The 55,788-nt window shown below is 64.5% G+C and carries 51 protein-coding genes, 7 tRNA genes, 1 pseudogene and 1 riboswitch (2 of these 60 running past the window's edge); of the genes and pseudogenes, 19 read left to right on the top strand and 40 right to left on the bottom strand.

Annotated elements, in window-relative coordinates:
• The 4 genes in view from NFC73_RS11325 to NFC73_RS11310 are tightly spaced (at most 46 nt apart) and all read left to right on the top strand, a layout consistent with a single transcriptional unit that may run on beyond the window.
• Positions 1–152, top strand: the 3' end of a protein-coding gene (locus tag NFC73_RS11325) for a phytanoyl-CoA dioxygenase family protein (protein ID WP_254750211.1). Its footprint begins 676 nt before the window's first position; only the last 152 of its 828 coding nucleotides appear in the window; its start codon lies beyond the left edge, outside the window; it ends in the stop codon at positions 150–152.
• A gap of 46 nt (positions 153–198) precedes the next feature.
• Positions 199–1,647, top strand: a complete 1,449-nt coding sequence (locus NFC73_RS11320) for a sodium:solute symporter family protein (protein ID WP_254750209.1) — start codon at positions 199–201, stop codon at positions 1,645–1,647.
• A complete protein-coding gene (locus NFC73_RS20880) occupies positions 1,644–4,775 on the top strand; it encodes a non-ribosomal peptide synthetase (protein ID WP_254750207.1) in 3,132 nt (1,043 codons plus the stop codon). The genes NFC73_RS11320 and NFC73_RS20880 overlap by 4 nt, the downstream gene beginning before the upstream one ends.
• The gene (locus NFC73_RS11310) at positions 4,762–7,869 is read left to right on the top strand and encodes a condensation domain-containing protein (protein ID WP_254750205.1); all 3,108 of its coding nucleotides are present in this window, start codon (positions 4,762–4,764) and stop codon (positions 7,867–7,869) included. Before NFC73_RS20880 ends, NFC73_RS11310 begins: the two co-directional genes overlap by 14 nt.
• A gap of 8 nt (positions 7,870–7,877) precedes the next feature.
• On the opposite strand, the gene NFC73_RS11305 is transcribed toward NFC73_RS11310, so the two are convergent.
• The gene (locus NFC73_RS11305) at positions 7,878–8,114 is read right to left on the bottom strand and encodes a site-specific integrase (RefSeq protein WP_254750203.1); all 237 of its coding nucleotides are present in this window, start codon (positions 8,112–8,114) and stop codon (positions 7,878–7,880) included.
• A gap of 301 nt (positions 8,115–8,415) precedes the next feature.
• On the opposite strand from NFC73_RS11305, the gene NFC73_RS11300 reads away from it, so the two are divergent.
• Positions 8,416–9,141 (top strand): DUF3732 domain-containing protein, encoded by a 726-nt coding sequence (locus tag NFC73_RS11300; protein WP_254750201.1) that lies wholly within the window; start codon positions 8,416–8,418, stop codon positions 9,139–9,141.
• Positions 9,142–9,253: 112 nt separating this feature from the next.
• On the opposite strand, the gene NFC73_RS11295 is transcribed toward NFC73_RS11300, so the two are convergent.
• Both NFC73_RS11295 and NFC73_RS11290 read right to left on the bottom strand, forming a co-directional pair.
• Positions 9,254–9,874, bottom strand: a complete 621-nt coding sequence (locus tag NFC73_RS11295; protein WP_254750199.1) for a hypothetical protein — start codon at positions 9,872–9,874, stop codon at positions 9,254–9,256.
• A gap of 12 nt (positions 9,875–9,886) precedes the next feature.
• Positions 9,887–10,174, bottom strand: coding sequence for a hypothetical protein (locus tag NFC73_RS11290; RefSeq protein ID WP_157372120.1), 288 nt, complete (start codon positions 10,172–10,174; stop codon positions 9,887–9,889).
• A 794-nt stretch (positions 10,175–10,968) separates the two neighbouring features.
• Between NFC73_RS11290 and NFC73_RS11285 the strand changes: the two genes are divergently transcribed.
• Positions 10,969–11,196, top strand: coding sequence for a hypothetical protein (locus NFC73_RS11285; RefSeq protein ID WP_254750197.1), 228 nt, complete (start codon positions 10,969–10,971; stop codon positions 11,194–11,196).
• A 264-nt stretch (positions 11,197–11,460) separates the two neighbouring features.
• On the opposite strand, the gene NFC73_RS11280 is transcribed toward NFC73_RS11285, so the two are convergent.
• From NFC73_RS11280 to NFC73_RS11265, 4 genes are all read right to left on the bottom strand, one after another.
• Positions 11,461–14,721 (bottom strand): patatin-like phospholipase family protein, encoded by a 3,261-nt coding sequence (locus NFC73_RS11280; RefSeq protein ID WP_254750195.1) that lies wholly within the window; start codon positions 14,719–14,721, stop codon positions 11,461–11,463.
• Positions 14,722–15,135: 414 nt separating this feature from the next.
• Positions 15,136–16,251 (bottom strand): C40 family peptidase, encoded by a 1,116-nt coding sequence (locus tag NFC73_RS11275; RefSeq protein WP_254750193.1) that lies wholly within the window; start codon positions 16,249–16,251, stop codon positions 15,136–15,138.
• A complete protein-coding gene (locus NFC73_RS11270; RefSeq protein ID WP_254750191.1) occupies positions 16,251–16,979 on the bottom strand; it encodes a hypothetical protein in 729 nt (242 codons plus the stop codon). Before NFC73_RS11270 ends, NFC73_RS11275 begins: the two co-directional genes overlap by 1 nt.
• A 48-nt stretch (positions 16,980–17,027) precedes the next feature.
• Entirely contained in the window at positions 17,028–17,930 is a 903-nt protein-coding gene (locus NFC73_RS11265) for an RNA polymerase sigma factor (protein WP_254750189.1), read from the bottom strand.
• A gap of 191 nt (positions 17,931–18,121) precedes the next feature.
• Between NFC73_RS11265 and NFC73_RS11260 the strand changes: the two genes are divergently transcribed.
• On the top strand, positions 18,122–18,445 hold the full coding sequence (locus tag NFC73_RS11260) for an ArsR/SmtB family transcription factor (protein WP_254750187.1): 324 nt from the start codon (positions 18,122–18,124) through the stop codon (positions 18,443–18,445).
• Here NFC73_RS11260 and NFC73_RS11255 read toward each other — a convergent pair.
• Together NFC73_RS11255 and NFC73_RS11250 are read right to left on the bottom strand one after the other, a co-directional pair.
• Positions 18,399–18,932 carry a hypothetical protein gene (locus NFC73_RS11255; RefSeq protein WP_254750185.1) on the bottom strand — a complete coding sequence of 178 codons (534 nt, stop codon included), beginning with the start codon at positions 18,930–18,932 and terminating at the stop codon, positions 18,399–18,401. The genes NFC73_RS11260 and NFC73_RS11255 overlap by 47 nt on opposite strands.
• Positions 18,929–19,288 (bottom strand): hypothetical protein, encoded by a 360-nt coding sequence (locus NFC73_RS11250; RefSeq protein ID WP_254750183.1) that lies wholly within the window; start codon positions 19,286–19,288, stop codon positions 18,929–18,931. The genes NFC73_RS11255 and NFC73_RS11250 overlap by 4 nt, the downstream gene beginning before the upstream one ends.
• A 53-nt stretch (positions 19,289–19,341) precedes the next feature.
• Here NFC73_RS11250 and NFC73_RS21035 point away from each other — a divergent pair, with 53 nt between their 5' ends.
• Positions 19,342–19,698: a winged helix-turn-helix domain-containing protein gene (locus tag NFC73_RS21035; RefSeq protein WP_372494637.1), complete on the top strand. Its 357-nt coding sequence runs from the start codon at positions 19,342–19,344 to the stop codon at positions 19,696–19,698.
• Positions 19,699–19,755: 57 nt separating this feature from the next.
• Positions 19,756–20,001: a hypothetical protein gene (locus tag NFC73_RS11245; protein ID WP_254750181.1), complete on the top strand. Its 246-nt coding sequence runs from the start codon at positions 19,756–19,758 to the stop codon at positions 19,999–20,001.
• Between the two features lie 18 nt (positions 20,002–20,019).
• Here the strand turns inward: NFC73_RS11245 and NFC73_RS11240 are convergent, their stop codons facing one another.
• The 4 genes and pseudogenes from NFC73_RS11240 to NFC73_RS21030 form a co-directional block, all read right to left on the bottom strand.
• Positions 20,020–21,150 carry a tyrosine-type recombinase/integrase gene (locus NFC73_RS11240; protein ID WP_254750179.1) on the bottom strand — a complete coding sequence of 377 codons (1,131 nt, stop codon included), beginning with the start codon at positions 21,148–21,150 and terminating at the stop codon, positions 20,020–20,022.
• A 250-nt stretch (positions 21,151–21,400) separates the two neighbouring features.
• Positions 21,401–21,700, bottom strand: coding sequence for a hypothetical protein (locus tag NFC73_RS11235; protein WP_254750177.1), 300 nt, complete (start codon positions 21,698–21,700; stop codon positions 21,401–21,403).
• Positions 21,697–22,854, bottom strand: a complete 1,158-nt coding sequence (locus tag NFC73_RS20875) for an HIRAN domain-containing protein (RefSeq protein WP_254750175.1) — start codon at positions 22,852–22,854, stop codon at positions 21,697–21,699. Before NFC73_RS20875 ends, NFC73_RS11235 begins: the two co-directional genes overlap by 4 nt.
• 15 nt (positions 22,855–22,869) lie before the next feature.
• Positions 22,870–23,043, bottom strand: a pseudogene (locus tag NFC73_RS21030) (DUF4236 domain-containing protein); the annotation flags it as partial.
• 287 nt (positions 23,044–23,330) lie between these two features.
• Here NFC73_RS21030 and NFC73_RS11225 point away from each other — a divergent pair.
• Positions 23,331–24,068, top strand: coding sequence for a hypothetical protein (locus tag NFC73_RS11225; RefSeq protein WP_254750173.1), 738 nt, complete (start codon positions 23,331–23,333; stop codon positions 24,066–24,068).
• A gap of 458 nt (positions 24,069–24,526) precedes the next feature.
• Here NFC73_RS11225 and NFC73_RS11220 read toward each other — a convergent pair.
• Positions 24,527–24,608 (bottom strand) — tRNA-Leu (locus NFC73_RS11220).
• A gap of 203 nt (positions 24,609–24,811) precedes the next feature.
• Here NFC73_RS11220 and NFC73_RS11215 point away from each other — a divergent pair.
• Positions 24,812–25,417, top strand: a complete 606-nt coding sequence (locus NFC73_RS11215; RefSeq protein WP_056345656.1) for an ANTAR domain-containing response regulator — start codon at positions 24,812–24,814, stop codon at positions 25,415–25,417.
• 121 nt (positions 25,418–25,538) lie between these two features.
• On the opposite strand, the gene pyk is transcribed toward NFC73_RS11215, so the two are convergent.
• The 11 genes from pyk to hisI form a co-directional block, all read right to left on the bottom strand.
• Positions 25,539–27,020, bottom strand: a complete 1,482-nt coding sequence (gene pyk, locus NFC73_RS11210; protein WP_254750171.1) for a pyruvate kinase — start codon at positions 27,018–27,020, stop codon at positions 25,539–25,541.
• A gap of 71 nt (positions 27,021–27,091) precedes the next feature.
• Positions 27,092–28,549: a glutamate synthase subunit beta gene (locus NFC73_RS11205; protein WP_104062008.1), complete on the bottom strand. Its 1,458-nt coding sequence runs from the start codon at positions 28,547–28,549 to the stop codon at positions 27,092–27,094.
• Complete coding sequence (gene gltB / locus NFC73_RS11200) at positions 28,542–33,155, bottom strand: glutamate synthase large subunit (RefSeq protein WP_254750169.1); 4,614 nt, start codon at positions 33,153–33,155, stop codon at positions 28,542–28,544. The genes NFC73_RS11205 and gltB overlap by 8 nt, the downstream gene beginning before the upstream one ends.
• Before the next feature lie 263 nt (positions 33,156–33,418).
• Positions 33,419–34,573 (bottom strand): prolipoprotein diacylglyceryl transferase, encoded by a 1,155-nt coding sequence (gene lgt / locus NFC73_RS11195; protein ID WP_254750168.1) that lies wholly within the window; start codon positions 34,571–34,573, stop codon positions 33,419–33,421.
• 5 nt (positions 34,574–34,578) lie between these two features.
• Positions 34,579–35,385, bottom strand: a complete 807-nt coding sequence (trpA, locus tag NFC73_RS11190) for a tryptophan synthase subunit alpha (protein ID WP_254750166.1) — start codon at positions 35,383–35,385, stop codon at positions 34,579–34,581.
• A complete protein-coding gene (gene trpB, locus NFC73_RS11185; RefSeq protein ID WP_246848759.1) occupies positions 35,385–36,788 on the bottom strand; it encodes a tryptophan synthase subunit beta in 1,404 nt (467 codons plus the stop codon). Before trpB ends, trpA begins: the two co-directional genes overlap by 1 nt.
• Positions 36,789–36,860: 72 nt before the next feature.
• Positions 36,861–37,682, bottom strand: coding sequence for an indole-3-glycerol phosphate synthase TrpC (trpC, locus tag NFC73_RS11180; protein ID WP_254750164.1), 822 nt, complete (start codon positions 37,680–37,682; stop codon positions 36,861–36,863).
• Entirely contained in the window at positions 37,682–37,969 is a 288-nt protein-coding gene (locus NFC73_RS11175) for an HGxxPAAW family protein (RefSeq protein WP_254750162.1), read from the bottom strand. The genes trpC and NFC73_RS11175 overlap by 1 nt, the downstream gene beginning before the upstream one ends.
• Positions 37,970–38,086: 117 nt before the next feature.
• Complete coding sequence (locus NFC73_RS11170) at positions 38,087–38,689, bottom strand: Trp biosynthesis-associated membrane protein (RefSeq protein WP_254750161.1); 603 nt, start codon at positions 38,687–38,689, stop codon at positions 38,087–38,089.
• Positions 38,686–40,287, bottom strand: coding sequence for an anthranilate synthase component I (locus NFC73_RS11165; RefSeq protein WP_254750159.1), 1,602 nt, complete (start codon positions 40,285–40,287; stop codon positions 38,686–38,688). Before NFC73_RS11165 ends, NFC73_RS11170 begins: the two co-directional genes overlap by 4 nt.
• 124 nt (positions 40,288–40,411) lie before the next feature.
• Positions 40,412–40,819 (bottom strand): phosphoribosyl-AMP cyclohydrolase, encoded by a 408-nt coding sequence (gene hisI, locus NFC73_RS11160; protein ID WP_254750157.1) that lies wholly within the window; start codon positions 40,817–40,819, stop codon positions 40,412–40,414.
• A 135-nt stretch (positions 40,820–40,954) separates the two neighbouring features.
• Between hisI and NFC73_RS11155 the strand changes: the two genes are divergently transcribed.
• Positions 40,955–41,599, top strand: coding sequence for a TIGR03085 family metal-binding protein (locus NFC73_RS11155; protein WP_056345972.1), 645 nt, complete (start codon positions 40,955–40,957; stop codon positions 41,597–41,599).
• A 140-nt stretch (positions 41,600–41,739) separates the two neighbouring features.
• Here NFC73_RS11155 and hisF read toward each other — a convergent pair whose 3' ends face one another.
• The 14 genes from hisF to NFC73_RS11085 all read right to left on the bottom strand — a co-directional run bounded on the left by hisF (position 41,740) and on the right by NFC73_RS11085 (position 52,918).
• On the bottom strand, positions 41,740–42,516 hold the full coding sequence (hisF, locus tag NFC73_RS11150) for an imidazole glycerol phosphate synthase subunit HisF (RefSeq protein WP_141140182.1): 777 nt from the start codon (positions 42,514–42,516) through the stop codon (positions 41,740–41,742).
• 57 nt (positions 42,517–42,573) lie between these two features.
• Positions 42,574–43,434, bottom strand: coding sequence for an ATP phosphoribosyltransferase (hisG, locus tag NFC73_RS11145; protein WP_141140181.1), 861 nt, complete (start codon positions 43,432–43,434; stop codon positions 42,574–42,576).
• 93 nt (positions 43,435–43,527) lie between these two features.
• On the bottom strand, positions 43,528–43,791 hold the full coding sequence (locus NFC73_RS11140) for a phosphoribosyl-ATP diphosphatase (RefSeq protein WP_056345618.1): 264 nt from the start codon (positions 43,789–43,791) through the stop codon (positions 43,528–43,530).
• Between the two features lie 104 nt (positions 43,792–43,895).
• Complete coding sequence (gene ribH, locus NFC73_RS11135; protein WP_141140180.1) at positions 43,896–44,381, bottom strand: 6,7-dimethyl-8-ribityllumazine synthase; 486 nt, start codon at positions 44,379–44,381, stop codon at positions 43,896–43,898.
• Between the two features lie 17 nt (positions 44,382–44,398).
• Positions 44,399–45,130: a GTP cyclohydrolase II gene (ribA, locus tag NFC73_RS11130; protein ID WP_254750155.1), complete on the bottom strand. Its 732-nt coding sequence runs from the start codon at positions 45,128–45,130 to the stop codon at positions 44,399–44,401.
• A gap of 10 nt (positions 45,131–45,140) precedes the next feature.
• The gene (gene ribB / locus NFC73_RS11125) at positions 45,141–45,857 is read right to left on the bottom strand and encodes a 3,4-dihydroxy-2-butanone-4-phosphate synthase (RefSeq protein WP_254750153.1); all 717 of its coding nucleotides are present in this window, start codon (positions 45,855–45,857) and stop codon (positions 45,141–45,143) included.
• Positions 45,854–46,489 (bottom strand): riboflavin synthase, encoded by a 636-nt coding sequence (locus NFC73_RS11120; protein ID WP_254750151.1) that lies wholly within the window; start codon positions 46,487–46,489, stop codon positions 45,854–45,856. Before NFC73_RS11120 ends, ribB begins: the two co-directional genes overlap by 4 nt.
• On the bottom strand, positions 46,489–47,607 hold the full coding sequence (gene ribD, locus NFC73_RS11115; RefSeq protein ID WP_254750149.1) for a bifunctional diaminohydroxyphosphoribosylaminopyrimidine deaminase/5-amino-6-(5-phosphoribosylamino)uracil reductase RibD: 1,119 nt from the start codon (positions 47,605–47,607) through the stop codon (positions 46,489–46,491). Before ribD ends, NFC73_RS11120 begins: the two co-directional genes overlap by 1 nt.
• 173 nt (positions 47,608–47,780) lie before the next feature.
• A riboswitch (FMN riboswitch) is annotated at positions 47,781–47,934 on the bottom strand.
• A gap of 40 nt (positions 47,935–47,974) precedes the next feature.
• Positions 47,975–48,655, bottom strand: a complete 681-nt coding sequence (gene rpe, locus NFC73_RS11110) for a ribulose-phosphate 3-epimerase (RefSeq protein WP_254750291.1) — start codon at positions 48,653–48,655, stop codon at positions 47,975–47,977.
• 18 nt (positions 48,656–48,673) lie between these two features.
• Positions 48,674–50,266 carry an RsmB/NOP family class I SAM-dependent RNA methyltransferase gene (locus tag NFC73_RS11105; RefSeq protein ID WP_254750147.1) on the bottom strand — a complete coding sequence of 531 codons (1,593 nt, stop codon included), beginning with the start codon at positions 50,264–50,266 and terminating at the stop codon, positions 48,674–48,676.
• Positions 50,263–51,183, bottom strand: coding sequence for a methionyl-tRNA formyltransferase (gene fmt, locus NFC73_RS11100; RefSeq protein WP_254750145.1), 921 nt, complete (start codon positions 51,181–51,183; stop codon positions 50,263–50,265). Before fmt ends, NFC73_RS11105 begins: the two co-directional genes overlap by 4 nt.
• On the bottom strand, positions 51,180–51,788 hold the full coding sequence (gene def / locus NFC73_RS11095) for a peptide deformylase (protein WP_254750143.1): 609 nt from the start codon (positions 51,786–51,788) through the stop codon (positions 51,180–51,182). Before def ends, fmt begins: the two co-directional genes overlap by 4 nt.
• Before the next feature lie 105 nt (positions 51,789–51,893).
• Complete coding sequence (locus NFC73_RS11090) at positions 51,894–52,754, bottom strand: cytochrome (RefSeq protein ID WP_254750141.1); 861 nt, start codon at positions 52,752–52,754, stop codon at positions 51,894–51,896.
• Positions 52,755–52,846: 92 nt separating this feature from the next.
• Positions 52,847–52,918 (bottom strand) — tRNA-Val (locus NFC73_RS11085).
• 228 nt (positions 52,919–53,146) lie between these two features.
• On the opposite strand from NFC73_RS11085, the gene NFC73_RS11080 reads away from it, so the two are divergent.
• The 6 genes from NFC73_RS11080 (at position 53,147) to NFC73_RS11055 (ending at position 54,111) form a co-directional block, all read left to right on the top strand.
• Positions 53,147–53,219 (top strand) — tRNA-Gly (locus NFC73_RS11080).
• 47 nt (positions 53,220–53,266) lie between these two features.
• Positions 53,267–53,337, top strand: a tRNA-Cys gene (locus tag NFC73_RS11075).
• Between the two features lie 39 nt (positions 53,338–53,376).
• A tRNA-Val gene (locus NFC73_RS11070) sits at positions 53,377–53,451 on the top strand.
• A 57-nt stretch (positions 53,452–53,508) separates the two neighbouring features.
• A tRNA-Gly gene (locus NFC73_RS11065) sits at positions 53,509–53,581 on the top strand.
• A 44-nt stretch (positions 53,582–53,625) separates the two neighbouring features.
• Positions 53,626–53,697: transfer RNA gene (locus tag NFC73_RS11060), tRNA-Val, on the top strand.
• A 156-nt stretch (positions 53,698–53,853) separates the two neighbouring features.
• Complete coding sequence (locus NFC73_RS11055) at positions 53,854–54,111, top strand: antitoxin (protein ID WP_248761516.1); 258 nt, start codon at positions 53,854–53,856, stop codon at positions 54,109–54,111.
• A 113-nt stretch (positions 54,112–54,224) separates the two neighbouring features.
• Here NFC73_RS11055 and zapE read toward each other — a convergent pair whose 3' ends face one another.
• Complete coding sequence (zapE, locus tag NFC73_RS11050) at positions 54,225–55,262, bottom strand: cell division protein ZapE (protein WP_254750139.1); 1,038 nt, start codon at positions 55,260–55,262, stop codon at positions 54,225–54,227.
• A 214-nt stretch (positions 55,263–55,476) separates the two neighbouring features.
• On the opposite strand from zapE, the gene NFC73_RS11045 reads away from it, so the two are divergent.
• A protein-coding gene (locus NFC73_RS11045; protein WP_254750137.1) for a sulfurtransferase crosses the window boundary here: on the top strand, positions 55,477–55,788 show its 5' end (the start). 600 nt of this gene lie beyond the right edge of the window; 312 of the gene's 912 nt are visible here — the first part of the coding sequence; it begins with the start codon at positions 55,477–55,479; the stop codon falls past the right edge of the window.

The following is a 55,788-nucleotide window of genomic DNA, read 5'->3' as shown; positions in this document are numbered from 1 at the left end:
GGCTCGCCCCGGCGGACTACCGGCGGCAGTCCGAGGAAGCGCGTGCCCAGATGTCTGAGGTCGAGCGCTTCCTCGTGGGCGAGTCGCGGGCCCCATCGGAGGAGTTCATCCTAGGCGGTTCGGGGAGCCCGCTCGACGCCTACCTAAGCTAGTCTCCTGACGCATGTACCCGACAGTTTGCGAGAGAAAGAGCTTCAGATGAGCGTATCCGGACCATGGGTCGTCCTCGCGGCGAGTGTTGTCATCTCTGTGCTGGTGTTCATCGTCGTCCGCCGCTTCCGCGGCACCAAGAACCAGATGCTGGTGGCGGACCGGTCGGTCGGTGTACTGACTGGCGGGCTGTCGGTGGCTGCTGCCTGGGTGTGGGCGCCGGCCTTGTTTGTGTCCTCGCAGAAGGCCTACGAAAGCGGCGTGGCGGGGCTGTTCTGGTTTGCCCTGCCCAACGCGCTCGCGCTCGTACTCTTCGCGTTCATCGCCCACCGCGCTCGCACGATGCTGCCCCAAGGCTACACGCTGCCGGAACTCACCCGGCACAGGCTCGGCATCACCGCACGCCGGGTATACATGAGCGTCGAGTTCGTCGTGCAGACCTACGCGGTGATCGTCCAGTTCACTGCCTGCCTGCTGCTGCTTCAGCTACTCACCGGTATCGACCGTGTGCCGCTGCTGATCGTGGTCGCGGCATTGTTCACGGTCATCGCGACGACAAGGGGCATCCGGTCTAGCATCACTGTCGACATCGCCAAGGCTGGCATGATCGCCGTGCTCGCGATCCTCATCGTGCCACTGCTCGCGAGTTCGCGCGACGCCCTCGGAGAAGGCCTCGGCGGGCTCGCCGGCACGGTGAACCCACTCGACCCCGCACTTATATGGACCTTCGGCATCCCAATCTCGATCTCACTGCTCTCGGGCATTACCGTCGATCAGCAGCAGTGGCAGCGGGCTTTCTCGATGCGGCAGGCTACGGTGAGGCGGACCTTCCTCTGGGGAGCCCTGCTGTTCGCGGCCGTGCCGATCGTGCTCGGAATCCCAGGGTTCGTCGCTGCGGGAGGCCTCGCATCCGGTGACATCACCAACCACCAGCTCTCTGGATTCCATGCGGTCGCAGCCTACCTTCCTGGGTTCGGCGTCGCGGTCTTTGCCTTCGCAGTGGTATTCGCGCTCGCGGCTGCGGGCGCCTCCGCACTGTCGGCAGTCGGCTCAGTCGGCGGCGTGGACCTCTACAAGGGTTGGGTCCACCCTGATGCCTCCGACGCGCAGGTAGCGCGTGCGAGCCGGATCACCATGATAGCGATCGTGCTGATCGGTCTCGGCGTCGCGCTCATCCCGAACGTGCAGGTCTTGTACCTGCTGCTGCTAGTTGGCTCGATCCGCGCCGCCTTCATGGTGCCCACCTTGCTCATGCTGTTTTGGCCGCGGCTCACTAACGCCGGCGCTCTCGCCGGGATTACGAGCGGGATGGTTGTCGGTCTGCCGGTGTTCACTCTCGGCAGCATGCTGCGGCTCACCACGCTGCAGACCTTCGGAGTGCTGCTGCCGGTCGTGGTCAGTGCCGTAGTCAGCTTAGTGGTGTCGCTAGTCCCGCGGCGCGTCGACTCCGTCCGCGTCACCGGCCAGCCAGCCGCCGATGACGTGGAGGTGCCGTGACACGGTTTCCGCTCACGTCGCGCCAAGGGCGCATGTGGATCGCGCAACAGCTCCGCGGCCAGGAAGCCGTCTACCAGATCACCGTGGCATTCACACTACGCGGCCCGCTGGACGCGGACGCGCTGGAGCGCTCGGTGCATGACCTTGCCCAGCGCCATCCGGCGCTGCGCTCGCGGGTCGACACGGCCCATGGCCTGCCCGAACAGGTAGTGATCGATGCCTGGTCAGCGTATTCGGTCCGCGACCTTTCGGCATTGACCGGCGCGGACCAGCTGCAGGCGGAGCGTCGCGAGGTAGACGCGGCATCCTCCACAGGTATCAATCTGGCAGTCGAACCCGCGCTGCGGGTGCGGCTGCTGCGCCTCGGCGATTCACGGCACCTTCTAATTGTCTGCGTGCACCACATGATGTGCGACATGATCTCGATGGACATAATCGGGCGCGACCTGACTGAGCTCTACAACGCGCGGGTCGAGGCTCGGGCGGCGCAGCTGCCGGAGCTGGAACTGACGTACGGCGAGTACGCGGTCGCTGAGAACGCGCTCGCCGAGGGACGCAGCGCTGCCGTCGACCATTGGGTCTCCATCCTCGACGGCGCGCCCACCCGGCTTGCGCTGCCTTGGGACGCCTCCGGCTCGGCGACGAGCCGCGGCTCTAGTGCCGTCGAGGGCCTCACCTGTGCGCGGAGGACCCTGACGGGATTGCGTGAGAGCGCGGGCCGGTACCGCGCCACGCTGTTCGTGGTACTGCTGGCCACATTCCATTGCTACCTGCAGCGAATCACCGGCCACGACGTAACGAACGTGGGCACCTTCGTGGCGGTGCGACACCGGCGCGAACTGGAGAACATGGTGGGCCTGCTCTTCGACGAGGTCCCTGTGGTCGCACGGCTCTCCCCCGGGACGAGGTTCTCTCAGGTGGTCGGGTCGGTGCGCGCGCAGCTCGTCGACGCGCTTCGGTACACCGGCGACGGGGTCGCGGACGCTTCGAGGCGTATGGAGGACCTCGCGACACCGACCGCGCCGCCGTTCAACGTCACCATGCAGATGTACAAGCGTTCGCCCGGTCGGCTCGCCTTCGATGGGCTTGAGGCGGAACAACACCGGGTCTTCGTGGGCGCGAAGTACGACCTCATGCTATACGCGGCAGTGTCGGATACCGGGCTCGACCTATGGTTCAACTATGACGCCGCCCTATTCGAGCGCGAGACCGTACGGCGCCTGCTGCAGGGGATGAACCACCTGCTGGGTCAGATCGCCGCCGTTGGCGACCCTCTCGTGGAGGACCTCGAGGTAGTCCCCCCGGCCGAGCGCGCGCGCCTGCTTCAGGCTGCGCGCGGTCCGATGACCGAGTACCCGTCCGACGTCGGGATCGACGCGCTGTTCCGCGCGACCGCGGCAGATTATCCAACTCGTACCGCCGTCCTTTGGCCATCAGGGGCGGGGAAAACGGCCAGCATGACTTACGCCGAGCTGGATGCCCAGGTGCAGAATGTCGCGGGACAGCTAGCAGGGTCGCGCGTCGCCCCCGGTGGCGTGGTCGGCGTGCTCGCCGAGCGCGACGGTCGGCTCGCCTCGGCCTATCTCGGAGTGCTGCGCACCGGAGCAGCAGTGCTGCTGCTCGACTCCGACACGCCGCCAGCGTACGTGCGTGCAGCCCTGACCGAAGCTGGCGCGACCATGGTGCTGGCAGACAGTGCGGCGCGCGGACGGCACGCCCTGGCAGGGTTCCCTGTCGTCGAACTCGAGGAGGCGCTGGAGGCGGGTGCGGACGGCACGTTCCGGGCGGTGGACCCAGGGCGGGATGCACCCGCGTTCCTAGTACGCACCTCAGGTACCACTGGCCCCTCCAAGGCGGTCGTGCTCGGCCACCGGGGCGTGGTGAACCAGGTGTACCACCGTCGTGCGATCTTCGACGTGACCCCGCAGAACGTGATCGCGCTGAGCCTCTCGGTCGCGTTCTCCGCCCTGCCGATGCAGCTGCTCGTGCCGCTGCTGTCCGGTGCGACCCTCGCCATCTGCGATGCTCCGACCGCCAGCAGCCCGAAGACCCTGTTCGAGTTCGCCGACGACGCCGGGGTGACGATGCTCGAGGTGACCCCGTCGCTGCTGGCGGGCCTGCCGGCCCACGTGACCGCACCTCGCGCGCTCGGCACTATCATCACTGCCGGCGAGAAGCTGTCGCGGCGTCTTGCCAACGACGTCATCGGGCGCTTCCCCGGCGTGCGCCTCGCGACCACGTGGGGGCAGTCGGAGGCGGCTGGCATCATGTGCTGCGGCTTCGTCTCGATTGGTGCCGAGATGCAGGAGGTCTCCGAGGGCTTTCCGTCGGCCAACAATCGACTGTATCTGCTCGACGAAAGGATGCGGCCGGTGCCGTTCGGTGTGGACGGCCACGCCTACTTCGCGGGGCCAAGCGCGGCGCTCGGGCAGGTTGGCACCGCGGCGGTGAGCACGGCGTTCAGCGACGACCCTTGGGTGCCTGGGGAGCGCATGGTGCAGACTGGCGACCGCGCGATCCGCAGGCCGAACGGCAGCGTGGTCGTGCGTGGGCGCCTCGACTCGGTGGTCAAGGTGCGCGGGAATCGGGTGGATCTCGGTGACGTGACTGCCGCGCTACGTGCCCACCCGCGCGTGCGTGACGCGCTCGCCGTCGTCCAGCCTGTTGGCGATGAGGTTGAGCTGTGGGCGCATGTGTACGCGGATCCCGACCTGCGCCCCGCGGACCTCCACGACGCCCTCCGCGGCCGCCTCCCCGAATTCATGCGCCCGCGGCTGCAGTTCGAGCCTGGCCCCTTTCCGCGTACATCAAGCGGCAAACTCGACGTACGGCGACTGCCGCCGATCGCACCCCTGTTTCTCCACCAGGAACAGACCCAGCCGCTCACGCCTTGGGAGCAGCGGATCGCGGAGCAGTGGGAGCGCACGCTCGGCGTGCCCGTCGACGGTGCCAGCGACTTCTTTCAGCTCGGCGGACACTCACTGAAGGCCATGGCGCTTTGCGCCGCCGTTGCCGACGTGCTCGGCGTGCCGGTCTCGGTGAAGCTCGTGTTCGAGCGTCCGGTGCTTCGAGACTTCGCCGCGGCCGTTGCCCACATCAACAGTCGGGGGACGGGTGCCGAAATCTGAGCGTGCGGCCATCCCACTCACCCCGGCGCAGGGCCGCATCTGGGCCGACCAGCTGTTGAGGCCCGGCAGCGCGTTCTACAACATCAACCGCGTCGTCGAGGTCGAAGGTGCCCTGGACCTTCCGCGGTTGGAGAACGCGCTCACACTGGTCTGTGCCGCGCACGACTCGCTCCGCTTCCGGTTTGGCGAGACCGGCGGGGTGCCCCACCAGTGCCCAGTCCCGGTGACGGGCACCGACGTGCTGCGGGTGCACGATGTCTCAGCAACCGACGAGCCCGGGCGCGAGGCGCGGCGCCTGCTACGCCAGGAGCAGCTCCGGCCGATGGACCTCGTAACGGAGGGGCCGCTGCGGGTGCTCGCAGTGCAGACCGCGATTAACCGGCACGTGCTGCTGTTCCAGACACACCACATTGTCTCGGACTGGTGGGGAGGCGGCGTCTTCTTCCGCGCTCTCTCGCGCGCTTACACCGACGGCGCGCTTCCGCGGGATCCGGAGGCGCAATTCCGCGGTTACATCGAGCGGCAGCTAGCCAACGACGGCCAGCGCATCCACGCCGATACGGCCGCCCTCGCGGCCTACCTCGCCCCGCGTGTCGAGCGGCTGGAGCTGCCCTATCGCGTCGACCCGGCTGCGGCGCGACGCACGAGCGGCTCGGTGCATCTCGGCGTGGGCGCTGAAGACAGAGCGAGGCTGATGCAGCAGGCGGCCGCCGGGGCAGCGAGCGAGTACATGTTCCTCCTCGCCGCACTGTCCTGTGTGCTGCAGCGCTGGACCGGATCGGAGGAGTTTACGCTCGGCGTGTACGTCGCCGACCGCAGCACCCCGGCGACCGCGGACATGATCGGCCTGCTGTTCGAGGGGCTTCCCGTGCGCGTCGCCGTCGACTCGACCACAACTTTCGCAGAGGTACTCGGCCAGGTGCGTGACGGCGTGCTCACGCTGCTCACGCATCCCACGGCCGACCCGGAGGAGCTCGCACGGGAGCTCGGCGGTGCCGCCGGTGGCATGGCGACCCTGTTCGATGTGACCTTCCAGATGTACCCGGCGCGCACCAGCGCGCCCCGGCTCGGCACGCTGCGTACGCGCGGAAGCCGCCTCGTGCAGGAGACGCTTCACGACCTCATGGCCTACGCGCACGATGGGCCGGACGGGCTCGAGCTTCGCCTACAGTACGACGCATCGCTTTTCCGCGAAGACGCCGTCGCCGCAGTGCTCGCTGCCTGGCGGTCGGTGCTGGTCGCGGCAGCGTTCGACCCCGCGATGCCGGTCGCCGACCTCGACCTCGGCACGGGCAGCCATGCGGCTGGCTCGAGAGTCGAGGGCGCCCGTATCGAAGCCGCGACAAGCCTGCTGACCGAGCTGGCGCGCGCCCTAGAAGGCGACCCTGGACGCGCCGTGCTGCTCGACGCGGATGATGCTGCCGAGCCCTGGACCGCGAGCCGGCTGGCCTCCGCCGTCGATGGCGCTGGGCAAGCCCTGGCGGCCCGGGTGCCGCCGGGAGGTATGGTCGCGCTCCTCGCGCCGGTCGGGCCGATGATGATCGTCGCCTGGCTCGCGCTTCTGCGCTCCGGCGTCATGACGCTGGTGCTTGATCCGAACGAGCCGGCGAATCGGTTCCGCTATATGCTGCGCGACAGCGGGGCGCAGTTGCTTGTCTGCGATGCTGACAGCCCGGCTTTCGCGTTCGTACCCGAGGACCTGCCGCGCCTGCACCTTGAGGAGCTGGCCGAGCACCCGGACGGCTCCTCATGGGCGGGGGAAGTTGCGCTACCGGACGCGGACGACGATGCGCCTGCCGCCCTCGTCTACACGTCCGGCTCGATGGGCCGGCCGAAGGGCGTAGTCCTGAGCCGGTCGGGACTGTACAACCAGGCGAGGCACCGCATCGACCTGCTGGGGCTTGCGTCCGGCGTCAGCTCGGGCGTCACGCTGTCGGCGCACTTCGTTACGTTCCCTCTCGAGGTTCTCTCAGCCCTCCTGTCGGGTGCAACGCTCACCTTGTTTCCGCGTCATCTGCTGCAAAGCCCCGCCGAGCTGCTGCGCTCGTCCGGCGGCAAGCATCTCGAGGTTGCTGAGCTCTCCGTGGCGGGCCTCGACGCCGTATTATATGCCACCGAACAGACGGGAGAGACGCCGGATCTTCCGCGCCTGCGCACGGTACTCGTCGCGGGTGAGAAGCTGCGCCCTCGGCTCGCGCGCCGGTTTTCGCGATGCTTTCCCGGCATCCGCCTCGTCAACGCCTACGGTATGACTGAGACCTCGGGCATGGTCGCGAGCACGATGGTGACCGACCCGGCCGCCTTCACCGAGGGCGGGCCCACGCGCAACTGTGTGTTGGAGGTGGTCGACCGGCGCGGACACGTGGTCCCACGCGGCTGGGCGGGCGAGCTGCGCGTCTCGGGCCGGCAGGTCTCAACCGGCTACTGGCGCAAGCCGGGACTTACTGCCGAGCGATTTGGCATCGGGCCGGACGGCCGCTGGGTAATGACGGGCGACCTAGCGCGCATGACACCGGAGGGCGCCGTCGAGATCCTTGGCCGCATGGACGATCAGCTGTCGCTGCGGGGATTCCGTATCGAGCCGACCGAGATTTGCCGAATTATTGAGGCGCACCCCGCGGTAATGCGCGCGGAGGTGGTGCTCTGGCCGGTTACCGAGGGCGACGGCTATCTGGTGGCATACCTGCTCGCCAGCCCGGACGTGCCGCAGTCGGAGCTGCGCGAGCACTGCCTCGCCCACCTGCCCCCGGCCATGGTGCCGCGGCAGTTCGTGTGTGTAGAGGAGTACCCGCGCGGGCGAACCGGCAAGCTCGACCGCCACCTGTTGCCAGCCCCTCCAGAGCTCACGGCGCCCGCGCGGGCCCCATCCTCGCCGCTCGAACTGGCACTCGCTACGATCTGGCGCGATGTGCTGGGCGTCCAGGAGTTGTCACTCGACAGCGACTTCTTCGAGATCGGCGGTCAGTCGCTCGCGGCCGTGCGCGTCGTGGCTCGCATCGATGCCATACTCGGGGTGCAGCTCAACGCGAACGCGGTGTTCGAGCATCCCACTCTGGAGTCGCTCGCCCAACGGGTGTCGGCCGGCTCTGCCTGAAGTGGGTTTCAGACCTCCAAGCTCTTTCCCGGGCGGCTGGCCAGAAGCGGTATAAGCAGCTCCACCAGGGCCGGGTTAAGCCCAATCGTGCGCTTGCCAGTACCAGTCTTGGTGGCTCCGATGTAGAACTGGGACTGGCCATCCCGTTTCCAGGCCTTGTTTATTCGCGCCGTTGGCGGCTTGGAGAGCAGATCGACGTCAGCGACCGTCAGGGCCGTGGCTTCCCCGAACCTGGTTCCAGTCATTACAAGAAAATTCGTGAAAGCCTTGTACCGCTCCCCCATGCCCCCATGATCAGGCTGAACTCAGCATGGGTGAGGAACATGGCTTCATCCTCAGCCTTTTCGATGGGCGGCAGCTGCACGACGACAAGGGTTGCGGGGGATGTAACCAAGCATCTCGGCGGTATTCATGGCCGCCGAGATCAATCCGTGCACGTTGTAGGTCGTCTTCGGTGAACGGCCCTTGTCATTACGGCGACAAGCGGCTATCGAACGCTTGCAAGCCAGACGCGAGCCGCTCGTAGAAGTACTTCGAGACAACGTCGTGGAGCTGGACGCCGTTGCCCAACAAGAAGCAGCGGTCGCTGCCGGCCGCGACCGGCGTGAGCGAATTGCGTTCCTCCAGGGCCGGGTCAGTCAGGAACTCGAAAGGGGCGTCGACGTCGCCTCAAACCTCGCCGAACTGCGAAACGCTGAGCGTCGGTACCACGGACAGCTCGCGCGGTTGGAGGACATCAGTGAGCGCGACGATCCCGGCGCCGCTCTCCGCGCTGCGATTGACTCAATATCTGAAGTGATGACCGACTATGCGCGTTACCTACAGCTAGAGGGTTCAGAACATTACGTCCGCCTCGACCCTGTCGAGTTGACCGTAGCCGTTCAGCGCCCTGGGGGCCGCGTTCCGCTTGGACGTATGGGAAGCACAGAAAACTGGGTCGGGTACCACATGGTGACGCACCTGGCACTCCACCATTGGTTTACGACCAACCATCGACCGGTTCCCCGATTTGTCATATTCGATCAGCCGACGCAGGCGTTCTTCCCTGAAGAGGTCGTCGATGCCGCGGACGATGAGAACGCCGACTGGGAAGCTGTGCGGAGACAGTTCACCCTCATGCGAGACGTGGTTTCGACGCTCACGGGCGAACTCCAAGTGATCGTGTGCGATCACGCGAACCTTGCAGACGACTGGTTCCAAAGCGCGGTCATCGGGAACTGGCGAAACGGCGTCGCCTTCATCCCCAGCGACTGGCTGTTGCTGCTGCAGTGATGTGGGGCCTGACACTGTGCCTTCTGCCGGACCTGAAGCGGCGCAAGGATCAGAGCATCCTGGTGGCCGCCGTGACCATATCTACTGCACTGACACTCAACGTGGACAGGATCTACATCGCGGGGGACCAGCTTCTGGGGCATCGCAATGCCAGAATCCAGACCACGATGACGGCCATCGCTGTGACGACGACGGCCCCGGCCGCGCCCCCGGCTGACCCGGGCGCCAAAGAGACGACGTTCCATTCCCTGCCCGAGTCCGCTGGAGCCTTTTCGAATCCGAAGAGCCGCATGAACAGCACATAGGGATCTGTCCCCATGGAGTCGAGCAGCGCTGACGACGCTGAATCGCTGACGGCGGTCAGCTGGCGAACCAGGAAAACAGCGCCGGCCACCATGGGGACGGCTGCGGCGCCGCCTACCAGTGCCCGCACGAGGCGGCGAGGCTGCTGGCTGATCAGAGCAGACAACAACTGCAGGATCATGACAATGACGAGCGGGGTCATCATGACGATGACCCACCAGTTCGTCAGCCCTTCGACAGCGAGCCATTGCGAATCATCAACATCTGAGACGCTGAAGGCGCCCGTGATGAAAGACCAGATCCATGAAGCGACGTTCTGGAGGATGTTCGCGAAGAAGGCTGTAATGGAACCTTGGACACCGTCGTTGGCTTGGGATACGAGACCGCATCCGGGCGGCCACCATCCGTTCAGATCACACTCGACCGGCATGGCTGAGAGTGCCTAGAATCCGAGCGGGAACGCGGTCTGGGACCACAGGATGTAGCCATTGATGCCGCCCAGAATCGCAGCCACCGGGCCAGTCCACAGCAAGATCACCCCGCCGCCGGAGGCGAGCCGCGACGACTGGCTGAGCTTGCCGGCCAGAAGCATCGCCGCGCCGATGATCGCCACAATCGCAATCACGATGAAGGCACCGACCAGGATGCCGCCACCGATCTGCTTCAGCGATTCAAGGAAAGGAAAGTTTGCGTTGGGGGTGATTCCAGGGTCTACTGCTGCCAGAAACATCGGGGGCTCCATCTGTTGTCTTGCACGGGGAATGAGACGTTGGGCTCACGACTTCATGGACTTTGCGGGGCGGGGCGACATGACCTGTGGTAGTGATGGGGTACGTCCCGGAGGGACCCATGCAGCAGCTACGTCTCTCTGCCGTATGGGTCGAGGACGACCGCCGGCGCGCGATACCCATCAGTCAGGCCCACCCAATCGTCCAGGCGCGTTACGATATCCCGGCGCAAGCTTGCCAACCGTGAACACGACTGCGGCATGCTTCCGGTCGTGGCGGGCAGAAGCCCATACCACCGCAGGCCCTTTGAGGACCGGGCCGGCGCCAAAAGGGAATCCACATAGGCGGAGGTATTCCGTGAGTCAATGCAGCTGAGCATTTGTGGGCCAATGGGGCTGGAACGATAGTGCAACTGTGAGCCGCGGATTGCCTGGGGCCCGCCCATCGGAAGGATCTCGGATGCGCCATCCACGTATCGCCCCATCTGCCCATCGCCTCACGGCCATGGCTCTCCTGCTGTTCGCGCTGCCGTCGCTGACAGGATGCGCCCTACTCGAAGTCACCCCGAACGGGGTAAGCGTCGCCGCCCAGGCCGCCGGCCGGCATTTGAAGTCCGTGCCTTTGGACGAGACAGTGCTAAAGAAGCTGTCCACAACGTACTCTATGGAGCGGCAGGCAACTCGAAAAGGCAGCACCGCTTGTTGAAACCCAACCGGTCTGGAAGGCCCAGTTATCCAAGATCAATGAGACGGTCGATGCCGTTGACGACACTGAGCCGGCCGGCATCGGTCTTGACGTGGCGTGTGATGCGCTCGATGGCAAGATCCGGACCGGAATGGACATCACCGTTTCTGTCATGAAGAGCGTCGGTTCCGGTACGCCGCAGCTCAAGGTCACGGCGCTGATTGAGTCGATGCAGGAGCTGTACGCGCAGTTGAAGAAGACCTTAGAAACCGGGGATGAACAGCAGAAGTCCGCTGTCGCGCTGATGTGTTCCACGTACTCTGTTCTGCCTGCGAAGTAGCCCCTGCCTGATGGCCAGGACGCTGGGGCCCGCCAATGGCACGCTCGGTTCAGCGCTGCTCCGCGTCAGCTCGGCCAGACCTGTTGGTAGGCCAAGGGCCATCCACGACGGTCATCCGGATGTGTCCGAAGATGCTTCGGACTGAAGCCGGGAGGTGTTCCCGGAGGTCCTTCGAATTGTGCGGGCCTGTGTCAGGTTCCCGGGTATGGATGAGGAACCGGTTTGGCAATCACTGCATGTAGGCCAGTGATGCCGGGCCGGTTCTTAGCGGCAATGCTCAGCGGGGTTCCTGACCGTTTCAAGAGCGAAAAGATCGCCCAAGCGGCCAAACGATTCGGCCCGGCATGATTGTGTCGTTTGTTCAGTGAATGCGGCGTTCAGGTTTGCCCGGCTGAAACCCGACAGGGTCCAGCCCAAGGGCGGGGCGATGGATGGCCGGGTGGTCGGCGAGACAACGACCACCCCTGATGGGATGGTTTTCCGGAACTGGCCCTGCACGGCGGTGCAGGCACTGCTTACTGGGGGACAAACGTTCTCCAACCCCGAGACGATCCGCTGGATCCAGGCAGCGCTGGTGACCTGGGTTTGCTTGACTCTGCTGTCCGTGAGCGCGATAAGAGGGTCGGCTGTTTTGTGTCCTGCGGTTTCAATGTCCCCACCCATGGAGTTCTGGGCGTACAGAAGAACGGGGAGAATAAACGGTTCCTCCTCCGTCCCCTTTGCGGCGGTGTTGGCCTTCATGATTCGCTCGGCGACTTCCGGTGCCAGGTCAGCGAGAGTCGAGAGCCCGGTGTTGTCGGCGTAGCCGCCATCTACGAGCTGAACCAGATCGGGCGAGTTGCAGGGGCCGTCGCCTTTGGGGAGCCGTCCGGCCGGGGTGACAAACGGGAACCGGGCCGAGAGCATCGCTGCCGTGGACCACCGCAGCTCCGCTGCGCATTTGCCGGATCCGGTGAGCTGTTGAAAACTGATGGCCGCAGCGGTTCCGTTTCCTGCCGCGTCGCAGGCGACGTCATGTCCGGAGGGCGGCGTGTCGTCCGTGGGAAGGGGAGTCTGCATCCCGACGATGATCCTGCACCCTGAAACGGAGTCGGTGGAGTTCAGGAGAAGGGTCCCGGTGAGTGCCACCGGCTGCGCTGAAACGTTCTCAGCGAGCTTGTCCGCGCGGCTTTCCCAGGCCATTTCGATGAGTGCGGCCCGATCGTGCCACGCGAGCGGTCCGTTTGAGAGCGAGGGGATGCGGATGCCGGTTACGGTTGCGATGCTGTCTCCCCCCAGATACCCTGCCATCGCGGTCGAGAGAGTCCTGGAATCGGACAGATCATTCAGGTCAGCGCTGATATCACCCTTTTTTGCGCCGTCGCCAACTGCCGCGCTGAGGACCAGGCCGACGGATCCGCCGCTGACGCCGCTTGAGAGCAAAACGGAATCCGAGACGCAGGGATCCTTTTGGGCGAGCGCTTCCATCGTCCGCCCTGTCCAGTACGCGGCCCGGATTCCGCCGCCTTCGGCAGCGACGAGCAGGACAGGCCTTACATATCCTTCGCTGGTTGGGCTCCCGGGTTCCTCTTCAACCGCGGGGGTGTTCGGTGCCGCCGCCGGGGGCATGTGGACGGGCACATCCGGTGGCGCCGGTTGCAGCGGTATAGTGCTGGGTGTTGTCTGCGGAAGCTGTTGCGGAAACGTCATGTGGCAGACCGGCGGTGGTTTACTAGTCCATGATTTCCACGCCGAGGCCACTATCTGGTCGTCCAAACCCGTGTTGAGGCCATCGGAGCTGTTCCCGCCGCCACCGGAGACTGTTTCGGCGGTGGTGCTTCGAATCGCGTGAAGGGCCCCGATGCCGCCGTTGAGGCCGGCAACAATGGGAACGGCAAACAGGAGGGTCAACACTGGAGTTGCTCGGAAATGGAAGACTTCGAAGGCCGCGGGCGGCCGTTCCTGTTGAAGGGAGAGCACGATTGCCCCGATGAGGAGTGACCAGGACCCGAGAGCGCAGATGGTCATCGCCGCGGCGCCGAGGAATCCGGCGAATTCGAAGGGCCAGAGGGCCGCGCCGATCAGGAACGCCAGACTGATAGCTATGACGATCAGTAGCATCGTTAAGTTGGTTCTCATGCGAACGCTAGGGTCGATCAGAAACGGGTTTAGCCATGTCTTCGAACCAGTGATAGCCGTGGGACGGTAAGGTTCCTCTGCTGGCGTTTCCACTGGGGTTATTCGCCTCGCCGCTGTGACCACGACCCTGGGGTTCGCATATGTGTGGCGGCAGACCCACCGCATTCCTATAACCGGCAGAGCGAGTATTCCCACAATACCTCCGGCGAAAAGCCACATGGCTCCGGTCGTGTCGGCGCCGGCAACCGAGTATCCGGCTGCTGTGATCGCCATTGGAGCGGTAAACGCGCGTACGAGGCTCAGGGACCCGACGGAAGATAGCAGAACCGCGATCACGTCTCCGGTCCTGACCGTAAATTCCGCCCTGCGAAGGTGCTCAAGCTTCTTATCCGGCGAACGAGTCGTTAGCTGTCTACGACGGTTCTCATACCAGGATTGAGCACGGTTCTTGACCCATTTGAACCAGGGCATCTTCACGAACCAGGGCACCCTTGTAAGGGCAAACACGACAAGGATCAGCGTCGCAGGCAGGGCATAGAGAAGCATGCCCCATTCCATGACCCCATAAGCGCGATAGGAAGCGACCAACCCCACGAGAACGACGACAAGGGAGGACATCCACCAGTGCGTCTTTGCGGCTCTAAATGGAGGCGTAGAACGGACGTACGTCATCCATTCCATCCGCGAGCGCCATCTGCCGATGAAGAAGAAGATGGTGGAGACGATGAGGAGGGAGATGGTTGCTGCGATGGCGTGCCGGATGCCTGTGTTTCCGCCGTCGAGCCATTGCCGGTGTACATCGGGTAGTTGGTCGAAGATGTTTCCCAGGGGCACCAGTGAGAGGGTCCCGAGGAGAAGAAGAACGATGAGTGCGAGCCGGTGGGTGTAGAGAGCGTGGCGTGCTCTTGATGCGTATGTCGCGATGGAGGAGCGGATAGGCTGGCTGCGGATGAAGACGAAGAGGACCCATGCCAGTGCTGACCATTTCAGTGCTGAAAGCGCCCATAGCCAGCCGGCCCAGGTTGGGTTGGGTATGACCTTGCTGCAGATCAGGATGATGTGGCCCAGGTCTTCGATGAGGTCTGCTGTGACCAGGGCGAGTACTGATCTGACTGCGAAGTTGGAGGCGCCGCGCGACCAGAATCGTGGTCGGCTCCAGAGCTCGTCAACTCCGGCGATCCTGAGCAGGAGGTAGCCGTAGCAAACAATGAATACGAGATCTACTGCGGTGGACATCCCGATCCATGTGAAGACTGGGATGGTTGGGACTTCCGCGGTTCCGGAGGCCAGTGCCCAGGTTTCCCAGGAGTCTGCCGCGCCTAGACCGGTTGGCCCGATGTAGGTGGATAGCGGGCGGCTCTGGGTTCCGCCGAGTGAGCTGGCGATGAGGCGGTCTATTTCGCCCATGATGATCAGGCATCCTGCGCCTAGAACTGCTGCAAGAGTCGCCCGGGCATGCCTGATCATGTCATTGCCCAGAATTCGTAAAATTTGGCTCTGGACGACCACATGGGGACGACCTTTCAGAAGTAATTCTTGCGCTCCCTTAATCAGGTCAATGTACTCCGAATAATAGTGCACTAGAAGTAACCGCGGTGTGATTTTGCGCGGCACATATTACCCTCTGTTTGCCTCTATTGATTCGTCCGTGAGGCGGCCTGAAGGAATTGATTCCTTTTGAGAGTTGCCGGGCGATAGCTCGAGGCGGCGCGATAGTCCCAAGGGGGTGCGTCCAGATAAGTCATAGTGTGGTCTCAGCCAGTCGTTTTGTATAGCTGGCCCGGGCGAGCCTCTAATTCTGTCGCTCAAAGCAATCAGACGTCACGTCAGCAGATCAAAATACGCCGTATCCGAGTTCCACGCTATTGGATGCAATAGCGTACCCACCGAAGGATTGAGCGCGCTATACATCATGCTGTCGCCCGCGTATATACCAACGTGCCCCCAGTTGTTCGGCCCCTGCGCATTCTGGACAACCAGGTCTCCGGGCTGCGGATTCTCGGTTCGCGTCCCAACCCTCCACTGTTCCACTCGCGGCAGGTTGATTCCCGCCTGCCGATAGATCCATTGGACGTAGCCGGAGCAGTCCCACGCTTTGAAGGCCGTCCCGCCCCAGACATAGGACCCACCGACACCGGCTTGGGTAAAACGCAGGATATCCTTTCGGATCTGGCTGAGACCTGCCGACGGTGTTGCTGACGCTGAGCCGGTCGGCGTATCGATGCAAGGCGCAGGTGTCGTCCCGCCGTCGAGCGCAGCAACGATGGCCGTCGCTTCCGGCTCCCAGCGCGCATAGAGTTCCGGAAACGCCGACACTTGGACAGCCTGGGCAGCTTGGCCTTTCGTCATGGACTGCCAGCCGCCGATATCCAGCAGCCCTCGTGGACTGCCATGGTTGGGACCGCCCGGTCCCCCATAGAAAGCTCGCACGTTATATGTAGAATCCATCAGCTGCTCAACGGTGCCCCACCCGGCCGCCGGGCGCTGCTGTGCACTGCCAAGGGAATCGTGGTCGCTGCCAGCACCGTCATTCGGGTAGCTCAACGAGGCAGGTACGTTCGCATTGGCTAGGACCCTAAGACTGGACTCCTGGAGAGCCATCATGATCGCGATGATCTGGCCGTCCCGAGGTACGCCCAACTGCCTTCCGATTGAAACATAATCCTTCGCCACGGCCAGTTGCCTGGTACTCAGATTCACGGGAGCCTGGCTGCCACTGCGAACGATCCTAGCGGCGGCACTGGCGGCTGGCTGGTCACTCAACCTCACTGATGAGCAGACTGACGCTGCCCGTGCTGCTGAATTGGCGCCTAGCACCGCCACGGCAGCGCAAAACGCAAAAGCAGCCATCAGGATCAGCGTCATGACCACGGCCCCCGCCGCCCGCAGAATTGTGCGGCGCTTAGCCAGCCCGGCTATCAGCGCGACGGCTGGCATCAGTAGACAATCCTGTTCGGAGCGGCGTAGAAACCGACCATGACGCAATGATCCGTCGGAGCGGTAACTGCCGGCGGACAATTCATCATGACGCTAACCGGAGTCGTGTAGGTGTTGCGGCCAGAAATCGACTGATCCAAGACGCGAAGGGAGACGGTACACACATGCAGCCCAGCCCAGGGCGCCGGGCGCTCCCGCACTTTGGCTAGCTCGCCGTCGCATCTCAGGTCCTGGACCGCGGCGGAACGGTGTGCTTGCTGCCCGGCCAACATTCCGTAGCTTCCGGCGTGGACGCCTGTTGCTTCGAACTCCTGCACCAACACTGCCAGCGGATTGGACCCGTCCGGCAGCACGTCCCACCAACTTCGGAGACGTGAGTAGACCTCAGAGTACGTCGCCGTGCGCGTGTCCCAGGTGTAAATCGCCATCGCCGCCGCGGAGGCGATCTTACGGAAGTCCGTTGTGCGCGGCGCGCCGTCCGTGTCCGGACGGTCAACGGCAGGAGGAGCCGCCGTCGGCGTTTCTGATTGCGGCCCGGTGAATGCATTGGCCGAACTCTGGGGAGCAGCCTGTGGCGACGGCGGTGCATCCGGTTGCGCTGCGGGCCCTTGGGCAGACCGCGTGAGAGTGAGCAGCGCCGTCGCCAAAGTCAAAAGGGCGATCACCACAAGCCACCATCGGCGCTGACTGCCGGTGTCAGGCAGCGGGTTTCTCTGTGCTAACCACATTCCAGCCTCCTGCCCGTTCATGGCAAAATGGCGGGCCGAGGACATGACTCAGCGGGCAGGCCGCATCCCGGCGTGGAGAATCCTCCACGAGGTCTGGTACAGTCGGCGTGCGAATCCGACCTGCACGGCCACATAGCGCTCTGTGACGCCAAGCTCGGCAGCCAATGCTGCCAAAGCCTTAGCGCGGTCCGGTCCCCGTACACCCGGACGAACGATCGCCGCCGCTGTTCGGCGGAGCACCAGCGTCGGTAGGCATTCCGCGGCGTGTTGGCATACGTCCCCGATGTTGCGGATGTCTGATTGATCCACTTCCAGCGCATTTTGAACTGTCCTTGCCGTCTGGCGCACCACGGTCGCCGCGTGCCACCGTCGACGGTCTTGCGGCGAGGGCGGACCATACCGTCGCCGCCCTGTGAGACTGTCTACAGCGAGCTCCCAGGCTCCGGCTGGCACGTTGTCCCGGGTCAGTTCGATAATCGTTCGCGCCCATTGTTGGTCGATGTACTTCTCAGCACTTCGATCCGCCCCACGGCTTACGCCCAAGATCGCCAAGGCATCGAACGACACCGGATTGTCAGTGCGGGGCTCCATGAGCAACGGGAGCGTTGGATGGCTTAGCTCCCGACGGATGTGGGCGGCGCACACGTTCGCACACACTCCCTGGACCCAGGCAGCGAAGGGAATGCCCGGTAGTTGCCGGTAATGACCCCGCGTCAGTCCATCCCAGACAGCTACCCGGATGTCCTGCATCACGTCGTCCACGTCGCAGGCCCTTCCTATCCGCGACAAATGCGACATGACGTAACGCTGCACGCCGTCGACGGCGACCATGATCTGATCTATCGGGACTGCAAGCGCGGCAGGCTCTGGCGCACTGCGCAAGGAAACATCAATGGTTCCTGCAATTGATTGATCCTGTTGGGCGTGATTCGCCCCGGTTTCGACTCGCATGGTCTTCACCGCTTCGACTTAACGATTCCAATAAGGTCGGCGTCGGCACGGCCGGCGCCTCACGTGTGGCCGCGACAATCAGCGCGAACCGCGAATCCAAGAAGGCTATGCAAACTATTGCCAAAGATAAATAAAGTATCGTCAAGACTGCGAGTCTTACTTTTCTGTGCTCGTTCGATAAGAATGGTTACATGCCCAGGATTACCCAGCCTCACGACGACGAATGGTCCGCCGACGTCGAGGCCGCTGTCGCGACCTTTGGCAACAGGTCCCGCAACGAGATCCTCCGATACCTTTCGGCGCACGGCCCGGCGACACGTGGGGACATCGTAGCCGCCGTGAGCGCCGGTGAGCCAAGCGTGGCCAAACACCTGCTTGTCTTGGAGGAGTCTGGCGCCATTGTCGTCGATCTGGAACCGGGTCGGCGTCATGGCCGCTCGCCGCGCTATTCGGCGAACTCCGCACGAATCAAGGAGCTTCTCGCGGCTCACCTTCAATATCTTCTGAAGGACTAGCCGCGGCCTGTTCCGCTCCAGGATGGCGACCAATGTCCTTGTTGAGATATTCAGAAATGGCCCGCAGGGTTTCGGGCGACACATCCCCAAGGGTTCGTGCGGCGAAAGACTTCACCCTGGCCGCACGGAGCGACTTCACGAACTCGAGCTGCGAATCGATCCGTTCTGGCAACTCGGCGTCATCGCCGGCCAGGTAGTTGGGATCAACGTTGAAGATGTTGCACAGCCCCGCCAGCAGCACCGGATCACTCACCAGTCGCCCAGTCCCCTCTTTCATGTAGAACCAGCGCGCTCGGGACAACTTGATGCCCCTGGCCTCTAGCTCCGTTTGAACTTCGCGGAAGGTTACGGGCTTCCCCCGTTCGGCAACAACGACGTCGAGCAACAGGTTCAGACGACGGGCAAGCTGGGCCTGGGGAGACAACACGTCGCCGGGCCCCTTGTCGCCGTCAGTCCGCATGGCCCACCCTTTGATCAGCAGTTTCATGGGCCAGCAGCCCGGTCAGCCGGATTGACCCCCTCGGCCCCAGTATGCCGTGAGTCATCCGGCGCGGCAATCAATTGCTCAATCCGACGGTCCAGATACGTCAACAGGAGAAGCTCTGCCGATGGTCCTACGGGCAGTATCCGGATGGCAGGAGCCGCGACGTCGTGACACACCTCAACGACGTTCGGCGGCAGCACGTCATTCACGTCCAAGTGGTACCAAACCTCTGTCAGCAACTCCCCCAGCGCCCGCAGAAATTCAACGCGTTCGTCTCTCGAGCCGTAGTCCCAGTACCGTTCAGCTCGGAGAGACAGGGCCGCCTCGGTAAAGGCCCTGATCTGTGGGTGGTCTTGCATGCAGCCTCCTCGATTCCTTTAAGGGATCATCTTCACTGCTACCCTCTTCCAACATGACGCCTACCGGAGTATCCTCCTGCTGTAGACCCGTCTACAGCAGCAGCTCGTTAACTATTCCTTTGGTTGTGGTCTCAATGTCGAGCATCTTGATGAACCGAACGCGAAGCCGAATCATCCGTTTTCTGCTCAGGAACGGCCCCTCAACCTGCAACCAAATCGGCAGAGAACTCCGCGCGTCGCCGTCGAGCGTTCGACGCCATCTCAGTCTGCTTCGGGAAGCTGGCCTCGTCCAACGCTCATCGGCAGGGTTCAGTGCCTCCGCCGAAGGAGTCCAAAGCCACATTTCGGTCCTCGAAGCGAGTTTCCAGATCATGGTCATGCCGCCGAGTTTTCCAACTCCAATGAGCTAGGGCAGGACTCGCACAGGCTGTCCTCGCCGCAAAACGCCGAAAGGACCGGACAAAGTCATGAAACTCGAATTCTTCGAACCGTCCGAGGCCGCTACGGTACTCAAGTGTTCAGAGGCATGGCTGCGTGAAGGAGCCGCCAAAGGCGAGTTCCCGCACGCCGTCTGGGGCAAGGGCAAGATTATCTTCACGTCAGTCCACCTGAAAGAGATTGCCCTGCTGCGCGAAGTCAGATCCTCGGGGCCCTCCGTGCAGTCGGTCCGAATGATCGGGACTAGAGCACAGTCGCGCCAGAAGTATTCTTAAAGTCAATCGTCGAAGGTGCTACACGCGCCACACAACCGCAGATCGCTCAACGGCGTCGGCAGCATCCTGGAGGGCCTGCGGCATCAAGTGGCCGTACACCTGCTCGGTTGTCCGTGTGGAGGCGTGTCCTAGCCGACGGGAGACTGTGAAAAGCGAAACGCCATCCTGAATCAGCCAGGACGCATGGGTATGGCGCAGATCGTGAATCCGCGGCGCCTTCTTCAGTCCACGGACCTGAGCGGCTTCAACAGCAGGAACCCAGTAGTGGTGCCAACATAGCTTGTGTACGATGCGTTCGCCTTTGGGAGTCGTGAACAAAAGTTCTGAGCCAGGCCGGCCGGCTACCAGGGGAATCAGAACTTCCACCAAATGCGGATTCAGCGAAACTGTCCTTTTGCCGGCGCCCGTCTTGGTGGCACCGATGTAATACTCCGAATCAGTCCCGCGTTTCCACGCCTTGTTGATCCGCATCGTTGCCGGCTTCGACATGAGGTCCACGTCGGCTACGGTCACGGCCGTTGCTTCGCCGAACCGCGTACCGGTCATGACCAGGAACTCGGTGAAGGCCTTGTATCGTTCCCCCATACCCTCCAGAATCATTCCGAATTCAGCGTGCGTCAGGAACCTGGCTTCGTCTTCTGCTTTTTCGCCGGACGGGAGTCGGACTCCCCGGCAGGGATTGTCTTTCCGGTAACCGAGCCGGACGGCTGTCTCCATCGCCGAGAAGATCAGGCCATGGTTGTTCTTGATGGTTTTGGCGGACCGGCCCTTGGTCTGCATCGCCTTCATCCAATACGTCAGATGCCGGTAGTCAAGCTTGTCCACGGGAATGTGCCCGATGACGTCAGCGATGTGCAGCTTCAACATCGTCTGGTACGTGTGGACCGTCCCGACGGACGGGCGCACCAGAAGGTCAATGTGCTCCTGGATCACGGCTGCCAGGGTGGGTGCTTTGGTCTGGTTCGCAACCATCGCGTGCTGGGCGATTTCGAAGGATTGATTATTTGCGTCAAGTAGGCGCTTCAACGTCTGAGCCTCAGCCGACGTGGCGAGGGTGATCCCCTCTTGTTTTCGCGTACCGGGGTTCCGCCAGCGGACCGTATAGGACGTGGATCCATCCGATTTTTTTCGTTCCCAAATGCTGGCCATACCGAAAATTCTAGGCTTCGTGTGCACAGAAAACGAGTTTTTGTGCACACTCAGAGCTCTAGAACGCCCCTGACCTGGGGAAACACTGTGCCCGAGGTGGGACTCGAACTGCATTCCAGCCCTTGCAAACACTGGGAACCCGCGGAAACATGCCGAATCCGGCCCGATCCAACCCGTGTACGGCCCAGTCCGAGGCCAGGAGTGTGGACATTGTCCACACTCCTTTTTTGGCGTTACTTGCCTGGCTTCCCTACTTTGCGTAGGCGGGTGGGACGTCATATCGCTTGGCCAACGGGAGGAGCTTCGGGGTTGGGTGTGGCCCGTTCGAAAGCCAATCGTTGCTGATCTCCGTGGCTTTAGCGGCGTGCAGAACGAGCTCTGCAGCGAGGGCGGAGCCGGTAACTTTCGCATAGGCCAGAGCCGTTTCACCGACAGTTTCGGTGCGTCCGAGAATTGGGAGCAGGTGTGCTGAAGTGACGTTGCTAAGTTCCCCCACACGTTTACCATCGAGGCGGACCTCGACAAACGGGCGCTGGGTGCCGTTCTTCAACGTGTAGCTCTCCTTGTGAAGACTGACCAGCAGAAGGCCGACACCATCAGACGGCACGTGACGGAAAAGAACGTCGAAATGGTTCTCTTCTTTAGGACCTGTATTGCTGATCCCCACGGCAAGAGCGTGTTCACGCCCGTGGGGGCCTCATTGAGAGGAGCTATCAATCCCGGTTCGGGCAGTGCAACGGTGACGCGGGCACGAAGCCGATCCCCCTCGTCGTAGGCCCAGACTCGAGCAGTGGAGGCCGCGCCGAACCCACTGGCAATAATTCTCCTGACTGATTGCGTGTAGCGAGCCGCGTCCTCACGACTGAGATAGCCGAGGACACGCCCATTCCAACGCACACTGATGGCGTTTGAGTCATAGGGGTTGTCCGGCTCGGCCACCAGTTCCACCCGAAGGCCTTCAACTTCACCCTCGCTCCTTCGCGCGGTTAAGGCCCCATTGGCGCGCAGAGCGGCCTTGATCCCCTCGCCGTACGCGTGCTCACCAACGACTTCGACGGTCGGCCATTCCGAGCGACCAAGCGACAGGGGATAATGCCTGTTGGCAGAGGAAACAGGCTGATTGACCGGTGCAATTGGCTCCGACGCCCTTAGAGGATACTCAGAACTCGGAGTGAAGCTGGCCGAAACATCATCGCCGGCAACAGGGACAGCGAGAGGCTCTTCCAAACTGCCTGACCAGGTCGCGTCCTCCCATGACTGACGGTCACGGCGGCGCTTTCGTATCATCATCATAAAGCCGACAATTCCGGCAGCCAGCAGAAACCCTGCAGGCGAGGACACCGTAACGATCAGCAACAGCATTCCGAACATGGTCCACTGGGCAACTGTCCCAGCCCTCTCCAGCCGCGGCACGCCGCGGCCTCCGGCGGTCAGCTTTGCAGGGCTCTCACCCACGTAGTCAAGGACGTTCGCTGCTTGTCCCAGGGTCAGGTGCAGAAGACTGGGACGCGTGCCCGTTACGCGGGCGACAGTCGCGCGCACGAAGTTACGCTGGAACTTCGATGCTGCAGCCGTACCATCGGGTGCCAGGAGCTGCCGCCATGTCTCGTCGCTGACGATCTGACGACCGATCTTGCCACGAGCGGGACTCGATGCTGGTGCTACGGGGTGCCGTGAAGAGCGGCGGTTCGAGCTGCTGGTCACATGGGAGATCCCAGTTTTGGGGATCCGCACTGTACTTGTTGTACGGCCTGTCGCGGACTTCGTGACCCGGAACGGGCCAGCCCCAATACTTGCGCTCACCCCGCGCTTCGACGCGGTGATCCGCACAGGTCCAAAACTCTTCGACTTGCGGTAACGAAACCCCAACTCGCACCCCCAAATTAGGCACACGAAAAGCCAGTTCTCCTCGTACGAGAGAGTCTATGCGTCAACGCTCCGTGAATGGGAACAGTTGAACCAGCTGAATTATGGATCGCAATCAACAACAAGACGTGGACACCCCAGGCGTCTCAAAGTCCTTCCGCTTGTGTCCATGACTTCGATGAAACAACAAAGGCATTAACCCGGGGTTGTTGCGGTCGCGGTTAACGGCTGAGGGCCCCGCAGCGCCTGGCCGCGGGACCCTCAGTAATCCATAACAGGGAACCTGCCCCTGTCTTCCTCTACAGTTTAGTCCTATGGCTTCAGCGCACCAAACACCGATCGAACTGGTCCTCCAGCACAGGATCAGCCCCGAGCGCTTGGCACCCTACATCCGCGAGACACCTAGCCTGCATGAGGCGATCCGGCTCTACCGTTGGAACATTGACCTCTCAGGCGCCGTCTACGAAGCCCTGCACGTTTTCGAAGTCGTCCTCCGCAACGCTTTGGACGAACAACTCTGCATCTGGAACGCGTTCCAGCCGGATCCGGCTACTGACAGCTTCCATTCACCGGACTGGCTCATCGACCCAAGCGCCCTGCTGCTCCGCATTGCCGGCCGCGACATCCCCGATGCCAGGCGTAGGGCACTTAAATCGACCACACGCAGACCACAGGGCCAACGAGACCCCATCCACGCAGACATCCTTGCCGCGATGTCCCTGGGAACCTGGCGCTTCATCTTGCCTGGGCGCCACGATGCCGGCAAACAACGCCTCTGGGACGAAGCACTCCACAAAGCATTTCCACACCTGCGCAGAACACCACGCGAACTCGAACGGGCCGTTGAGGGCGTCTACCACCTCCGGAACCGAGTCGCCCACCTGGAGCCCATCATCAACAGCAACGTCCCAGCCCAACTGGTCAACATGCGAACTGTCATCGGCGCCATCGATCCGCAGCTGCTCTCCTGGTTCACCAGCACAGAACGCATCAGCCCCACGCTCTCGGGCCGCCCCTCCCCCGCTCTGGCCGGGCGCAGACGCCAACCATAGCTGAACGAGACTGTGACCCTGCCAATGAAGGCATGCGCCAGACCCAGAAGCTAGTCGCCACGGGCAGACGAATACATATGACTTGAGTGTTGACAGTGTCAACACCCTTTTTGGCCGGACAAACACGGTACCTACTGCCGATCTACGTCCAGGAGCAGCCATCCAAGAGGGTCGTCCAGCGAAAGCGGCTACGTCATGTCGTACCCGCAGCCCAGAACCATGAACAGGTGTAGGCCAACTAGGGCCAACCCGACAGAACTGGAACGAGGAAACCGCATAGCCCCAGCCGCAGCAGGCGGAAGGCCCACTAGCCAGGGACTTGAACCCGTCACCCCACACACCTGAATAGGCCACCGCGGCGGCCAGGCCACCGCCCGCGAACCAGCCGTCAGAGCGACGCGACCACAAGCTTTGTCAACACGTCAAAGCAAAATCGCCTCTGACGAGGGAAAACGTCGTGCCCGAGGTGGGACTCGAACCCACACACCTTTCGATACCGCATTTTGAGTGCGGCGCGTCTGCCAATTCCGCCACTCGGGCGCGGAATACGCTGTGCAAACCGGTACGCCCACAGCTGATTGTGAGCAACGCGATTGCTTCACGTACGCGGAATTACTCTACATGCAGATAGGCTGAATTCCAGAATCGCGCCGCTGACGCCGCAATAGACCATGCAGATCAAACTACGCCGCGGGCGCACCTAAGATGGTGATGTTCCCGCCGTACCTTTCCAAGGAGATCCCGTGACTGAACAAACGGAGTCAAAACCCACGTCCCAGCCGGCGCGCCGCGTCATTGTGGCCGAGGATGAAACCCTCATCCGACTCGACATCATCGAGATTCTGCGCGGCGAAGGCTATGACGTGGTGGGCGAAGCAGACAACGGCGAGAAGGCCGTGCAGCTCGCCGAGGAACTCAAGCCGGACCTCGTCCTGATGGACGTCAAGATGCCCATCATGGATGGCATCACCGCCGCCGAGAAGATCGTCAAGGCCCGCATTGCCCCCGTAGTCCTCCTGACGGCTTTCAGCCAGAAGGAACTCGTGGAGCGCGCCCGCGATGCCGGCGCCATGGCTTACGTGGTCAAGCCCTTCACCCCGGCCGACCTCATCCCGGCCCTGGAAATTGCGCTCTCCCGCCACGAGGAAATCAAGGCCCTCGAAAGCGAAGTGTCGGACCTGCAGGAGCAGTTCGCCACCCGCAAGCTCGTCGAGCGCGCCAAGAGCCTGCTGACCACCAAGATGGGCCTGACCGAGCCGGAGGCTTTCCGCTGGATCCAGAAGACCTCCATGGACCGCCGCCTCAGCATGCGCGAGGTCGCCGAGACCATCATCAACCAGGTCAACTAGCACAACAGGCGATACCGGGGATTTCGACAAGCTCAATCACCGGACGAGCTCAAACACCGGACGCCCGGAGACCAAAGAAAAGGACCCCTGCCAGCCGGCAGGGGTCCTTCCTCTTAAGTTGCTATGACGTCGGCCAGGGACCGAGCTTTTCCCTGGGTGCACCAGCTTCGCCGCCCAGGCTTCCGGCGTCGCCCAGGTCTCCGACCCGGTGAACCTTCAGCATGTTCGTGGAACCGGCCTTTCCGGGAGGCGAACCGGCGGCTATGACCACCAGGTCGCCGTCGTCCACCACTTTCAATTCCAGCAGGCTGCGGTCAACCTGCGCGGTCATCTCGTCAGTGTGGCCCACCATGGGGACCAGCACCGGCTGGATGCCCCAGGTCAGCGCCAGCTGGTTCCACACGTGCTCCAACGGAGTGAACGCGAATACCGGCCGGATGGGGCGCAGACGCGACAGGCGGCGCGCGGAGTCGCCGGACTGGGTGAAAGTACAGATGTACTTTGCATCCAGCTGGTCGGCGATTTCGACGGCGGCGCGGGTGATGGCGCCACCACGCGTCTTGGGCTTGGTGCCCAGCGGCGGAACGCGTTCCAGGCCGTGGACCTCAGTGGATTCAATGATCCTTGCCATGACCTTGACGGTCTCGATCGGATACTTGCCCACGCTGGTCTCGCCGGAGAGCATCACGGCGTCTGCACCGTCGAGCACGGCGTTGGCGCAGTCGGAGGCCTCCGCACGCGTGGGTCGCGGGTTGTCGATCATGGATTCGAGGACCTGCGTGGCCACGATGACCGGCTTCGCCCAGCGGCGTGCCAGTTCAATGGCGCGCTTCTGCACGATCGGCACTTCCTCAAGCGGAAGTTCCACACCAAGGTCGCCACGGGCCACCATGATGGCGTCGAAGGCGTCGATGATTTCGTGCAGCTGGTCCACTGCCTGCGGCTTTTCGATCTTGGCGATGACCGGCACCCGGCGGCCTTCTTCGTCCATGATCTCGTGCACGCGGACAATGTCGGAGGCGTCGCGAACGAACGACAGGGCAACCATGTCCACGCCGCGGCGCATGGCCCAGCGGAGATCGTCCTCGTCCTTTTCGCTCAGCGCCGGGACGTTGACCGCTACGCCGGGAAGGTTGATGCCCTTGTTGTTGGACACCATCCCGCCGACGGTTACCTCGGTGACGACCTTGACGTCGTCGACCTCGATCGCCCGCAGGGCAACCTTGCCGTCGTCGATCAGCAGGGCATCGCCCACGTTGACGTCCTCGGTGAGGCTCTTCAGCGTGGTGGAGCAGATGTCCTTGGTGCCCGGAACGTCCGCGGTGGTGATCGTGAAGATGTCACCCTCGGCCAGTGCGTGCGGGCCGTCCACAAAGCGGCCAAGACGGATCTTGGGGCCCTGCAGGTCAGCCATGATTGCCACGGGCTTGCTCAGCTGGGCTGCCGCCTTGCGCACATTCTCGTACGTGTTGTCGTGCACGGAGTAGTCACCGTGACTCATGTTCATCCGGGCAACATCCACACCGGCTTCCAACACCGCGAGGGTGTTCTCAAAGCTGGCAATTGCCGGGCCAAAAGTGGCCACAATCTTAGCGCGTCTCATATACCTACCCTAGTAGTGTCCTGCATTGGTTAAGTTGTTGTGGAGGTGAATCCGCGGCGAACTGACTGTTGTCAGAGAACCGCGATGGCCCGGTCCGTCGGAGCCACCGGCGCCGGCAGGATGGTGCTGCCCATGAGGAACTTGTCCACGGCGGCGGCACAGGCCCGGCCTTCAGCGATGGCCCACACAATAAGCGACTGCCCGCGGCCGGCGTCACCGGCCACAAAGATGCCCTCCGTGTTGGTCATGTAGTAGCCGTCGCGGGTCACGTTGCCGCGCCCGTCGAATTCGGCGCTGACCTGCTCGGTGATACCCGCAGGCTCGGCTCCGGTGAAACCCAGCGACAGGAAGACCAGGTCCGCCGGGATGATCCGTTCGGTGCCGGCCTTCGGGAGGCGCTTGCCGTCCACGAATTCCGTTTCGGCAACCTTGACGCCGGTGAGCTTGCCGTTCTCGCCGACAAACTCCACGGTGGAGGCAAGGTACGTACGCTCGCCGCCTTCCTCGTGGGCGCTGGCCATTTCGAACAGGGTAGGGAACGTGGGCCACGGCTGGTGCCCGGCACGTTCCGCCGGCGGCTGCTTGCCGATGGCCAGGGTGGTCACCGATGCCGCGCCATGGCGGTGGGCAGTACCGAGGCAGTCAGCACCGGTGTCGCCGCCGCCCAGGATCACCACGTGCTTGCCCTTGGCATGGATCTGGTTCTCCACCGTTTCCCCCGCGACAACGCGGTTGGCCGGCACCAGGTAATCCATGGCGAAGTGCACGCCGTCAAAGTCACGGCCAGGGATGGGCAGGTCACGCGGCACGGTGGCGCCGGTGGCAATCACAACGGCGTCATACCGGCGGCGCAGCTGCTCCCACGTCACGTCGGTGCCCACAGCAACGCCGGTGCGGAAGCGGGTGCCTTCCGTCTTCATCTGCTCGATGCGGCGGTCAACCTGCTCCTTCTCCATCTTGAAGTCGGGGATGCCGTAGCGGAGCAGCCCGCCGATCTTGTCGTCACGCTCGTACACCGCCACTGTGTGGCCCACGCGCGTCAGCTGCTGCGCCACGGCCAGGCCGGCGGGGCCGGAGCCGACGACGGCAACGGTCTTGCCGGTCAGGCGCGTCGGAGGCAGCGGGTTGACCCAGCCGCTGTCCCAGGCTTCGTCGATGATGGAGACTTCAACCTGCTTGATAGTGACTGCTGGCTGGTTGATTCCCAGCACGCAGGACGCCTCGCACGGCGCCGGGCAAAGCCGGCCGGTCCACTCGGGGAAGTTGTTGGTGGCGTGCAGCCGCTCAATCGCTTCCTCGCCCTTGTCCCGCCAGGTGAGGTCATTCCACTCGGGAATGAGGTTGCCCAGCGGGCAGCCCTGGTGGCAGAACGGCACGCCGCAGTCCATGCAGCGGCCGGCCTGGGCCTTCAGGACACCCTTTTCCTGGGCCTCGTAGACTTCCTTCCAGTCCATGATGCGGACCGGAACGGGACGGCGCGGCTGGGTTTCACGCTGGCGTACTTTAAGAAATCCGCGTGGGTCAGCCACCGGTTACCTCCAGGATTCGAGCCCATACTTCTTCGCCATCGGGGTCGAGGCCCTCTTCGATGGCGTCCAGTCGGGTTTGCAGGACTGCCGCGTAATCGCGCGGCAGCACTTTGGTAATGCGGGCAGCGGTGTCGTCGAAGTTCTCCAGCAAACGGGCTGCATGCAGAGATTCCGTTTCCTCGACATGCTTCACCAGCAGGCCGTGGACAATGTCCCGGTCCTCGGCGTCGAGTTCAACGAGCTGGAGTTCGCCGGACTGCAGGGCGTCCTTGTTGACCTGCGTGGTCTGCAGGTCCAGCACATAGGCGGTGCCGCCGGACATGCCGGCGCCGAAGTTGCGTCCGGTGCGGCCGATGATCAGTGTCTGCCCGCCGGTCATGTACTCGCAGCCGTGGTCTCCGATGCCTTCCACCACTGCGGTGGCGCCGGAGTTGCGGACCAGGAAGCGTTCGCCCACCTGGCCGCGCAGGAACATCTCGCCGCTGGTGGCGCCGTAGCCGATCACGTTGCCGGCAATGACGTTGCTTTCGGCCTTGAACACGTTGGTGCGGTCCGGCCGCACGATGATCCGTCCGCCGGACAGGCCCTTGCCCACGTAGTCGTTCGAGTCACCGAAGAGGCGCAGCGTGATGCCGGCGGGCAGGAACGCGCCCAGGGACTGTCCCGCGGTACCGGTCAGTGTGATGTCGATGGTGTCCGGCGCCAGCACGTCCGTGCTGAACGTCTTGGTCACCGTGTGGCCCAGCATGGTTCCCACCGAGCGGTCCGTGTTGATCACGTCCACCGCGATCTTCACCGGGCTACGGTCAGTCAGCGCCTCCGTGGCCATGCTGATCAGCCGCTGGTCGAAGTGCTTGTCCAGCTCGTGGTTCTGCGAGGTCATGTTGCGCAGCGGAGCGTCGTCGTCGAACTCAAGCCCGTGCAGGATCGGGTCGAGGTCCAGGCCGTCGGCCTTCCAGTGGTTGATCGCTTCGCGGGCATCCAGCACCTCGGCGTGGCCGATCGCCTCTTCGATGCTCCGGAAGCCTAGTTCCGCAAGGATCTCGCGGACTTCCTCGGCCAGGAATTCGAAGAAGTTGACCACAAATTCGGGCTTGCCGGTGAAGCGGGCCCGCAGCTCGGGGTTCTGCGTTGCGACGCCCACCGGGCAGGTGTCCAGGTGGCAGACGCGCATCATGATGCAGCCTTCCACCACCAGCGGGGCGGTGGCGAAACCGAATTCCTCGCCGCCGAGCAGCGCGGCGATAACAACGTCGCGGCCGGTTTTGAGCTGGCCGTCCACCTGGACCACCACACGGTCGCGCAGGCCGTTGAGCATCAGCGTCTGCTGCGTCTCCGCGAGCCCCAGCTCCCAAGGCACACCCGCGTGCTTGAGCGAGTTCAGCGGGGACGCGCCGGTTCCGCCGTCGTGGCCGGAGACGAGTACGACGTCGGCCTTCGCTTTGGTGACACCCGACGCCACAGTGCCGATCCCCACTTCGGAGACGAGCTTGACGTGTACCCGGGCCGAGGGGTTGGCGCGCTTCGCATCGTAGATGAGCTGCGCGAGGTCCTCGATGGAGTAGATGTCATGGTGCGGGGGCGGCGAGATCAGCCCGACGCCGGGCGTCGAGTGGCGTGTCCGGGCAACCCAGGGGTACACCTTCTGCGCCATCAGCTGGCCGCCTTCGCCGGGCTTGGCACCCTGGGCCATCTTGATCTGGATGTCATCGGCGTTGGTCAGGTACAGGCTGGTGACGCCGAACCGGCCCGACGCGATCTGCTTGACAGCAGAGCGGCGCTTCGGGTCCAGCAGGCGGTCCACGTCCTCGCCGCCTTCACCGGTGTTGGACTTGCCGCCCAACTGGTTCATGGCGATCGCGAGGGTCTCGTGGGCTTCCTTGGAGATGGACCCGTAGCTCATGGCGCCGGTGGAGAAGCGCTTCACGACGCTGGAGACGGGCTCCACTTCCTCCAACGGAACGGCTGGACGGTCGTTCTTGAACTTGAGCAGCCCGCGCAGGGTCATCAGGTTCTCGGACTGGTCGTCCACGCCCTTGGTGTACGCCTTGAAAATGTCATAGCGGCGCTCACGCGTGGCGTGCTGCAGCCGGAAGACAGTCTCCGGGTTGAACAGGTGCGGCTCGCCGTCGCGGCGCCACTGGTATTCGCCGCCGCCCAGGAGCGGGCGGTGCGGCATTTCGATGCCGCCTTCCGGGTAGGCCATCTGGTGCCGCGCCGAAACTTCGGCGGCGATGACGTCCAGGCCCACGCCGCCCAGCTGCGAGTGCGTGCCGGCGAAGAACTCGTCCACCAGTTCCTGTCCGAGGCCCAGGGCCTCGAACGTCTGCGCACCGGTGTACGACGCAACGGTGGAGATGCCCATCTTGGACATGATCTTCAGGACGCCCTTGCCGAGGCCCTTAATCAGGTTGTAGACGCCGTCCTGCGGGGTGACCCCCACAACGTCACCGGCGGTGATCAGCTGTTCCACTGACTCCATGGCCAGGTACGGGTTCACGGCGGAGGCACCGTAGCCGATCAGGACAGCCACGTGATGCGTCTCACGGACGTCGCCGGCCTCGACCACCAGGGCGGTCTTGGTGCGGTTGGCGCTGCGCAGCAGGTGATGGTGCACGGCGCTGACCAGCAGCAGCGAAGGAATCGGCGCCCACTGTGCGTTCGAGTCGCGGTCGGACAGCACAACGTACTGCACGCCGCGGTTGATCGCACCGGACACCTGCTCGCAGATCTCGGTGAGCCGGGCACGCAGCGCGTTCTCACCGCCTTCGGGACGGTAAAGGCCGCGGACCTTCATGGCCACGCGGTCGCCGTCGGGCGTTTCGATGTTGGCGATCTTGGCGAGCTGGTCGTTGTTGATCACCGGGAACGGGAGCATGACCTGCGGCTGGCGGACCCGCTTGGTGTCCAGCAGGTTCCCGTTCGGGCCGATGGCGCACGTCAGCGACGTGACCAGCTCTTCACGGATGGCATCCAGCGGCGGGTTGGTGACCTGCGCGAAGGACTGCACAAAGTAGTCGAACAACAGCCGGGGACGCTTGGACAGCACTGCGATCGGAGTGTCCGAACCCATGGCGCCCAGCGGCTCGGCGCCCGTGCGGGCCATCGGACCGAGCAGGATCTTCAGCTCCTCGGTCGTGTACCCGAAAGTCCGCTGGCGGATGTTCACGGACGCGGCCGTGTGGACCACGTGCTCGCGCTCAGGGAGGTCCTTGAGGTCAATGAGGTTGTCCTTGACCCACTCGGCCCAAGGGTTCGCGGCAGCGACCTCGGCCTTGACCTCTTCGTCGTCGATGATGCGGCCGGCCTCGGTGTCCACCAGGAACATCTTGCCCGGGGAAACCCGGCCCTTCTTGACCACCTTGGAGGGCTCCACGTCGATCACGCCCACCTCGGAGGCGAAGATGATCAGCCCGTCTTCGGTGATCCAGTACCGTCCAGGGCGCAGTCCGTTGCGGTCCAGGGTGGCGCCGACGAGGTTGCCGTCGGTGAAGGAGACGGCTGCGGGGCCGTCCCACGGCTCCATGAGCAGGGAGTGGTATTCGTAGAACGCCCGCCGTGCCGGATCCATGGTGGCGTGGTTTTCCCAGGCCTCGGGGATCATCATCATGATCGAGTGCGTGATGGGGCGGCCGGAGAGCCACAGCAGCTCGGCGACTTCGTCGAAGGACGCGGAGTCTGACGCACCGGGCGTGCAGATGGGGTACAGCTCTTCCGGGGAGTCACCCAGCAGCGGGTTGGCCAGCTGGGACTGGCGGGCGCGCATCCAGTTCCGATTGCCCTTGACGGTGTTGATTTCACCGTTGTGGGCGATGGTGCGGAACGGCTGGGCCAGCGGCCAGGACGGGAACGTGTTGGTGGAGAAGCGCGAGTGGACGATCGCCAGCTTGGTCTTGAAACGCTTGTCCGAGAGATCGGGGTAGAACGGCTCCAGCTGGGCCGTGGTGAGCATGCCCTTGTAGACGATGGTGCGGGAGGACAGCGACGGGAAGTACACGCCGAACTTGTTCTGGGCACGCTTGCGGATCCGCCAGGCTCGTGAGTCGAGCTCGTTGCGGTCCAGTTCCTCGCCGGTTGCCGAGGCAAGGAAGGGCTGTGAGAAGTAAGGCATGCAGGCGCGGGCCATGGCGCCCACGAGGTCTGCGACGATGGGCACTTCGCGCCAGCCGAGCACGGTCAGGCCTTCATCGGCGGCAAGGCCTTCAATGCCGGCCTTGGCGGCGTCGGCTTCGCGCTGCTCGGCAGGGAGGAAAGCGGTACCGGCTATGAACTGGCCCGGTGCGGGGAGTTCGAATTCTGTGACGGCGCGGAAGAACTCGTCCGGGATCTGCATGAGCAGGCCGGCACCGTCACCTGTTCCCTCGTCGGCACCCACAGCTCCACGGTGCTCCAGGTTGCGGAGCGCGGTCAGCGCGGCGTCGACAATGTCGTAGCCGGGCTCGCCGCGGAGCGTGGCGATGATCGCCAGCCCGCAGGCGTCTTTTTCGTTCTCCGGGTTGTACAGACCCCGGGCCTCGGGCAGCGCGGCAAAGCGCTTGAACGGCGACATGGCAGCCTCAGGCTGATCCGGTTCGGACCAGCTGGGAGTGTGAAGAGTTTGGCTCATGGGAGACGTCCTTCCTCCTGATCGTGCGTATGGAAGGGACACCGTTGGCCCCACTCGTCAGCGCCTCTGTGATGGGCACAACAAAGTGTTATTTACAGGAAATTGTAGGCCAGACCGGCCTGCTGAATGAACAGTTACGCAGGCCCCCGACCCGGGCTTGACCGGCCAGCTGCTGTCTGCTGAACGGATGGGCCCTGTTGCCACGACGCTGTGGTGTGTGGGCGCTCCGAGTGTTGACCCTGCTACCCTGCCGTGCTGGCGTCCTACTTGCTCGTGCCAGCCTCCGGCGCGGATTCCGTCGCCTTGTGGCGGGAACTTCCGGTTACCGGCGACTCCGTTACGGGCTTGTCGCCGTCCCGGACTGCCGGTTCCTCTTCCGTTGGGGTGGAAGGGATCCGGGCACCATTTTGGTTATGTGGGAGACTATCACGCGATTCACTATCCGAGACAGAAGAGTCCGCATCGCGGACCGGCGACTCTTCCTCCCCCGCAGCGTCCACGTCCTCGACTGCTGCCGGCTCGCGGCCCGCCAGGAAGGGAGTGTCCGGTTCCGGGCGGCCCTTCAACCCCAGCACGACGAACACAATGAGTGCTGCCACAAAGACAAAGATGCTGGTCCAGACGTTGAGCCTGGTGGTGATCCCGAACAGGTTGATCTGTTCGGCGTCGTCGATCCGCATTGCTTCGATCCAGACCCGGCCCAGCGTGTAATACATGGCGTAGAGCCAGAAGAGCCGGGCGCGGCGGAAGTGGAATCGGCGGTCCAGGGCCAGCAGGATGAGCACACCGGCGATGTTCCAGAGCGACTCGTACAGGAACGTGGGGTGGAAGAGCGTATCCACCGGCATGCCGGCCGGGAAGTTGGGGTTGTCCGCATCAATCTGCAGGCCCCACGGCAGGGTGGTGGGCCCGCCGAAGAGCTCCTGGTTGAAGTAGTTGCCCCAGCGGCCAACGGCCTGCGCCAGCAGCAGTCCGGGCGCCGCGGCGTCCAGGAAGGCGGTGAGTTTCACACCGGACCGGCGGCAGCCGATCCAGGCGCCCAGGACGCCCAGGACCACGGCACCCCAGATGCCCAGTCCGCCACGCTGGATTTGCGGGATGAGCCACAGGTCGCCGGTCCCGTCGAAGCCGGGCCCGAAGTAGGCGTCCGGGGACGAAACCACGTGGTAGAGCCGGCCGCCGATGATGCCGAAGGGTATCGCCCAGATGACGATGTCCCAGACGCTGCCTTCGGGTGCGCCGCGGCGGGCCCACCTGACGGACGTGAGCCACAGGCCCACGATGATCCCGGCGAGGATGCACAGGGCATAGGCATGGATCCGCAGAGTCCCCCACGGCAGCGGGATGTCGAAGCCGGACCAGTCCGGGCTGGGGATGCTGGCCGGCAGCAGGGCGGCGGCCTGAAGGAGGATCTGCATGGTGGTTAAGCTTCTTCCCTGACGAGTCCGGCGCTCAGGTCCCGGGTGAGGTCGGCGACGGCGGGGACTCCCCCGTCACGGATGGCGGCAACAAGCGCGGTGCCAACGATGACACCGTCTGCGTATGCTGCGATCTCGCGGACGTGGCTGGCGTTGGAGACTCCGAGTCCCACGCAGACGCGTTCAGCGCCGGCGGCGTGCGTGTCGGCCACGAGCTTCTCCGCGCTGCTGCTGACGGCCTGGCGGGTCCCCGTCACGCCCATGATGGAGACGGCATACACAAAGCCGCGGCTTGCCTTGACCGTCATGGCCAGGCGCTCCGGGGTGGAGGACGGCGCCACGAGGAACACGCGGTCCAGTTTGTACTTGTCCGAGGCGGCGAACCATTCCGATGCTTCGTCCGGGATTAGGTCAGGCGTGATGAGCCCTGCTCCCCCGGCCTCGGCCAGCCGGCGCGAGAACTCGTCCACACCCATCCGGACCACGGGGTTCCAGTAGGTCATCACCAGCACGGCGACGTCCGTGGCTGCCGTGATGCCGGCGACAACGTCAAAGACGCTCTCGACCCGGAATCCGTTGGCGATCGCTTCGGTGGTGGCGGCCTGGATGACGGGGCCGTCCATGACGGGATCCGAGTAGGGAATGCCGATTTCGATCAGGTCGGCACCGTTCTTCGCCATGGCAATGCCTGCGTCGATGGTGGCCTGGACGTCCGGGTACCCGGCAGGCAGGTAGCACACGAGCGCTGAGCGCCCGGCGTCCCGTGCACGGTCGATGGCGGCGGCGGACTTGCTGGCCGTCTGTTCAGTCATCAGTTCTGGTCCTCGTTGTTGTCCGCGGCCTTGGTGGCAGGGGCAGCTGTGGCGGGAACGGCTTCAGTTTCTGCTCTGTCGGCAGGCCCCTTGGGCTTGCGCGTGGACAGGTTGGTGCCCTTGACCTTGCCCTCCTCGTCGAGCATGTCAAACCATTCCGCGGCGGTCTCAACGTCCTTGTCGCCGCGGCCGGAAAGGTTCACGATGATCACCGTTTCGGACGGGTCAGCGGTGCCTTCAGTGAGGCGCTTGCCAACCTTGATGGCACCCGCGAGGGCGTGTGAGGATTCGATGGCGGGGATGATTCCCTCTGTCCGGCACAGCAGCTTGAACGCGTCCATTGCTTCGCTGTCGGTGATGGGTTCGTAGCTGACGCGTCCGATGTCGGCCAGGTAGGCGTGCTCCGGGCCCACGCCCGGGTAGTCCAGGCCTGCGGAAATCGAGTGCGACTCGATGGTCTGCCCGTCGTCGTCCTGCATGAGGTAGGAACGTGCGCCGTGCAGGACACCCGGCTTGCCGAGGGTGATGGTGGCTGCATGCCGGCCGGTTTCCACGCCGTCGCCGCCGGCTTCAAAGCCGTAGATCTTCACGGACGGATCATCCAGGAATCCGTGGAAGATGCCGATCGCGTTCGAACCGCCGCCGATGCAGGCGCAGACGGCGTCAGGCAGTTTGCCGGTCTGCTCCAGGATCTGGGCGCGGGCTTCCTCGCCGATGACCTCGTGGAAGAAGCGGACCATGGCCGGGAACGGGTGCGCCCCGGCAGCGGTGCCCAGCAGGTAATGCGTGTTGTCGACGTTGCTGACCCAGTCCCGGAGGGCGTCGTTGATGGCGTCCTTGAGGGTCTGGGAACCGTTCACCACTGGCACCACAGTGGCGCCGAGCAGCTGCATCCGGGCGACATTCAGTGCCTGCCGGCGGCAGTCTTCGGCGCCCATGTAGACAACGCATTCCAGGCCGAGGAGCGCGGCGGCGGTGGCGCTGGCAACGCCGTGCTGCCCGGCGCCGGTCTCGGCGATCACGCGGGTCTTGCCCATGCGCTTGGCCAGCAGTGCCTGGCCCAGGACGTTGTTGATCTTGTGGGATCCGGTGTGGTTGAGGTCCTCGCGCTTGAGGAAAATCCGGGCACCGCCGGCATGCTCGGAGAACCGCTTGGCTTCGGTCAGCAGCGAGGGACGGCCGGAGTAGTTCTTGTTCAGGTCGGAGAGCTGGGCAAGGAATTCGGGATCTGCCTTGGCCTTTTCAAAGGTGTCTTCGAGCTCGTCCAGGGCGGCGATCAGCGATTCAGGCATCCAGCGCCCGCCGTAGCCGCCGAAGTATGGTCCCGGGGCGTGCTTCAGCGAGCCGCCCTGCAGGAAAGCGTCCGCAGCGTTGTTGTCAGCGTTGTCTGAGGATTCAGCCATCAGTCCCGTCCTGTTCAAGTTGGTCGTTCGGAAGTGTTGTGCCGCCGGCGCCAGGGCCGGCGGGTACCCGGACTAGGCCCGGGCGGAGATGGCGGCAGCGCCGGCCGCCGTGAATTCGGCGATCCGGTCACGCGGCGTTGCGTCGCTGACCAGCGCCTCGCCCACCAGGATGGCGTTGGCGCCGTTGGCGGCGTAATGCGTCACGTCGTCCACGCCGCGCACACCGGATTCGGCGATGACCAGCGCTTGGGCCGGAATCAGTCCGGCGAGGGAGGCGAAAACGGAACGGTCGACGTCGAGCGTCTTCAGGTTGCGCACGTTGACGCCGATGATGCGCGCCTCGGCCGCTACCGCCCGTTCGATCTCCTCTTCGGTATGCGTCTCCACGAGCACGTTCATGCCGAGTTCGCGGCTGAGCGCGCTGAAGTCCCGGAGCTGGCCGTCAGAGAGCGACGCGACGATGAGCAGGATCAGGTCCGCGCCGTGTGCGCGGGCCTCCCAGATCTGGTACTCGTCGAGGGTGAAATCCTTGCGGAGCAGCGGAACGTCCACGCGGGCACGGACGGCGTCCAGGTCCGCAAGGGAGCCGTTGAAGCGCCGCTGTTCGGTGAGGACGCTGATCACGGCTGCTCCGCCGTCGGCGTACTGCTCTGCCAGCGCTGCCGGATCCACGATGCTGGCGAGGTCGCCCTTGGATGGGCTGCGCCGCTTGATTTCCGCGATAACCTTCAGCTGGTCCCGCTGCACCGCGGTGCCGCCGAGGGCCGACCAGGCGTCCCGGGCGGGTGCCGCGGCCGCCGCCAGATCCTTCAGCTCCGCCAGCGAAACGAGACGCTTCCTGGCCTCCATATCCTCCCAGACACCGGCATTGATGTCGTCGAGAACAGTCGCCATCAGTGGCCGGTGCTCTTCAGCTTGCTGCCTTCGACGCCGTAGCCCGCCTTGCGCATGATGTAGCCAAGGATGAGGCCGAGGACCATCACGGCTGCGCCGGCAATGAAGATGGGGGTGTTGGCGATAACAAAAGCGATGGACGCGATGAGGGCGCCGACCAGCATAACGATCACGCAGGTCCAGGCCGCGGGGCTGTTGCCGTGGCCAAGTTCCTGGCTGTGGTCAACGACGCCGGGGGCAACGGTCCGGGTGCCTGATTTCGATACGGAAGCGGGTGCTTTGCTCATGTGAATCTCCTCGGGATGAATACTGCTTACATTCTGCCATTTTTTGGCCGTGACCTGCCCATCGGCAGTCCGGGCGCAGGTTTAGCGGGCTGCTCGGGTTTGGCTGCGAGCGGGGATTCAGGTGGGATCGTCGCCGCGCGAGAGCCGGTCCCAGCTGTCGATCTCGTCCACAGGACCGGTGGCGGCCGCCGTACTGCCGGCGGGTCCCCCGGATGTGGCTGCGTCATATTTGGTCCGCGACTTCCAGTGCCGGCCAGCGGGGATGATGAGCAACGCGGCCAGCGCCAGCAGGGCACCGGCGACAACGGCGAGGACCGGGAAAACGGTAACAGCCACTTCCGCGTTCCCGCCGGTGACCCCGGTGGCAGCGGCGATCGAGCCCTGCGCGGCGCCCAGCGGGTCAGCCAGCACTGTGGCGGCCGCGGCAATGATGCCGACGGAGGCCAACATGATGAGGGCGGTGATGACCCACCGCGCGAACTTTCCTGCGATGGATGCTGCCAGGCCGCCCGCCAGTGCCACGACGGCCAGGGCTGTCACCGCGGTGGCGGCCTTGCTGCCCTGGACCGGAAGGGTGTTCTGGTCCCCCGCGGCCTGGCCCACCTGGTTGGCGTCCAGGGTGACTGTGATCCAGGTCTGGGTGGTGGCGCCGAAAACGGCCAGCGCAAAGACGGCGATCAGCAGTACCAGCGTGGACTTCCTGGCCCAGGCCGGCGTCATTCGGCGCCCCGGCTCTCCCCGGCCGTGCCGGCGTCGCTGATGTAAGAGGTCCCCGGGAGGGATTCCGCCGTAATGTTGTGCAGCGTTCCCGCGGTGTGGACGGCCCGGAGCGGCGCGGCCGCCTTGTTCACGGTCTCCAGGGCTTCCGTGGGGTTCACCGAGTCCGCCACGATGCCTCCCCCGGCCTGGACGTAGGCGCGGCCTTCGCGGAGAAGGGCCGAGCGAATAGCGATGGCCATGTCCATGTCGCCGGCAAAATCGAGGTAACCCACCACGCCGCCGTAGATGCCGCGGCGGTGGGGTTCAAGCTCGTCCAGCAGGCGCAGGGCCCGGGGCTTCGGGGCACCGGACAGGGTGCCTGCGGGGAACGTCGCTTTCAGGACGTCGTAGGCGTTGGCGTCCGGGGACAGCCTGCCCACCACAGTGGAGACCAGGTGCATGATGTGGCTGAACCGCTCCACCTCCATGAACTGCGTGACGTCCACGGTTCCCGCCACGCAGACCTTGGACAGGTCGTTGCGGGAGAGGTCCACGAGCATCAGGTGTTCGGCGCGTTCCTTCTGGTCGGCCAGCAGCTCCTCGGCAAGGGCTTTATCTCCCTCCACCGTCTTGCCGCGGGGACGCGAACCGGCGATGGGGTGGGTGATCACTTCCTCACCGGTCACCGTCACCAGGGCCTCGGGCGAAGACCCGACGATCGAGTACTCCCGGCCGTCGGCGTCCTCAAGGCTGAAGATGTACATGTACGGGCTGGGGTTGGTGTTGCGCAGGACGCGGTACACGTCAAGGGGCGAGGCGCCGCACTCCATCTCGAAGCGGCGCGAAATCACCACCTGGAACACTTCGCCGTCCACGATGGCTTCCTTGCCGCGGTCCAGCGCTGCCAGGTAGGAGGGTTCGTCCCACCGTTCCTCAACGCTGGAGGCGAAGTCCAGGGCGGCGGGTTCCAGCACGGAAACCGGCTGGGCCACGGGTGTGCTGATCGTGGTCAGAAGGGCCTTGACCCGGGCCACGGCATCTTCCCAGGCCTCGTCCACGCGGTCGGAGCTGCCATCGAAGTTAATTGCGTTGGCGATCAACAGCACCGTGCCGTCATGGTTGTCGTGCACTGCCATGTCCGTCACCAGGTTCAGCGCCATCTCGGGCAGGTGGAGGTCATCCTCCGGCGGGCTGGTCAGCCGTTCCCAGTGGCGGACAGTCTCCCAGCCCAGGAAGCCGACCAGTCCGGACGTGAAGGGCGGCAGGCCGTCAAACCTGCTGGTCCGCAGTGCTTCGATGGTGTCGCGGATGGCGTCCACGGGGTTGCCGTCCAGGGGCACTCCGGCAGGGGGCTGTCCCAGCCAGTGCGCTTGGCCGTCCTTCGTGGTCAGGGTTGCCCGGGACTTCGCGCCGATGAAGGAATACCGCGACCACGTGCCGCCCACCGCCGCGGACTCCATCAGGAACGTGCCGGGCTGGCCCTGGGCCAGCTTCCGGTAGAGGCCTATAGGGGTCTCCGCGTCCGCCAGCACTTTGAGCGTGACGGGGATGACCCGGTTGTTGCCGGCGAGTTCGCGGAACTCCTCGAGGCCCGGGCTGATGATTCCAAGGTCCTGCATGGCTATGCTTCGCCGCCTGTTCTTGTGTGTCGCCTCGTGAAATGTCGCCGGGTGTGGAACGGCGCCAGTCCTATGCTGCCAAAAGTGTTCGCCTGGGGGCAGGTCAACCGCCCAGGGCCGTGGATCAGAGCGCCTCGCCGGTCTCGACTTCCAGGTCCCTGCCGTCGAAGCAGGTCCGGGTGCCGGTGTGGCATGCCGCGCCGACCTGGTCCACGCGGATCAGGAGGGCATCGCCGTCGCAGTCCAGGGCAACCGATTTGACCCACTGGACGTGGCCGGAGGTGTCCCCCTTGCGCCAGTATTCCTGGCGGGAACGGGAGTAGAACGTGACCCTGCCGCTGGTCATGGTGCGGTGCAGGGCTTCATCGTCCATCCAGCCCAGCATCAGCACTTCGCGGGTGTCGAACTGCTGCACCACCGCGGCAACCAGCCCGGCGCCGTCGCGCTTCAACGCGGCCGCGACAGCGTGCGGAAGCGGGCCTGTGGTGGGGGCCGGGACTATTACGGGGGCGGAGGCGGGCTGCTCAGACATCAGACCAAGTCTAGTGCCTCATCGGCGGCCCCGAATATGCACCAACGGGCATACAAACAGTGTGTGAACAAGGGCACCTATGGGCTAGCGGTTCTGCTGCCCAACTTCCCTGCTCTCGTGCTAGTTTCACAAGTGATGCATTTCGTCGAACCGTCCCGAGAAGTCCTGGCCGAAACCCTGCTGGCGGCCGGCCCTGATGCCCCCACCCTCTGCAGAGGCTGGCGCACCAGGGACCTTGCCGCGCACCTTTACCTTCGCGAACGCAAGGCTGCCGTAGGGCTTGGCCTCATCATCAAGCGCCTGTCCAAGGCTTCGGACAAGGCCACCGCCAAGCTTGCGGCGAAGCTGAAAACCGCTGACGACTACACCGGCCTCGTGAACACCTTCCGTAGTGGCCCGCCTGCTCTGTCCCCCATGAACATCAAGGCCTTGGATGAGAGCTCCAACCTGATCGAATATTTCGTCCACACCGAGGACATCCGCCGGGCTGTGGACCGCTGGGCGCCGCGCGCCCTCGACGAGGCCTACTCGGATGCCCTCTGGGACGAACTGATCAAGCGGGCAGCCATCCTTTACCGTGGCGTCGACCTCGGCATTGTGCTGGTGCGACCGTCCGGCCCGCGGCACGTCGCCAAGCGGGCACCGGTTTCGGTGGCGATCGTGGGTGAGCCGGGTGAACTGCTGATGCACGCCCACGGCCGGACCCGCCACGCCCTGGTCACCTTCGAAGGCCAGCCGGACGCCGTCGCCCTGCTCCAGTCGGCTGAAGTCGGCCTCTAAAACCAGCGGGGGCCACGCCCGCCGGGTTCCCTGTCCGAGCTTGCGAGGAAAGTGTGCGGGTGGGGAGGGTCACGTCTTGCCCAATAACCATCGGTTTTTGGGCAAGAAGTGACCCCGCGTTGCTGAGTCGGGTGGGGACGCTAGCGGACTTCGAAGCCTGCGTCGCGGATGGCCTGCTTGACCTGGGACATCATGTTGTCCGGGCCCCAGTGGAAGATCGACGCGGCCAGCACGGCGTCCGCTCCCGCGGCGACGGCCGGCGGGAAGTGGGCCGGTTCCCCGGCACCTCCTGAGGCGATGATCGGCACTTTCACGGCTGCCCGGACGAGCCGGATCAGTTCCAGGTCGAAGCCGTCCTTGGTGCCGTCGGCGTCGATGGAGTTGAGCAGGATTTCGCCGATGCCGCGGTCGGCGGCTTCCCTGGCCCACTCGATGGCGTCGATCCCGGTTCCGGTGCGGCCGCCGTGGGTGGTCACTTCAAAGCCCGACGGCGTGGGCTGGGACCCGGGGCGGGTCCGTCGGGCGTCCACGGACAGGACCAGCACCTGCGAACCGAAATGCCGGCTGATTTCATTGATGACGTCCGGCCGGGCAACGGCGGCCGTGTTGATGGAAGCCTTGTCCGCGCCGAAACGCAGGAGCTTGTCCACCTCGGCGACACCGCGGACACCGCCGCCCACGGTCAGCGGGATGAAGACTTCCTCGGCCGTGCGGCGGACCACGTCGAAAGTGGTTTCGCGGTTGCCCGAGGACGCCGTGACATCGAGGAACGTCAGCTCGTCGGCGCCCGCATTGTCGTAGCGGTGCGCCAGCTCCACCGGGTCACCCGCGTCGCGGAGCCCCTCGAAGTTGATGCCCTTCACAACGCGCCCGGCGTCGACGTCGAGGCAGGGGATGACTCGTACAGCTACAGCCATGGGGACTCCTGGAATTCTCGGTGGATTCTGCGGCGCGGCGTGGACCGGGCGGGATGCTCAGATACGGCAGGCGTGGATGCTGCTGACCAGGATGGCGCGCGCGCCGAGGTCGTAGAGCTCATCCATGATCCGGTTCGTTTCCTTCTTCGGAACCATGGACCGGACGGCCACCCAGTCGGAGTCGCGCAGCGGTGAGACGGTGGGTGATTCCAGGCCGGGAGTCAGTGCGGCGGCCTGTTCCACGAGTTCCTTGCGGATGTCGTAGTCCATGAGTACGTACTGGCGTGCCACGAGGACGCCCTGCAGGCGGCGGATCAGGACTTCAATCTCCTTGGCGGTGCCGTTCGCCGCTCCGCCTTCGCCGGTGCGGCGGATCAGGACCGCTTCCGATTTGAGGATCGGCTCGCCGAAGATTTCCATCCCGGCGGCTTTGAGGGTGTTGCCGGTTTCCACGACGTCGGCGATGGCGTCAGCTACGCCGAGGCGTACTGACGACTCCACGGCGCCGTCGAGCCGGACCACCTTGGCGTTGATGCCCCGCTCGGCGAGGTAACCGCGGAGCAGCCCGTCATAGCTCGTGGCGAGGCGCTTTCCTTCAAGCTCTTCTGCTGTGGCGAAGTCGCCCACCGGTCCAGCGAAGCGGAACGTGGACGCAGCGAAGCCCAGGGGCAGCAGTTCCTCAGCCTCCACCTCGGCGTCCAGCAGCAGATCGCGGCCGGTGATGCCGACGTCGAGCGTTCCGCGTCCGACGTAGACAGCGATGTCGCGCGGGCGGAGGAAGAAGAACTCGATGTCGTTGTCAGGGTCCATCATGACCAGCTCGCGGGTGTCGCGGCGCTGGCGGTAGCCCGCTTCGGTCAGCATGGCGGAGGCGGCTTCGGACAGGGAGCCTTTGTTGGGGACGGCTACTCGCAGCATGGGGGTCTTTCTTGGTTGGGAGGTCTGTGGATCAGGCAAACGGGCCACGCAGGGCACGGGCAGGCAGTTGTTGACCGCCGCGTGCCACGGTGGCTACAGATGCTTGTAGACGTCTTCCAGGGTCAGGCCTTTAGCGAGCATCAGAACCTGCAGGTGGTAGAGCAACTGGGAGATTTCCTCGGCCGTGGCCTCATCGGATTCGTACTCAGCGGCCATCCAGACTTCGGCTGCTTCCTCCACGACTTTCTTGCCAATGCCGTGGACTCCGGACTCCAATTCAGCGACGGTGCGGGAGCCTGCCGGGCGGGTGGCTGCCTTCTCACTCAGTTCAGCGAACAGCGTCTCGAAATTCTTCACGCCCTACAGCCTACTTGCTGCCGGCCCGGGGGCGCCTTTCGGGCCGCTGCATGACGGGCGCGATGTGAGCGAACACACACCGCGCCCCGGCAGCCCGCCCGCTGCTACGTGTACTGCTTGAGGAGCAATGCGGTGGCCAGGGCGGCCGTCACGGCTTCGTGGCCCTTGTCCTCGCTGGAGCCCGGCAGGCCCGCGCGGTCCAGTCCCTGCTGCTCCGTATCGCAGGTCAGCACGCCGAAGCCCACCGGGACGCCGGTGGAGACACTGACATCGGTCAGTCCCGACGTCGCCGCCTGGCAGACGTATTCAAAGTGCGGCGTGCCGCCCCGGATCACGACGCCGAGGGCCACCACTGCATCAAAGTGCGGTGCCAGCCGCGCGGCGGCGACGGGAAGCTCGAAGGCGCCCGGAACGCGCAGCACGGTGGGTTCGCTGATGCCCGCGTCCTTGGCGGCGCGCAGGGCACCGTCCAGGAGTCCGTCCATGATCTGGGTGTGCCAGCTGGCTGCCACAATGGCCAGCCGCAGCTGCGACGTTTCCGCCGGGTTGAGGGTGGTGAGGTCAATATCTGGTGCGCCGTGTCCGCTCATGCGTGAATCTGATCCGTTCAGTTTTGGTCGTGGTCGAAATCGTCGGCAGCGCCGCTTGGCACCGTGACAACGTGGGTGTCCAGCGTCAGCCGGTGCTCCATGCGGTCCTTTTTGGTCTGCAGGTAGCGGATGTTCTGGTCGCGGGAGGGCACCTCGGTGGGCACCATTTCCACCACCGTCACACCGGCTTTGGCGAGCCTGTTCTTTTTGTCCGGGTTGTTGCTCAGGAGCCGGATCTCGTGGAGGCCCATCTCGGCCAGGATCTGGGCGGCCGCCTTGTAGCAGCGGGCGTCCACCGGCAGACCCAGCTGTTCGTTGGCCTCCACGGTGTCAAAGCCCGCTTCCTGGAGGGCGTAGGCCTTGATCTTGTTGGCGAGTCCGATCCCCCGGCCTTCCTGCCCGCGCAGGTACAGCAGCGTGCCGCCGAACTCGTTGATCAGCTCCAGGGCATAGGCCAACTGTTCGCCGCAGTCACAACGGTAGGAGCCGAAGACGTCGCCGGTCAGGCATTCTGAATGCAGTCTGACCAGCGGGGCAACGCCCTCCCGGGGCGGGTTGGGTGAACTCACCGCCAGGTGTTCGGCGCCTGTGACCAGGTCTGTCCACGCCTGGGTAATGAAATCGCCAAATGCCGTGGGCAGCTGCACAATGGGACCGCCGCTCACGGGGTGGTGGGCCCGGCCATTGCCGGCCGCCCCGCGGTGGTGGCCGTTCTGGTGGCTGTTGTCCGATACTCCGGAAGCCGTCATCATTTCTCCTCTACTCCGCCCGGGCGTCCGGCCCGGTGTCACTGTCGGCGGGTGTCCCGGCTCCCGCTTCAAGGTAAACCACAAGATCCTCGATCGAGATCAAAGGGCACCCGTGTTCAGCGGCGAAAGCCCGCAGCCCGTCGAGCCGCATCATTTCACCGTCGTCGTACACCACCTCGGCGATAACACCCACTGGCTCCAGTCCGGCAAGCCGGCAAAGATCCACGGCCGCTTCAGTGTGGCCCGGGCGTTCCCGCACTCCCCCGTCAACAGCCCGGAGCGGAAAAATATGCCCGGGCCTGGTCACTGCCGCGGGTTCGGCGGCGGGGTCGGCAAGGACGCGGGCCGTAAGGGCCCGGTCCGTGGCGGAGATTCCCGTGCTGACACCCACCGCAGCATCGCAGGAAACGGTGTATGCCGTACCCTTGGCGTCCTCGTTCACGGCAACCATGGGCGGCAGTGCCAGGGCATCGGCGCGCTCCCCGCTCAGGGGGACGCAGATGACGCCGGAGCTGTAGCGGATGGTCCACCCCATGAGGGCAGGGGTGGCATGCTGTGCGGCAAAGATGATGTCGCCTTCGTTTTCGCGGTCCTCGTTGTCCACCACCAGCACGGGCCGGCCGGCGGCCATGGCGCGGATGGCATCTTCCACGGGGTCAAGTCCGAAGGCTGCATTGGGCACCGGGCCGGCGGACGCGGCCGGCTCCAGCCGAACGGCGGCGTTCATCGTTCGCCCCCGGTGGTTGCGCCGGTGCTGAATGCCAGCAGCCGTTCGGTGTATTTGGCGAGCACGTCGACTTCAAGGTTGACCCTGCTGCCGGTTGCCTTGGCGCCCAGGCCGGTCTCTGCCAGTGTGGTGGGGATCAGCCCCACTTCGAACCAGGGCTCCGGCTCCGCGGCTGGGCTGACCGCCGTGACGGTGAGCGAGACGCCGTCGATCGCTATGGAGCCCTTCTCCGCGATGTAGCGGGCAAGGTTGGCCGGCACACCGAACCGGAGGCGTTCCCAGTTGCCGAGCGCCTCGCGCTCCAGCAGCTGCCCGACGCCGTCGACGTGGCCCTGGACGACGTGACCGTCGAGCCGGCCGCCGGCAGGGACGCAGCGCTCAAGGTTCACCGAGTCACCGGCGGCAAGTTCGCCGATGGTGCTGCGGACGAGGGTCTCGCCCATCACATCAACGCTGAACTCCTTGCCCTCGATAGCGGTGGCCGTCAGGCAGACTCCGTTGACGGCAATGGACCCGCCCAGTCCGAGCCCTTCGGTGGTCCCGGGCGCGCGGAGGCGGAGCGTTGCGCTGGCATCGCCGTCCCGCTCCACGGACAGAACCTGTCCCTGTTCGGCAATAATTCCGGTAAACATCAGTAGCCTCCCATGGCTGGTTCCGCGGCAGTGCGGGATAGGTGTGGTTCTAAAGCTTCGGTGGGTGCTGGACGGAGGTGCAGCCTCAGGTCCCGGCCCAGGGTCCGGACGGCACCGCCGTCGGAGGGGTCCCAGTCCCAGTGCCGGGCATCCGCTAGGGTGGTGATTCCGAGCCCGTTGAGGGCGGGAGTTCCGGAACCCAGCAGGGTGGGGGCAAGGTAGACAATGAGTTCATCCACAAGGCCGGCGGCCAGGAATGAACTGAGGATGCGTGAGCCGCCTTCCACCATGACGTGGCGGATTCCTTCCGCGTAGAGGAGCGAGAGCGCCTCCCGCGGATCCCGCGTGGCGAGGTGGAGCACGTTGCCGTCGTCACCGCGGACGGCGGCGTCTGCCGGGATGTCCCGCAGGCCCATCACGGCGCGCAGCGGCTGTTTGCCCGATGTCGCTCCGGACGCGTCGCGGGCTGTCAGCCGGGGGTTATCCACCAACACGGTCTGCGTGCCCACGAGGATGGCGTCGATCCGCCGCCTCAGTCCGTGGTTGTCGGCGAGCGACTCCGGCGAGGAGATCCACTGGCTTGTGCCATCCTCAGCGGCGATCCGGCTGTCCAGTGTCTGGGCGATGTGCAGCGTCACGAACGGGCGATGTGCGGCCACTCCCAGGAACCACTGCCGGTTCAACTCGAACGATTCGCTGGCCGCGAGCCCGCTGCGGACCTGGACGCCCGCGTTCCGGAGGGTGGCTGCGCCGCCCGCCGCAGGGTCATGCGGATCGTCGACGGCGTAGACCACGTCCGTGATTCCGGCACGAATGATCGCCTGGGTGCAGGGCCCGGTGCGGCCTCTGTGGTCACAGGGTTCCAGGGTGATCACCATCGTGCAGCCGCTCAGGTCCAGCCCGGCGGCCTCGGCCTGGGTGATCGCATCGGCTTCAGCGTGGGGTGTGCCGGCGCCGCGGTGGTACCCGGTCACCAGCTGGCGGCCGGCCGCATCGATGACGACGGCGCCCACCAGCGGATTCGCTCCCCGCGGGCCCTGCAGGGCTGCTTTCAGCGCTGCGTCCATGGCGGCGGTTTCGGCGGCGCTGAACGCCGTGACGTTTTCGATCCGGGTCATGGGGCGGCCACCGGTCCGGTGGCTTCGGTTCCCGGAGCATGGGAAATCCTGGCTTCAAAGAGCCATCGCAAGGGGTTCATGTGTGTTGTCGTTCCTTCCCTCTAGAACCGCGATGGCTCCGGGGGTATACGACAGCAGAAGGCCGCAGCGCATAGGGCGCCACAGATACAGCTGTACGTGCTTCTCTCATCCAGACTTTAACTGTCGGTACCGGAATTTCACCAGTTCAACCGTCCGCCGGTTCCTTCCCTGAAGGGGAAAGCACCGGCTCGCGGGTCGCGGACTATCACCGCCGGTTCGGACTTACACCGACCCCGGAGCACGTATTGTGTGTTGCTATTGTGCCATAACCACAGGGTGGCCCAGACTATTCCGCGGACGCAGCACGTAACTTGATACTGCCGGCTTCGCGGAGCCTTCCGATGGCTGCCGCCGGGTCCTCCGCGCCGTAGACAGCCGAACCCGCAACAAAGACGTTGGCACCGGCTTCGGCCGCCCGGAGAATAGTTTCCTCGGTAATGCCACCGTCCACCTGGAGGGCGACATTGATTCCGGAGCCGTCAATGGCTGCCCGGGCCTTGCGGATCTTGGGCAGCGTGAGGTCCAGGAATGCCTGGCCGCCGAAGCCCGGTTCCACGGTCATGATCAGGAGCATGTCCAGTTCCTCGAGCATGTCCAGGTAGGGTTCCACAGCCGTGGCGGGGCGCAGCGCCAAGCCGGCCTTGGAGCCCCGGGCCCGCAGTTCCCGGGCCAGTTTGACCGGTGCAATGGAGGCCTCAGCGTGGAACGTCACGGAGGCCAGGCCGGCGTCGGCGAACCCCGGAGCCCAACGGTCGGCGTCGGAGATCATCAGGTGGGCGTCCAGCGGGACAGGGCTGACCGCCTGGATCCGCTGGACCACGGGCAGCCCGATGGTGAGGTTGGGGACAAAGTGGTTGTCCATCACGTCCACGTGCACGGCGTCAGCGTTGCTGATGCGCTGCAGTTCGGCTTCGAGGTTGACGAAGTCGGCGGACAGGATGCTGGGGTTGATGCAGCACTGCGGCATGGGGGAACCTTTCACGGGTCAGGCTTTCTTCCGGATGAGGGCCAGGAACATGGCATCGGTGCTGTGGATGTGCGGCCAGAGCTGCGCCGTGGAATCGTGGCCTGCGCCCAGGTTCCCCGTCAGGCTCACGCTGTCCAGCACGGCACCGGCATCCAGCAGCTCCAGGTCATCCCGCTTCCGGAGGGCATCGCTGACCACTGCCGTGGTTTCGGCCGGGTGGGGTGAACAGGTGACATAGGCAACCACTCCGCCGGGACGGACGGCCTCCAGCGCCGATTTCAGCAGGGCACGCTGCAGCGGCCCCAGGTCAGCAAGGTCCTTGGGGGTGCGGCGCCAGCGGGACTCCGGCCTGCGGCGCAAGGCACCCAGCCCGCTGCAGGGGACGTCCACCAGGACACGGTCAAAGGACTCCGGCTGCTCAGTGCCGATGTCGCGGCCATCGCCGGTCCGGACGCGCCAGACGTCACGGGGCACGGCGGACAGGGCCTGGCTGACGAGTTTGGCACGGTGCGGGGCCGGTTCATTGGCGAGCAGCGTGGCCCCCTGGGCGTTGGCCAGGGCACCCAGCAGGGCCGCCTTGCCGCCGGGGCCGGCGCACAGGTCCAGCCAGGTTTCGGTCCGGCGTTCTGCACCAGTGCCGTCGGCGGGATCGAGGTCCACTGCCGCCATGGCGCGGGCCACCAGCTGGGAGCCGACGTCCTGGACGCGGGTGCTGCCTTCCCGGATGGAGGCGAGGCGGCCCAGGTCTCCGCCACTGGAGAGCGCCGAGCCTTCAACGAGTTCACCGGGGGTTGCCCCGCCCTCCAGGGCTTCATCCAGGCTGCCCAGGCCGGGCAGGGCCACCAGGTTAACCACCGGAGCTTCGTTATCGGCTTCCAGAAGGTCGTTGATTTCGGCGGCTGACCGTCCATGGGCCACCAGGGACTGGCGCATGGCCCGAACAATCCATTCGGGGTGGGCGTACCGGAGGGACGCGATGGTGGTTTCGTCGCTTTCACCGGCAACGAGGATCTCGAGCCACTCCTCCAGGGTGTGCGCCGTGACTTTCCGCAATACTGCGTTGATCAGGGCGGAGGGGCCAGCACCGATGACGGCGCGGGCCAGGCCAACCGTCTGATCCAGGGCCGCGTGGGCCGGGACGCGCATGGCCAGCAGCTGATGGGTGCCGATCCGCAGGGCATCGAGAATGGCAGGGTCAAGCTGGTCCAGCGGCCGGTCGACGCAGCGGGCCAGGATGGCATCGTACGTGCCCTGGCCGCGCAGGGCGCCATAGCTGAGCTCGGTGGCGAAGCCGGCGTCGCGCTTGTCCAGGCCGTGATGGCGGATGCGGGACGGGAGCACCAGGTTGGCGTAGGCGTCCTCGGCGGCTACCGCGCGCAGGACTTCAAAAGCCACAAGCCGCGCGGGGTCCGCCCGGCGGGTCCGCTGCGCAGGAGCGTTTTCGGTGAAGCTCCGCTGGGAGGGGCGGTTGCGTTCGCGGCCTTGGGCGTTGCGCTGGCTGGAATCCCGCGGCCCGCCCTTGCCCCGACCGCTGTTGCCGCGTCCGCCGCCGCCCCGGGCGCCGCTTCCGCTGCCGCCCGTGCCGCCTGCATTACCGCCGGATTCGCTCATTCGAAGACCACGCTTTCCAGTGTTGCCATGCCACGCGCCCAATCGGCGGCGGCCATCATCTTTTTGCCCGAAGGCTGGATCCTCGTCAGCTCCACGGCGTGGGATCCGGTGCCCACCAGGACGCTCTTACCGTCGAGGAATACCGCGCCGGGCTGCAGGTCAGTGTCACCTGGCCGGAGCCGGACAGGTTCGAGTTTGACGCGCTGTCCGTCCAGGGTGGTCCAGGCGCCGGGCTCGGGAGTTACGCCGCGGGCGCGCCTGCCGATCGCCAGGGCGGGCTGCTTCCAGTCGAGCCGGCCGTCATCGATAGTCAGCTTGGGGGCCAGTGAAACGTCGCCGGCCTGCGGCTGTGCAGCTGCCCTCCCGGCTTCAACGGCGGACAGCGTCTGGGCGAGGAGCACGGCCCCGCTGTGGGACAGCCGCTCCAGCAGCGCTCCGGCGGTGTCCTCCGGGCCAACGCCCTCGGTCAGCGTTCCGAACACCGGGCCGGTGTCCAGACCTTCTTCCAACAGGAAGGTGACTGCACCGGTGACGTCGTCGCCGGCCATCACGGCCCGCTGCACGGGGGCAGCGCCACGCCATGCGGGAAGCAGGGAAAAGTGCAGGTTGATCCAACCATGCGGGGGAACATCAAGTGCGGGGCGCGGAATCAGGCCGCCGTAGGCCACGATGGCGGCAACGTCCGGCTTGGCCGCGGCGATTTTCGCCGTCACGGCCTCGTCCACGCGGGTGGCGTGGATGAGGTCGATTCCCAGCTCCGCGGCGCGGGCTGCAACGGGCGACGGCGTCAGCACCCGTTTGCGCCCTATCGGCGCGTCGGGACGGGTCAGGACCGCAACGATCTCAAAGCCGGCCGCAATCAGTGCATCAAGGGACGGGACGGCCACGGCGGGGGTGCCGGCAAAAAGTACCCTCATGTGGTGGCGCCGCCGCCGAAGCCGCCGCCCCCGGCGCTTGTGCCCCCAAAGCTCGCGCCCCCGAAACTGGACCCGACCGTCTTGGCACGCTTCGTCGTCGTGCGTTCCGTAATGGCGTCATAGTTGGCATTGCGGATGGAACGCAGGGCCGTTTTCCGGTCCTCGCCTTCCAGCCTGTCGGTGTAGAGGATGCCGTCCAGGTGGTCCGTCTCATGCTGGAAACAACGGGCCAGCAGGCCTTCCCCCTCCACCGCGACAGGATTCCCGTTAAGGTCCACGCCGGTGGCGCGGGTGGCGCGGAAGCGGCGGACCGGGAACGCCAGGCCAGGAATGGACAGGCAACCTTCAACCTGGTCCGCCTGGAAGTCCTCGCTGTTGTCCAGGACCGGATTGATGATGTGGCCCTCCACTCCGTCGATCCGGTAGGTGAAGACCCTCTGGCTGACGCCAATCTGCGGAGCTGCGAGGCCGGCGCCGTCGACGTCCTCCATGGTTTCCGTCATGTCCGCAACCAGCTTGGCGAGCTCAGGACCGAATTCCGTCACGGGATCGGCCACTGTACGGAGCACAGGATCACCGATGATGCGGATATTCAGAATGGCCATGTGCTGTCTTTCCTCACGGTGGGCGTTATTGGCGAACCTATCCAGTTTAGGTGCAGGGGCGCCGGCCCCGGGACTGCGGTAAATGCTCCGGGCAGGCGCGCTCCGCTAGGCGCTGCGGACGTGCGCGGACGCGGGCGGAGCCACCGGAAGAAGTGCGGATCCGGCGGCGAGAGTATCGGCGGACAGTTCCCAGACCCGGCGCAGGGCGCAGAACTTCCACCAGTGGTGCTTGAGGACGTCGGGGTTGGCGCGGACCGGACGGACTTCGGTCTCGCCGATGGCCACAGCCAGCAGCAGCGGGTTCTCACCGTACTTCCAGGGCTCCCATTCCCCTGCCACGGCGTCCACGAGGCTCTCCTCGGCCTTCATGCCTGCCACCAGTTGCATAACCACCTTGTCGTCCAGCGGCTTGACGGTGCCGTCCCGCGTGGTGCCCTTGGTCTTGTAATCAATGACGCAGATCCGGCCGTTGATTTTGGCCACGAGGTCCAGCGTCCCGGCGTAGCCCACTGACTTGTTCCAGACGGTAATTTCCGGTGCGATGGGCTCTACGCCGTAGAGGTCCCACCACTCATCGAACCGCAGGGCAAAGCCTTCCTCTCCGTTGGCCGCCAACGCCTCGCGGGTTTCCTTCATGGCGTGCGGCCGGCCCAGGGCGCGGAGCGCAACCTGCTCGCAGTAATTATGGACGCGGTCGCCGCGTTTGGCGGCGTCGTCCCTGTACAGTTCTGCTGCCTTTGAGGCCCGGTTGACGGCCTGCCGGATTTTCGCCGGACTGCCCAGGGAATCGGCCAGCAGCGGATCCTTCGCCAGGCTGCTGGCGCCCATATAACCGAACCAGCCGTCCAGACCGTGCGGCTGCTGGCCGATGACGGTGGTGATGGAGGGAACGGAGAACTGTTCGGAGGTGGACCGCGCATACATGCGGCCGTATTCCGTGGCGTGGGCAAGGAGTGGATCAGTCATACAAAGACTCTTTCACAAGGGGCTGACAGAATGGCGGACACAAAAAAGGTCCGTTTCCGCTCGGCTGAGCGGAAACGGACCAGATTCCTCGGTGGGCGATACTGGGTTCGAACCAGTGACCTCTTCGGTGTGAACGAAGCGCGCTACCACTGCGCCAATCGCCCCGATGCCTTTGAATGCTAGCCGACCGGGCGGGGTTTATGGAAATCGAGCCGGGACCGGGCTCGAATTACACACTTGTAATTATAAAAATCCCCTAGATTGCGGGGATCCAGGGGCATTGCCGCCGTTGAAGCACGTTCGATTTGGAGTTTCCCTGAACCTCCTATAGAGTTCTTACTCGTTGGAACGCGAGGAAATGCCCGAAACGGCACGGATTCAGCGGCCCAAATGCGGACGTAGCTCAGCTGGTAGAGCACCACCTTGCCAAGGTGGATGTCGCGAGTTCGAATCTCGTCGTCCGCTCGCAGGACACTGTCACGGCTAAGATTTTTCGGAATCGGAGCTTACACGGTGGGTTGGCCGAGAGGCGAGGCAGCGGCCTGCAAAGCCGTTCACACGGGTTCGAATCCCGTACCCACCTCGGTGAAAACCATGGATTCCGGTTCACGCCGGACGAAATGGGCGATTGGCGCAGCGGTAGCGCGCTTCCCTGACACGGAAGAGGTCACTGGTTCGATCCCAGTATCGCCCACCAAGCAAGGAAACTTGCTTCATGCAGTACGTCTGGCCGCAGGCCAGGTGTACTTCATACGCGGACGTAGCTCAGCTGGTAGAGCACCACCTTGCCAAGGTGGATGTCGCGAGTTCGAATCTCGTCGTCCGCTCTCTACCCCAGTAATAAATCCGAAATGGCCGGCCTTCCGGTTCCGGGCGATTGGCGCAGCGGTAGCGCGCTTCCCTGACACGGAAGAGGTCACTGGTTCGATCCCAGTATCGCCCACACACAAAGCAGCTCCCCGTGAGCTGCTTTTTTTATTGCCCGGATACGCCGCACGGACTTTACAAAATTTGTCACAGCACCTTGGCACCTCCGGCAGACAGGGCTAGGATCGGTTGCGGAGGAGCGAACTGGCTCCGCGATTGAAGGGAGGTGCTCGTGGGACTGATTGACGATCTTAAGGGCAAGGCTCAGGGTCTCATCCGCGGCAACGAGCAGGCCATCAAGGACGGCATCACGAAAGCCGGCGATTTCGTCGACTCAAAGACTGGCGGCAAGTACGCCGGTCACGTGGACAAAGTCCAGGAGGGCGCTTCCAAGCTCGTTGACAAGAACGACGGAACACCAGGCGTAGCGCCTGCCACCGAGCAGACTCCGCCAGTCAACCCGGTTCCGCCGGTTGACAAGGCTCCGTAACAAGGATTTGGCCAGGGCACTGCCCTTGCACGTCAAGGGGGCGCGGGTCCCGCCGGGAGGCGGCACCCGCGCCTTTGGCGTTTAACTGACGGTCCGGCTTCCCCGGCCGACGCCTAGGATGGCTCGTGGTTCTGGCCCTCGCGGGCGAGTGCAGTCAGGCGGGACACAGCACGGAAGTACTTCTTGGTGTACCCGCCATGCATCATCTCGTCCGTAAAGAGCTTGTCGAAGGGGACGCCGCTGGCCAGGATGGGCACATCCTTGTCGTACAGCCGGTCCGCCAATACAACAAACCGCAGCGCCACGGCCTGTTCGGTGATGGTCTCCACGTTGCGCCACACAACGCCGTCGATGCCGTCGATGAGCTGCCGGTAGCGGCTCGGGTGGACACCGGCCAGGTGGCCTATCAGTGAACTGAATTCGTCCTCTGCCACGGTCTTGCCGTCAAACTCGGCCTTCATCTGTGCGGCGAGCTGGCTGTTCTTCAGGGGTGCCGGGGCGGCGGGCAGCCCACGGTGGCGGAAGTCCTCGCCGTCGATCCTGATGACGTCGAACTGGTCCGCCAGGACCTGGATTTCACGGGCAAAGTCGACGGCGGCAAAGCGTCCGTCGCCCAGCGAACCCGGCAGGGTGTTGGACGTGGCAGCCAGCTTGACGCCGGCGTCGGCCAGTTCACGCATCAAACGGGACATCAGCACGGTGTCACCCGGATCATCCAGCTCGAACTCATCGATGCACACCAGCTTGTAGTGGCTCAGCGCCTCAACAGTTTTGCGGAACGAAAGCGCCCCCACGAGGTTGGTGTATTCCACAAACGTGCCGAAGGCCTTGGGGCCCGGGGCGGCATGCCACAGCGAGGCCAGCAGGTGGGTTTTGCCGACGCCGAATCCTCCGTCGAGGTACATCCCCGCCCTTGTAGCGACTTTTTTGGTGAAGAACTTCTTGAACAGGCCGTCACCGTCGCCGGCTCCAACTCCCCCGGCGAACGCTTCCAGCGCCTTGACCGCCGCCGCCTGGGACGGCTGGTTCGGGTCCGGCCGATAGCTGGCAAAGGAGACCTGGCCGAACCGTGGGGACGGATAGAAACCCTTGAGGAGCTCATCCACCGAAACCGCCGGAGTGCGGGCGGCAAGCTGTTCGATCTGTACCAAGGTGGTCCGTTCTGCTGGTGGGTTGTCCCCAGAAAGAATACCGGCAATGGCCCTGGCCTCCCCCGCGATGGCGCCGGCCAGGGCCAGGGCGTGACGAAGGCCATATTTCCCACTGTTAACAAAGAGGCGGACAGGGCGGTCGGCCGTGGCTAGTGTGGGAGGCAGGTTTTCCTTCTACAGCATCCGCCGTGTGTCTCAGTGAAAGGCCATCACCATGTCCTACGCAGTTGAACAGAACGAGAAGTTCGCCGCCTACGCCAGTCCGGAGCGCCTGGTGTCCACCGAATGGCTCGCAGCCGCCCTCCAAAGCGGCGCCCTTGCGGACGGAAAGCTGGTGGTGGTCGAGTCCGACGAGGACGTCCTCCTTTACGAGACCGGCCATATCCCCGGATCAGTCAAAATTGACTGGCACACGGACCTTAACGATGATGTGACCCGCGATTACGTGAACGGTGAGGCGTTCTCCGCCCTGGCCGCTGCCAAGGGCATCTCCCGCGATTCCACGGTGGTCATCTACGGGGACAAG

It is taken from the genome of Pseudarthrobacter humi (assembly GCF_024294965.1).
Taxonomy (GTDB): domain Bacteria; phylum Actinomycetota; class Actinomycetes; order Actinomycetales; family Micrococcaceae; genus Arthrobacter; species Arthrobacter humi.
The sequence above is the reverse complement of the archived record's forward strand: the minus strand, read 5'-3'. Positions and strand labels throughout refer to the sequence as shown.

What these genes read in the sequence shown, in the direction of transcription:
- NFC73_RS11320 (WP_254750209.1), top strand. Translation starts at nt 199, where the DNA reads ATGAGCGTATCCGGACCATGGGTCGTCCTCGCGGCGAGTGTTGTCATC.
- NFC73_RS11275 (WP_254750193.1), bottom strand. Translation starts at nt 16,251, where the DNA reads ATGCCAGCCGTCGCGCTGATAGCCGGGCTGGCTAAGCGCCGCACAATT.
- trpA (WP_254750166.1), bottom strand. Translation starts at nt 35,385, where the DNA reads ATGACTGAACAGACGGCCAGCAAGTCCGCCGCCGCCATCGACCGTGCA.
- NFC73_RS11250 (WP_254750183.1), bottom strand. Translation starts at nt 19,288, where the DNA reads ATGCAAGACCACCCACAGATCAGGGCCTTTACCGAGGCGGCCCTGTCT.
- NFC73_RS11105 (WP_254750147.1), bottom strand. Translation starts at nt 50,266, where the DNA reads ATGAGCGAATCCGGCGGTAATGCAGGCGGCACGGGCGGCAGCGGAAGC.
- ribA (WP_254750155.1), bottom strand. Translation starts at nt 45,130, where the DNA reads ATGACGGCTTCCGGAGTATCGGACAACAGCCACCAGAACGGCCACCAC.
- NFC73_RS11260 (WP_254750187.1), top strand. Translation starts at nt 18,122, where the DNA reads ATGCCCAGGATTACCCAGCCTCACGACGACGAATGGTCCGCCGACGTC.
- NFC73_RS11245 (WP_254750181.1), top strand. Translation starts at nt 19,756, where the DNA reads ATGAAACTCGAATTCTTCGAACCGTCCGAGGCCGCTACGGTACTCAAG.
- NFC73_RS11280 (WP_254750195.1), bottom strand. Translation starts at nt 14,721, where the DNA reads ATGGGCGAAATAGACCGCCTCATCGCCAGCTCACTCGGCGGAACCCAG.
- ribH (WP_141140180.1), bottom strand. Translation starts at nt 44,381, where the DNA reads ATGAGCGGACACGGCGCACCAGATATTGACCTCACCACCCTCAACCCG.
- rpe (WP_254750291.1), bottom strand. Translation starts at nt 48,655, where the DNA reads ATGCCGCAGTGCTGCATCAACCCCAGCATCCTGTCCGCCGACTTCGTC.
- NFC73_RS11305 (WP_254750203.1), bottom strand. Translation starts at nt 8,114, where the DNA reads ATGACTGGAACCAGGTTCGGGGAAGCCACGGCCCTGACGGTCGCTGAC.
- NFC73_RS11155 (WP_056345972.1), top strand. Translation starts at nt 40,955, where the DNA reads ATGCATTTCGTCGAACCGTCCCGAGAAGTCCTGGCCGAAACCCTGCTG.
- hisG (WP_141140181.1), bottom strand. Translation starts at nt 43,434, where the DNA reads ATGCTGCGAGTAGCCGTCCCCAACAAAGGCTCCCTGTCCGAAGCCGCC.
- ribD (WP_254750149.1), bottom strand. Translation starts at nt 47,607, where the DNA reads ATGACCCGGATCGAAAACGTCACGGCGTTCAGCGCCGCCGAAACCGCC.
- NFC73_RS11225 (WP_254750173.1), top strand. Translation starts at nt 23,331, where the DNA reads ATGGCTTCAGCGCACCAAACACCGATCGAACTGGTCCTCCAGCACAGG.
- NFC73_RS11120 (WP_254750151.1), bottom strand. Translation starts at nt 46,489, where the DNA reads ATGTTTACCGGAATTATTGCCGAACAGGGACAGGTTCTGTCCGTGGAG.
- NFC73_RS11240 (WP_254750179.1), bottom strand. Translation starts at nt 21,150, where the DNA reads ATGGCCAGCATTTGGGAACGAAAAAAATCGGATGGATCCACGTCCTAT.
- hisI (WP_254750157.1), bottom strand. Translation starts at nt 40,819, where the DNA reads ATGTCTGAGCAGCCCGCCTCCGCCCCCGTAATAGTCCCGGCCCCCACC.
- hisF (WP_141140182.1), bottom strand. Translation starts at nt 42,516, where the DNA reads ATGGCTGTAGCTGTACGAGTCATCCCCTGCCTCGACGTCGACGCCGGG.
- NFC73_RS11165 (WP_254750159.1), bottom strand. Translation starts at nt 40,287, where the DNA reads ATGCAGGACCTTGGAATCATCAGCCCGGGCCTCGAGGAGTTCCGCGAA.
- NFC73_RS11255 (WP_254750185.1), bottom strand. Translation starts at nt 18,932, where the DNA reads ATGAAACTGCTGATCAAAGGGTGGGCCATGCGGACTGACGGCGACAAG.
- NFC73_RS11265 (WP_254750189.1), bottom strand. Translation starts at nt 17,930, where the DNA reads ATGCGAGTCGAAACCGGGGCGAATCACGCCCAACAGGATCAATCAATT.
- NFC73_RS11295 (WP_254750199.1), bottom strand. Translation starts at nt 9,874, where the DNA reads ATGCCGGTCGAGTGTGATCTGAACGGATGGTGGCCGCCCGGATGCGGT.
- def (WP_254750143.1), bottom strand. Translation starts at nt 51,788, where the DNA reads ATGGCCATTCTGAATATCCGCATCATCGGTGATCCTGTGCTCCGTACA.
- gltB (WP_254750169.1), bottom strand. Translation starts at nt 33,155, where the DNA reads ATGAGCCAAACTCTTCACACTCCCAGCTGGTCCGAACCGGATCAGCCT.
- NFC73_RS21035 (WP_372494637.1), top strand. Translation starts at nt 19,342, where the DNA reads ATGACGCCTACCGGAGTATCCTCCTGCTGTAGACCCGTCTACAGCAGC.
- fmt (WP_254750145.1), bottom strand. Translation starts at nt 51,183, where the DNA reads ATGAGGGTACTTTTTGCCGGCACCCCCGCCGTGGCCGTCCCGTCCCTT.
- NFC73_RS11170 (WP_254750161.1), bottom strand. Translation starts at nt 38,689, where the DNA reads ATGACGCCGGCCTGGGCCAGGAAGTCCACGCTGGTACTGCTGATCGCC.
- pyk (WP_254750171.1), bottom strand. Translation starts at nt 27,020, where the DNA reads ATGAGACGCGCTAAGATTGTGGCCACTTTTGGCCCGGCAATTGCCAGC.
- NFC73_RS11290 (WP_157372120.1), bottom strand. Translation starts at nt 10,174, where the DNA reads ATGTTTCTGGCAGCAGTAGACCCTGGAATCACCCCCAACGCAAACTTT.
- NFC73_RS11175 (WP_254750162.1), bottom strand. Translation starts at nt 37,969, where the DNA reads ATGAGCAAAGCACCCGCTTCCGTATCGAAATCAGGCACCCGGACCGTT.
- trpB (WP_246848759.1), bottom strand. Translation starts at nt 36,788, where the DNA reads ATGGCTGAATCCTCAGACAACGCTGACAACAACGCTGCGGACGCTTTC.
- ribB (WP_254750153.1), bottom strand. Translation starts at nt 45,857, where the DNA reads ATGAACGCCGCCGTTCGGCTGGAGCCGGCCGCGTCCGCCGGCCCGGTG.
- lgt (WP_254750168.1), bottom strand. Translation starts at nt 34,573, where the DNA reads ATGCAGATCCTCCTTCAGGCCGCCGCCCTGCTGCCGGCCAGCATCCCC.
- trpC (WP_254750164.1), bottom strand. Translation starts at nt 37,682, where the DNA reads ATGGCGACTGTTCTCGACGACATCAATGCCGGTGTCTGGGAGGATATG.
- NFC73_RS11090 (WP_254750141.1), bottom strand. Translation starts at nt 52,754, where the DNA reads ATGACTGATCCACTCCTTGCCCACGCCACGGAATACGGCCGCATGTAT.
- NFC73_RS11270 (WP_254750191.1), bottom strand. Translation starts at nt 16,979, where the DNA reads ATGTGGTTAGCACAGAGAAACCCGCTGCCTGACACCGGCAGTCAGCGC.